Origin of the sequence: Halorientalis pallida (genome assembly GCF_049605515.1) — an archaeon.
In the GTDB taxonomy this organism is placed as follows: Archaea; Halobacteriota; Halobacteria; order Halobacteriales; family Haloarculaceae; genus Halorientalis; species Halorientalis pallida_A.
Genome location: NZ_CP187158.1, coordinates 3,123,890 through 3,179,349, shown reverse-complemented (window position 1 = coordinate 3,179,349; position 55,460 = coordinate 3,123,890). Strand labels below are relative to the sequence as shown.

The 55,460-nt window shown below is 65.7% G+C and carries 54 protein-coding genes and 1 tRNA gene (1 of these 55 cut by a window edge); 24 read left to right on the top strand and 31 right to left on the bottom strand.

Annotated elements, in window-relative coordinates:
* From ACOZ4N_RS18030 to ACOZ4N_RS18020, 3 genes are all read right to left on the bottom strand, one after another.
* A protein-coding gene (locus tag ACOZ4N_RS18030; protein ID WP_424017747.1) for an APC family permease crosses the window boundary here: on the bottom strand, positions 1–1,096 show its 5' portion. It extends 308 nt beyond the left edge of the window; 1,096 of the gene's 1,404 nt are visible here — the first part of the coding sequence; the start codon lies at positions 1,094–1,096; the stop codon falls past the left edge of the window.
* A gap of 173 nt (positions 1,097–1,269) precedes the next feature.
* Positions 1,270–2,181: a D-2-hydroxyacid dehydrogenase gene (locus tag ACOZ4N_RS18025; protein WP_424019970.1), complete on the bottom strand. Its 912-nt coding sequence runs from the start codon at positions 2,179–2,181 to the stop codon at positions 1,270–1,272.
* Positions 2,182–2,242: 61 nt separating this feature from the next.
* Positions 2,243–3,910 carry an aldehyde ferredoxin oxidoreductase family protein gene (locus tag ACOZ4N_RS18020; protein WP_424017746.1) on the bottom strand — a complete coding sequence of 556 codons (1,668 nt, stop codon included), beginning with the start codon at positions 3,908–3,910 and terminating at the stop codon, positions 2,243–2,245.
* A gap of 219 nt (positions 3,911–4,129) precedes the next feature.
* On the opposite strand from ACOZ4N_RS18020, the gene ACOZ4N_RS18015 reads away from it, so the two are divergent.
* Both ACOZ4N_RS18015 and ACOZ4N_RS18010 read left to right on the top strand, forming a co-directional pair.
* On the top strand, positions 4,130–5,497 hold the full coding sequence (locus ACOZ4N_RS18015; protein ID WP_424017745.1) for an aspartate aminotransferase family protein: 1,368 nt from the start codon (positions 4,130–4,132) through the stop codon (positions 5,495–5,497).
* A 115-nt stretch (positions 5,498–5,612) separates the two neighbouring features.
* Positions 5,613–6,098, top strand: coding sequence for an Lrp/AsnC family transcriptional regulator (locus ACOZ4N_RS18010; RefSeq protein WP_424017744.1), 486 nt, complete (start codon positions 5,613–5,615; stop codon positions 6,096–6,098).
* Positions 6,099–6,143: 45 nt separating this feature from the next.
* Here the strand turns inward: ACOZ4N_RS18010 and ACOZ4N_RS18005 are convergent, their stop codons facing one another.
* Positions 6,144–7,364 carry a CaiB/BaiF CoA transferase family protein gene (locus ACOZ4N_RS18005; protein ID WP_424017743.1) on the bottom strand — a complete coding sequence of 407 codons (1,221 nt, stop codon included), beginning with the start codon at positions 7,362–7,364 and terminating at the stop codon, positions 6,144–6,146.
* 3 nt (positions 7,365–7,367) lie between these two features.
* A complete protein-coding gene (locus ACOZ4N_RS18000; RefSeq protein WP_424017742.1) occupies positions 7,368–8,531 on the bottom strand; it encodes an acyl-CoA dehydrogenase family protein in 1,164 nt (387 codons plus the stop codon).
* A 278-nt stretch (positions 8,532–8,809) separates the two neighbouring features.
* Between ACOZ4N_RS18000 and ACOZ4N_RS17995 the strand changes: the two genes are divergently transcribed.
* From ACOZ4N_RS17995 to ACOZ4N_RS17975, 5 genes are read left to right on the top strand one after another with little or no spacing between them, the layout of a single operon-like run.
* On the top strand, positions 8,810–10,087 hold the full coding sequence (locus tag ACOZ4N_RS17995; protein ID WP_424017741.1) for an amino acid ABC transporter substrate-binding protein: 1,278 nt from the start codon (positions 8,810–8,812) through the stop codon (positions 10,085–10,087).
* The gene (locus ACOZ4N_RS17990; RefSeq protein WP_424017740.1) at positions 10,080–10,982 is read left to right on the top strand and encodes a branched-chain amino acid ABC transporter permease; all 903 of its coding nucleotides are present in this window, start codon (positions 10,080–10,082) and stop codon (positions 10,980–10,982) included. Before ACOZ4N_RS17995 ends, ACOZ4N_RS17990 begins: the two co-directional genes overlap by 8 nt.
* A gap of 1 nt (position 10,983) precedes the next feature.
* Positions 10,984–12,036: a branched-chain amino acid ABC transporter permease gene (locus ACOZ4N_RS17985; RefSeq protein ID WP_424017739.1), complete on the top strand. Its 1,053-nt coding sequence runs from the start codon at positions 10,984–10,986 to the stop codon at positions 12,034–12,036.
* Between the two features lie 2 nt (positions 12,037–12,038).
* Positions 12,039–12,770, top strand: coding sequence for an ABC transporter ATP-binding protein (locus ACOZ4N_RS17980; RefSeq protein ID WP_424017737.1), 732 nt, complete (start codon positions 12,039–12,041; stop codon positions 12,768–12,770).
* Positions 12,767–13,519, top strand: coding sequence for an ABC transporter ATP-binding protein (locus ACOZ4N_RS17975; RefSeq protein WP_424017736.1), 753 nt, complete (start codon positions 12,767–12,769; stop codon positions 13,517–13,519). The genes ACOZ4N_RS17980 and ACOZ4N_RS17975 overlap by 4 nt, the downstream gene beginning before the upstream one ends.
* Here the strand turns inward: ACOZ4N_RS17975 and ACOZ4N_RS17970 are convergent.
* Positions 13,516–13,938: a VanZ family protein gene (locus tag ACOZ4N_RS17970; RefSeq protein ID WP_424017735.1), complete on the bottom strand. Its 423-nt coding sequence runs from the start codon at positions 13,936–13,938 to the stop codon at positions 13,516–13,518. The two genes, ACOZ4N_RS17975 and ACOZ4N_RS17970, sit on opposite strands and share 4 nt — an antisense overlap.
* Positions 13,939–13,982: 44 nt before the next feature.
* Positions 13,983–15,104, bottom strand: coding sequence for an endonuclease/exonuclease/phosphatase family protein (locus ACOZ4N_RS17965; protein ID WP_424017734.1), 1,122 nt, complete (start codon positions 15,102–15,104; stop codon positions 13,983–13,985).
* 153 nt (positions 15,105–15,257) lie between these two features.
* On the opposite strand from ACOZ4N_RS17965, the gene ACOZ4N_RS17960 reads away from it, so the two are divergent.
* A complete protein-coding gene (locus tag ACOZ4N_RS17960) occupies positions 15,258–17,204 on the top strand; it encodes an aldehyde ferredoxin oxidoreductase family protein (protein ID WP_424017733.1) in 1,947 nt (648 codons plus the stop codon).
* Between the two features lie 190 nt (positions 17,205–17,394).
* Here the strand turns inward: ACOZ4N_RS17960 and ACOZ4N_RS17955 are convergent, their stop codons facing one another.
* Together ACOZ4N_RS17955 and ACOZ4N_RS17950 are read right to left on the bottom strand one after the other, a co-directional pair.
* Positions 17,395–18,033, bottom strand: a complete 639-nt coding sequence (locus tag ACOZ4N_RS17955; RefSeq protein ID WP_424017732.1) for a hypothetical protein — start codon at positions 18,031–18,033, stop codon at positions 17,395–17,397.
* 71 nt (positions 18,034–18,104) lie between these two features.
* Entirely contained in the window at positions 18,105–18,302 is a 198-nt protein-coding gene (locus ACOZ4N_RS17950) for a hypothetical protein (RefSeq protein ID WP_424017731.1), read from the bottom strand.
* A gap of 129 nt (positions 18,303–18,431) precedes the next feature.
* On the opposite strand from ACOZ4N_RS17950, the gene ACOZ4N_RS17945 reads away from it, so the two are divergent.
* Both ACOZ4N_RS17945 and ACOZ4N_RS17940 read left to right on the top strand, forming a co-directional pair.
* Positions 18,432–19,346, top strand: coding sequence for an alpha/beta fold hydrolase (locus ACOZ4N_RS17945; protein WP_424017730.1), 915 nt, complete (start codon positions 18,432–18,434; stop codon positions 19,344–19,346).
* Positions 19,347–19,382: 36 nt separating this feature from the next.
* Positions 19,383–19,823, top strand: a complete 441-nt coding sequence (locus ACOZ4N_RS17940) for a hypothetical protein (RefSeq protein ID WP_424017729.1) — start codon at positions 19,383–19,385, stop codon at positions 19,821–19,823.
* Positions 19,824–19,868: 45 nt separating this feature from the next.
* Here the strand turns inward: ACOZ4N_RS17940 and ACOZ4N_RS17935 are convergent, their stop codons facing one another.
* From ACOZ4N_RS17935 to arcS, 6 genes are read right to left on the bottom strand one after another with little or no spacing between them, the layout of a single operon-like run.
* Entirely contained in the window at positions 19,869–20,231 is a 363-nt protein-coding gene (locus ACOZ4N_RS17935; protein ID WP_424017728.1) for a hypothetical protein, read from the bottom strand.
* Entirely contained in the window at positions 20,231–20,506 is a 276-nt protein-coding gene (locus tag ACOZ4N_RS17930) for a hypothetical protein (RefSeq protein WP_424017727.1), read from the bottom strand. The genes ACOZ4N_RS17935 and ACOZ4N_RS17930 overlap by 1 nt, the downstream gene beginning before the upstream one ends.
* Positions 20,506–20,802, bottom strand: coding sequence for a ubiquitin-like small modifier protein 1 (locus tag ACOZ4N_RS17925; RefSeq protein WP_424017726.1), 297 nt, complete (start codon positions 20,800–20,802; stop codon positions 20,506–20,508). The genes ACOZ4N_RS17930 and ACOZ4N_RS17925 overlap by 1 nt, the downstream gene beginning before the upstream one ends.
* A 41-nt stretch (positions 20,803–20,843) precedes the next feature.
* Positions 20,844–21,227 (bottom strand): hypothetical protein, encoded by a 384-nt coding sequence (locus tag ACOZ4N_RS17920; RefSeq protein ID WP_424017725.1) that lies wholly within the window; start codon positions 21,225–21,227, stop codon positions 20,844–20,846.
* Positions 21,228–21,272: 45 nt separating this feature from the next.
* On the bottom strand, positions 21,273–22,475 hold the full coding sequence (locus tag ACOZ4N_RS17915; RefSeq protein WP_424017724.1) for a hypothetical protein: 1,203 nt from the start codon (positions 22,473–22,475) through the stop codon (positions 21,273–21,275).
* 56 nt (positions 22,476–22,531) lie between these two features.
* Positions 22,532–24,283 carry an archaeosine synthase subunit alpha gene (gene arcS, locus ACOZ4N_RS17910; protein ID WP_424017723.1) on the bottom strand — a complete coding sequence of 584 codons (1,752 nt, stop codon included), beginning with the start codon at positions 24,281–24,283 and terminating at the stop codon, positions 22,532–22,534.
* A 124-nt stretch (positions 24,284–24,407) separates the two neighbouring features.
* Between arcS and ACOZ4N_RS17905 the strand changes: the two genes are divergently transcribed.
* Positions 24,408–25,115 (top strand): hypothetical protein, encoded by a 708-nt coding sequence (locus ACOZ4N_RS17905; RefSeq protein WP_424017722.1) that lies wholly within the window; start codon positions 24,408–24,410, stop codon positions 25,113–25,115.
* Between the two features lie 23 nt (positions 25,116–25,138).
* On the opposite strand, the gene tgtA is transcribed toward ACOZ4N_RS17905, so the two are convergent.
* The 7 genes from tgtA to ACOZ4N_RS17870 all read right to left on the bottom strand — a co-directional run bounded on the left by tgtA (position 25,139) and on the right by ACOZ4N_RS17870 (position 32,270).
* The gene (tgtA, locus tag ACOZ4N_RS17900; protein WP_424017721.1) at positions 25,139–26,653 is read right to left on the bottom strand and encodes a tRNA guanosine(15) transglycosylase TgtA; all 1,515 of its coding nucleotides are present in this window, start codon (positions 26,651–26,653) and stop codon (positions 25,139–25,141) included.
* 56 nt (positions 26,654–26,709) lie between these two features.
* A complete protein-coding gene (locus ACOZ4N_RS17895; protein WP_424017720.1) occupies positions 26,710–27,270 on the bottom strand; it encodes an NUDIX hydrolase in 561 nt (186 codons plus the stop codon).
* 100 nt (positions 27,271–27,370) lie between these two features.
* Entirely contained in the window at positions 27,371–27,760 is a 390-nt protein-coding gene (locus ACOZ4N_RS17890) for a cupin domain-containing protein (protein ID WP_424017719.1), read from the bottom strand.
* A gap of 40 nt (positions 27,761–27,800) precedes the next feature.
* A complete protein-coding gene (locus ACOZ4N_RS17885; RefSeq protein ID WP_424017718.1) occupies positions 27,801–29,207 on the bottom strand; it encodes a glycosyltransferase in 1,407 nt (468 codons plus the stop codon).
* Between the two features lie 382 nt (positions 29,208–29,589).
* Positions 29,590–29,662, bottom strand: a tRNA-Pro gene (locus ACOZ4N_RS17880).
* Positions 29,663–29,728: 66 nt separating this feature from the next.
* Positions 29,729–31,480: a hypothetical protein gene (locus tag ACOZ4N_RS17875; protein WP_424017717.1), complete on the bottom strand. Its 1,752-nt coding sequence runs from the start codon at positions 31,478–31,480 to the stop codon at positions 29,729–29,731.
* Positions 31,470–32,270 (bottom strand): ABC transporter ATP-binding protein, encoded by an 801-nt coding sequence (locus ACOZ4N_RS17870; RefSeq protein ID WP_424017716.1) that lies wholly within the window; start codon positions 32,268–32,270, stop codon positions 31,470–31,472. The genes ACOZ4N_RS17875 and ACOZ4N_RS17870 overlap by 11 nt, the downstream gene beginning before the upstream one ends.
* Before the next feature lie 102 nt (positions 32,271–32,372).
* Here ACOZ4N_RS17870 and ACOZ4N_RS17865 point away from each other — a divergent pair, with 102 nt between their 5' ends.
* Positions 32,373–32,888, top strand: a complete 516-nt coding sequence (locus ACOZ4N_RS17865) for a metallophosphoesterase (RefSeq protein WP_424017715.1) — start codon at positions 32,373–32,375, stop codon at positions 32,886–32,888.
* A 45-nt stretch (positions 32,889–32,933) separates the two neighbouring features.
* Here the strand turns inward: ACOZ4N_RS17865 and ACOZ4N_RS17860 are convergent, their stop codons facing one another.
* A complete protein-coding gene (locus ACOZ4N_RS17860) occupies positions 32,934–33,089 on the bottom strand; it encodes a hypothetical protein (protein ID WP_170845417.1) in 156 nt (51 codons plus the stop codon).
* A 132-nt stretch (positions 33,090–33,221) separates the two neighbouring features.
* On the opposite strand from ACOZ4N_RS17860, the gene ACOZ4N_RS17855 reads away from it, so the two are divergent.
* Positions 33,222–33,680, top strand: a complete 459-nt coding sequence (locus tag ACOZ4N_RS17855) for a GDP-mannose mannosyl hydrolase (protein ID WP_424017714.1) — start codon at positions 33,222–33,224, stop codon at positions 33,678–33,680.
* 5 nt (positions 33,681–33,685) lie between these two features.
* Here ACOZ4N_RS17855 and ACOZ4N_RS17850 read toward each other — a convergent pair whose 3' ends face one another.
* From ACOZ4N_RS17850 to trmY, 3 genes are all read right to left on the bottom strand, one after another.
* Positions 33,686–34,309 carry a hypothetical protein gene (locus tag ACOZ4N_RS17850; protein ID WP_424017713.1) on the bottom strand — a complete coding sequence of 208 codons (624 nt, stop codon included), beginning with the start codon at positions 34,307–34,309 and terminating at the stop codon, positions 33,686–33,688.
* Positions 34,310–34,656: 347 nt separating this feature from the next.
* Positions 34,657–35,730, bottom strand: coding sequence for a PKD domain-containing protein (locus ACOZ4N_RS17845; RefSeq protein ID WP_424017712.1), 1,074 nt, complete (start codon positions 35,728–35,730; stop codon positions 34,657–34,659).
* Between the two features lie 60 nt (positions 35,731–35,790).
* Positions 35,791–36,387 carry a tRNA (pseudouridine(54)-N(1))-methyltransferase TrmY gene (trmY, locus tag ACOZ4N_RS17840; RefSeq protein ID WP_424017711.1) on the bottom strand — a complete coding sequence of 199 codons (597 nt, stop codon included), beginning with the start codon at positions 36,385–36,387 and terminating at the stop codon, positions 35,791–35,793.
* A 136-nt stretch (positions 36,388–36,523) separates the two neighbouring features.
* Here trmY and ACOZ4N_RS17835 point away from each other — a divergent pair, with 136 nt between their 5' ends.
* The 3 genes from ACOZ4N_RS17835 to ACOZ4N_RS17825 all read left to right on the top strand — a co-directional run bounded on the left by ACOZ4N_RS17835 (position 36,524) and on the right by ACOZ4N_RS17825 (position 41,126).
* On the top strand, positions 36,524–38,044 hold the full coding sequence (locus ACOZ4N_RS17835; protein ID WP_424017710.1) for a phosphoenolpyruvate carboxykinase (ATP): 1,521 nt from the start codon (positions 36,524–36,526) through the stop codon (positions 38,042–38,044).
* 102 nt (positions 38,045–38,146) lie between these two features.
* A complete protein-coding gene (locus ACOZ4N_RS17830) occupies positions 38,147–40,498 on the top strand; it encodes a hypothetical protein (RefSeq protein ID WP_424017709.1) in 2,352 nt (783 codons plus the stop codon).
* Positions 40,499–40,553: 55 nt separating this feature from the next.
* Positions 40,554–41,126, top strand: a complete 573-nt coding sequence (locus ACOZ4N_RS17825; protein ID WP_424017708.1) for a metal-dependent hydrolase — start codon at positions 40,554–40,556, stop codon at positions 41,124–41,126.
* A gap of 18 nt (positions 41,127–41,144) precedes the next feature.
* On the opposite strand, the gene aglM is transcribed toward ACOZ4N_RS17825, so the two are convergent.
* From aglM to ACOZ4N_RS17810, 3 genes are all read right to left on the bottom strand, one after another.
* A complete protein-coding gene (aglM, locus tag ACOZ4N_RS17820; protein ID WP_424017707.1) occupies positions 41,145–42,440 on the bottom strand; it encodes a UDP-glucose 6-dehydrogenase AglM in 1,296 nt (431 codons plus the stop codon).
* An 81-nt stretch (positions 42,441–42,521) separates the two neighbouring features.
* Positions 42,522–43,001, bottom strand: a complete 480-nt coding sequence (locus tag ACOZ4N_RS17815) for a type II toxin-antitoxin system VapC family toxin (protein WP_424017706.1) — start codon at positions 42,999–43,001, stop codon at positions 42,522–42,524.
* Positions 43,002–43,012: 11 nt separating this feature from the next.
* Entirely contained in the window at positions 43,013–43,282 is a 270-nt protein-coding gene (locus ACOZ4N_RS17810; protein ID WP_424017705.1) for an AbrB/MazE/SpoVT family DNA-binding domain-containing protein, read from the bottom strand.
* 250 nt (positions 43,283–43,532) lie between these two features.
* Here ACOZ4N_RS17810 and ACOZ4N_RS17805 point away from each other — a divergent pair, with 250 nt between their 5' ends.
* From ACOZ4N_RS17805 to ACOZ4N_RS17790, 4 genes are all read left to right on the top strand, one after another.
* Positions 43,533–43,946 (top strand): ArsR/SmtB family transcription factor, encoded by a 414-nt coding sequence (locus tag ACOZ4N_RS17805; RefSeq protein WP_424017704.1) that lies wholly within the window; start codon positions 43,533–43,535, stop codon positions 43,944–43,946.
* A gap of 104 nt (positions 43,947–44,050) precedes the next feature.
* The gene (locus ACOZ4N_RS17800) at positions 44,051–44,965 is read left to right on the top strand and encodes an ATP-binding cassette domain-containing protein (protein WP_424017703.1); all 915 of its coding nucleotides are present in this window, start codon (positions 44,051–44,053) and stop codon (positions 44,963–44,965) included.
* Complete coding sequence (locus tag ACOZ4N_RS17795; protein WP_424017702.1) at positions 44,962–45,771, top strand: ABC transporter permease subunit; 810 nt, start codon at positions 44,962–44,964, stop codon at positions 45,769–45,771. Before ACOZ4N_RS17800 ends, ACOZ4N_RS17795 begins: the two co-directional genes overlap by 4 nt.
* On the top strand, positions 45,768–46,586 hold the full coding sequence (locus tag ACOZ4N_RS17790; RefSeq protein WP_424017701.1) for an ABC transporter permease: 819 nt from the start codon (positions 45,768–45,770) through the stop codon (positions 46,584–46,586). Before ACOZ4N_RS17795 ends, ACOZ4N_RS17790 begins: the two co-directional genes overlap by 4 nt.
* 67 nt (positions 46,587–46,653) lie before the next feature.
* Here ACOZ4N_RS17790 and ACOZ4N_RS17785 read toward each other — a convergent pair whose 3' ends face one another.
* The gene (locus ACOZ4N_RS17785) at positions 46,654–48,777 is read right to left on the bottom strand and encodes a hypothetical protein (RefSeq protein ID WP_424017700.1); all 2,124 of its coding nucleotides are present in this window, start codon (positions 48,775–48,777) and stop codon (positions 46,654–46,656) included.
* Between the two features lie 163 nt (positions 48,778–48,940).
* Between ACOZ4N_RS17785 and ACOZ4N_RS17780 the strand changes: the two genes are divergently transcribed.
* From ACOZ4N_RS17780 to ACOZ4N_RS17765, 4 genes are all read left to right on the top strand, one after another.
* Positions 48,941–50,380 carry an exopolysaccharide biosynthesis polyprenyl glycosylphosphotransferase gene (locus ACOZ4N_RS17780; RefSeq protein WP_424017699.1) on the top strand — a complete coding sequence of 480 codons (1,440 nt, stop codon included), beginning with the start codon at positions 48,941–48,943 and terminating at the stop codon, positions 50,378–50,380.
* Between the two features lie 90 nt (positions 50,381–50,470).
* A complete protein-coding gene (locus ACOZ4N_RS17775; RefSeq protein ID WP_424017698.1) occupies positions 50,471–52,021 on the top strand; it encodes an alkaline phosphatase family protein in 1,551 nt (516 codons plus the stop codon).
* The gene (locus tag ACOZ4N_RS17770) at positions 52,018–52,980 is read left to right on the top strand and encodes a DUF2334 domain-containing protein (protein WP_424017697.1); all 963 of its coding nucleotides are present in this window, start codon (positions 52,018–52,020) and stop codon (positions 52,978–52,980) included. The genes ACOZ4N_RS17775 and ACOZ4N_RS17770 overlap by 4 nt, the downstream gene beginning before the upstream one ends.
* Positions 52,977–54,104, top strand: coding sequence for a glycosyltransferase family 4 protein (locus ACOZ4N_RS17765; RefSeq protein WP_424017696.1), 1,128 nt, complete (start codon positions 52,977–52,979; stop codon positions 54,102–54,104). Before ACOZ4N_RS17770 ends, ACOZ4N_RS17765 begins: the two co-directional genes overlap by 4 nt.
* A gap of 157 nt (positions 54,105–54,261) precedes the next feature.
* On the opposite strand, the gene ACOZ4N_RS17760 is transcribed toward ACOZ4N_RS17765, so the two are convergent.
* Positions 54,262–55,446 (bottom strand): glycosyltransferase family 4 protein, encoded by a 1,185-nt coding sequence (locus tag ACOZ4N_RS17760; RefSeq protein WP_424017695.1) that lies wholly within the window; start codon positions 55,444–55,446, stop codon positions 54,262–54,264.
* Positions 55,447–55,460 lie beyond the last annotated feature (14 nt).

The following is a 55,460-nucleotide window of genomic DNA, read 5'->3' as shown; positions in this document are numbered from 1 at the left end:
CGTTGACGATCCAGACGAGCATCTGTTCCCCGAACAGCGGCGCGAACACCGACAGCCCACCGATGAGAGCCAGCGCCCGCGACGGCGTGTCGGTGTCCTCGTCGACCGTGGCCAGCGTCTCGGGCAACATGCCGGACTCGGCCAGCGCGTAGATCGCGCGGCTCCCGCCGAGCAGGAAGGAGTTCCAGCTGGTCAGGATGCCGGCGATACCGGCCAGTGCCATGAGCTTCCCGATCACGGCGCTACTGAACAGCGCCTCCATGGCGGCGGCCGCGGGCAGCGAACTCTCGACGAGGATGGCCCCCGGGAGCGCCCGTCCCGACGCCCAGATGACGAGGATGTAAAACAGCGCGGCGACCGACACGGAGGCCACGATGAGCAGGCCGAGTACCCGTTCGGAGACGTCGGCCTCCCCGGCGGCCTGCGGGATCACGTCGAACCCGACGAACATGAACGGCGTCATGATCGCGACGGTGAGGACGCCGGCCAGCCCGGAGTCGGCGAAGGGCGGCGTCGACGTGGTCTGCCCGTTTGCCACCGCACCGATGGCCAGCGTGATGCCCGCGAGTCCGATGACCAGCGTCAGGATCGTCTGGAACTGCGCCGCCGGCCGGACGCCCTTGTAGTTCAGGTACGTCATGACGATGGCACCGACGCCGCCGACGAGGACCCAGGTCCCGTAGACGGTCTGGCCCGCGATGGACCAGAGCGGAATGGCGTTGAACCCGGGCACCACGTACGCGAGCGCCGAGGGGAACGCGACGACCTCGAAGACGACCACACCCACGTACCCCAGTATCAGCGCCCAGGTGCAGACGAACGAGCCGATCGGTCCCAGCGCACGCATGCTGTAGACGTGTTCACCTCCGACGAACGGCATCGCCGACGCGAGTTCGCCGTAGATGAGCCCCACGACCGCGACCATGAACGCGCCGAGGACGAACGCCACGACCGATCCCGTGACACCGCCCTGATCGATCCAGTAGCCCGACTGGATGATCCATCCCCAGCCGACCATCGCACCGAACGCCAGTACGAATACGTCCCGTTTCGAGAGAACACGAGAAAACTCGTTATCCGTTTGTGCGTCACCCATACCCAGTTGTTTGGAGTTGGGTATATATAATTTTCTGAGTTCGAGTATCCTCATTATTCTCGGATTGAATCCAACACACGCCAGTCTGCAAGAACGAGAGTCGTACGAGGTACAGTTCGGGGGGTGGTCGGACCGCGAGTGTGTCGGTGGCGTGTCGTGGGGACGGGCGACGTTCACCCGCGCTGCACGACGTTTTCCAGGGGCGTCGAGCCCCCCTCGTCGAGCAGTGACCGGACGTTGTCGGCGAGGATCGACGCCAGCCGGGGCCAGTGCTCCGGCGTGTGTCCGGCGGTGTGGGGCGTCACGAGTGCGTTGTCGAGCGTCCAGAGCGGGTGATCGGCCGGGAGCGGTTCGGGATCGGTCACGTCGAGCGCCGCCCCGCGGAGGCCGCTGGTCCGAAGGGCGGCGACCAGCGCGTCGGTGTCGACGACCGGGCCACGGGCGACGTTGACGACGACGCTCGACGGCTCCAGTGTCGCCAGCGCGTCGCCGTCGATCAGGTGCCGCGTCACGTCCGTTAGCGGACACGCGAGTACGAGATAGTCCGTCCGGGCGAGCGCCTCGTGGATCGCGTCGTAGCCGAACACGTGGTCTGTCGGCGCACCTTTCTCCGGGGAGTGCCGGACGCCGATGGTCTCGACTTCGAAGCCGGCGAGGCGGTCGACGACGGCCGTACCGACGGCACCGAGCCCGACGACGGTCACCGTCGACCCCTTCAGTTCCGTCGACTGGACGTGTCGCCAGACACCGCGCCGGTTTCGCTCCCAGCTCACGTGCAACCGGCGGGCGAACGTGAGCAGGGAGCCGAGTACCTGTTCGGCGATGCCCGGGGCGTGGATGCCACTCGCGTTCGTCACCGTCACCCCCCGCTCCGCGAGCGCGTCGAGTGGGAGGTGGTCCGTCCCGGCGAACGTGCAGGCGAACAGCGCCAGCGACTCGGCGCGGTCCAGCAGGTCCCGGTCGATGTCGTTGCCGGTGACGACCGGGGCCGCCCGAACGAGGGCACGCTCCGCGTCGGGCGTCCGGGCGAGCGAGACGGTGTACTCCGGGAGTCGGGCGGCGAGTTCGTCCGCGTAGTCACGCATCGAGAGCCCCTCGGTGCCTTCTCGCAACACGACAACGTCGGGGTCGGTCCGGGACACGGAGCTACTCCCCGGCGACGATGGGTTCGTCGGGGACCGTGCCGTCGGCACGCCAGCCACGGATCTCGTAGTACTCGTCGAGGGCGTCCTCGAATCCGGGCAGGTCGTAGGGCAGACGGTCGTCGGCGCGGTCGACGCCGCGCTGATTGTTGAAGTGCCGTTCGAGGGCGATGACCTCCGCACCGACGGCCAGCAGGGCGGTGATCGGCCGGCCGAACAGTTCCTCGAGTCGGTCGTGGGTCAGGAAGTCACGCGAGAACCGACAGATGATCCCGCAGTCTTCGAGTGCGCGCTGGTTCTCCTGCCGGACGAGCAGTTCGGGTTTCCCGTCGAGCCCCTGGCGGTCGACGGCGGCGTCCTCGTCGACCAGCGGATACTCGTAGGAGTAAAACACCGCGAACATGTGGTCGGCCCCGCGGGTGGCCGTCGCGTACCCGAGCCCCTGGCCGTTGAGGGTGCGGCCGTCGTGGGCGGGGAACTCCATACCCTTGACCGACCAGTTCGCGACGCCGAGTTCGTCGTGGATGCGGTCGATCCCCTCCGCGAGCAGGTCGCCCTCGTCTTCGCGGTGGGCGATCTTCGCCACGAGGTCCTCGATGAGGTCGACGTTGCCGAACTCGTCTTCGGCCGCGAGGTAGGCCGACACCACGTCGCCGGTACTGATCGTGTCGAGGCCGAACCGGTCGCACTGTTCGTTCGAGCGCATCACGTCCACCACGTCGTCGACGCCCGCGTTCGACCCGAACGCCATCACCGTCTCGTACTCCGGCCCCTCGGTCTCGATGCCGGTCTCCTCGTCCCGCGTCGGGAGTTTGCAGGCGAACGCACAGGCCGAGCAGGTCCCCTTCTCGAACTTCTTGGCCTCGACGGCGTCGCCGCCGATGTCCCCCGCCCCCTCGAACGACAGCTCCGAGAAGTACCGGGTCGGGAGCGCCTCGATCTCGTTTGCGTACTCGGTGACGCTGGTCGTCCCCTGTCGTTTCATGATGTGGTCGCTCGTCGCCGCCTCGCGGTGGACCTCCATCTGCATGTCGGGCACGTCGAGATCGGGCGCGGCGTCGCCGTCGAACGTGACGGCCTTGACGTTTTTCGCGCCCAGCACCGCGCCGAGCCCGCCCCGCCCGAACGCGCGCGTCTCCGAAGTCATGATACACGCGAAACGAACCTCGTTCTCGCCGGCCGGCCCGATGACAGCCGTGTTGTCCACGTCCAGGTCCGGCCGCTGGGTGAGGGCAGCGACGGTCTCTGGCACCTCCGCACCGGCCAGTTCCGGGACGGGCTCGAACTCGACGCCATCATCCGAGACGTGGACGGCCACGAGTTCGTCGCTCTCGCCGCGGAACTCGACCGCGCCGTAGCCCGTGGCCGCGAGATTGCGCGAGAGGAATCCACCGGCGTTCGACGAGAGGAGCCCGTCGGTCAGCGGCGAGACGGCGGTACAGTTGGTCCGGCCGGTGAAACTCATATTCGAGGCCTGCATCGGCCCCGTGGTGAAGTACAGGCGGTTCTCCGGACCGAGCGGCTCCGCGTCGAACGGAATCCGGTCGTGTGCCAGTCGCGTCGCCACGCCACGGCCGCCGATGAACGACTCGAGTACGTCGTCGATGGATTCGGTTTCCGTGCGCTGGGCGGTCAGGTCTACCGACAGGAGGTCGCCCACTGTGTGAAGCATCACTCGACGGATACCGACACTCGATATTAAATCCTCGTATTAAGTAACACTCAGTCCAATATTTTCTATATCTGTAGGATAGCATCCAACCAATGGCGCATCCGGAACGGGGCCCCCGACTCACTGGACACCCGTCAGGTTAGCGAACTAAATCCAGTAATACACCATGATCTTGTACTGGATACAAAGATTTAGTATCTAGTAGGATTTTGTTCTACTATGGCTGTAGAACGGGCGTTCGACGACCTTCACTTCGCACAGGAGCCGACGGTCGAGACGGAGATCCCCGGACCGGAGTCGAAGCGACTCATCGAACGACAGCGAGAGATCGACAGTAGCGCCGTCGCGTATCCCAAGGTGGTTCCGATCGCCATCGACGAGGCAAAGGGCGCGACGATTCGTGACGCCGACGGGAACACGTTCCTGGATTTCTTCGCCGGCATCGGCGTGTTGAACGTCGGCCACTCGAACCCGTACGTGATGGAAGCGGTGCAGGAACAGACCGAGAAGGTCGCTCACACCATCGACTTCCCGACGGAGGCACGGCTGGACCTGATCGAAGCGCTGAACGACATCGCGCCGGGCGCGCTTCCCGACAACAACCGCGTCGTCTTCGGTGGCCCGACGGGCAGTGACGCCATCGAGGCGACGATCAAACTGGCCAAGTACAACACCGGCGGCGACGGCCTCATCGCGTTCCGGGGTGCGTACCACGGTGGGAGCGCCGGCGCGCTCAGCCTCACGGCCGGCAAGAAGTACAAGGAAGACTACACGCCGATGCTCCCGAACGTCCACCACGTGCCCTACCCCTACGCACACCAGCAGGGACTGGACCCGGAGGAAGCCGGTGCCCGGGCGCTGGAGAACGTTCGCGAACTCCTCGAAGACCCGTACAGCGGCCTCGCGAACCCGGCGGGGATCTGGGTCGAACCCATTCAGGGCGAGGGCGGGATCGTCACACCGCCGGAGGGATTCCTGCCGGGCCTCAAGGAGATCGCGGACGACAACGGCATCCCGCTCATCGTCGACGAGATCCAGACCGGGTTCGGCCGCACCGGCGAGTGGTTCGCCAGCGACCACTTCGACGTCACGCCCGACGCCATGCCCATGGCCAAGGCCATCGGCGGAATCGGCCTCCCGCTGTCGGGGACGATGTACCACGAGGACCTGGACACCTGGGACGCCGGCGGTCACGTCGGTACCTACCGCGGCAACGCCCCCGCGATGGTCGGTGGCGTCCGCGCCATCGAGTACATCCGGGACAACGACCTGCTCGCCCACGCCCGGGAGGTCGGCAGCTACATCCGCGACCGCCTGCGCGAGTCCGCCGGCGAGAACGAGCGCCTCGTCGACGTTCGCGGTCGGGGCCTGTTCGTCGGTGCGGAGTTCGCCGACGCGGACGAGCAGACCGGCAAGGAACTCGTCGAGGCGATCCAGCAGGACTGCTACGAGCGCGGTGTGCTGGTGTGGTCGGCCGGCCGCCACGGGAACGTGCTCCGACTGATCCCGCCGCTCGTGCTGACACAGGAACAGGCCACCGCAGGGATGAACGTCGTCTGCGACGCCATCGAACGACACGCGCCCTGACCGCCCGCAGGCCAGCACACTGCGGATCGATCACCGCCGAACGGGGCCTCGAACGCCCCGACCAGTATACATTTATATGTTCACCCGATCATTGGACAGTATTCAGAAGTCGCCCATGGATGAGAAGGATATTCAGATTCTGACCGCGATCGCCAGAGAAGGCACAGCCAGTCCGGACGAGATCGAAGACGCGACCGACATCCCGAAATCGACGGTCCACTACCGGCTGAACCAGCTTCGCGAGTCCGGCGTCATCACCAACGACCTCTACGACATCGACCTGAAGAAGGTCGGTCTCTCCATCACGCTCATCTCCGAGGTCTGGGCGGAGTTCGAGGAGGGGTACCACGAGAGCGTCGGCGAAAAGCTCGCCGAGGTCGAAGGAGTCAACCAGGTGTACTTCACGATGGGGGACACCGATTTCGTCGCCATCGCCCACGTCGCCAACCGCCAGATGGTCGAGTCACTCGTCGAGGACTACGAAGCCATCGACGAGATCGAACGGACCTCCTCGAAGTTCGTGATCACGACGGTCAAAGACGAGCAGAACCCGCTCAACGACTTCGAGGTCGAGACGCTGATCGAAGCGCTCGCGGACTGACCCGAACGAGACCACGCCGTTCGGATCGGCTCCCGACGGCGCGGCTCAGATGACGTCCCGCTCGGCGAGGTCGGCGATCGTCGCTTCGTCGTACCCGAACTCGTCGAGGATCGCTTCGGTGTGCTCACCCAGCAGTGGCGGGTGTCGGTCGATCTCGGTCGGCGTCCGCGAGAAGTGCATCGGGCTCCCGGCCATCTCCACGGACCCGATCGTGGGATGGTCGACGGTCCGGTGCATGTCACGGGCCTGTACCTGCGGATGCTCGAACACGTCCTCCATGTCGCGGACGCGACTGACCGGGACGCCGGCTTCCTCCATCCGTGCGACGGCCTCGGCAGTCGAATACTGTTCGAACTCCTCGTCGAGGATTCGGTCGAGGTCCGAGCGGTTCGCGACGCGGTCGGCGTTGACGGCGAAGCGCTCGTCGTCGATCAGGTCCTCCCGGTCGAGCGCCCGGCAGAACTTCGGCCAGAGGTTCTCGGAGGCGGTGGCGACGACGACGTAGCCGTCGCTGGTCTCGAACGCCTGATAGGGCGCGATGGTCGGGTGTTTGCTCCCCATGCGACCCGGCGGGTCGCCGGTCGCGAAGTAGTACGACGCCATATAGCTCATCCAGGCGACCTGACCGTCGAGAAGGCTCACGTCGATCTTCTGGCCGGTCCCGTCGCCAAGTTCCCGGTAGAGCAGCGCCGCGAGGATGGCCTGCGTGGCGTACATCCCGGCCCCGATGTCGGCGATGGCGACGCCGACGCGCACCGGCGGCCCGTCTTCCTCGCCGGTGATGCTCATCAGGCCGCCCTCGGCCTGCATCATGATGTCGTAGGCCGGGCGGTCCTTCTGTGGCCCCCACTCGCCGTAGCCCGAGAGCGAGCAGTAGACCAGTTCCGGGTTGGCCTCGCTGAGCGTCCCGTAGTCCAGTCCCCATTCTTCCATCTTCCCGACCCGGAAGTTCTCGACGAGTACGTCGGCCTCGGCCGCCAGATCGCGGAACACCTCGCGACCCTCCTCGCTGGCGAGGTTCAGCGTCAGCGAGCGCTTGTTGCGATTGATGCTGACGTAGTAGGCGCTCTCCTCGCCGTAAGTCGGCGGGTGCCAGCCGCGGGTCTGGTCGCCGCCGTCCGGCCGTTCGACCTTGATCACCTCCGCACCCAGATCGCCCAGTTGCATCGTACAGAACGGGCCCACGAGGACCCGCGAGGCGTCGAGGACGGTCAGTCCGTCGAGGGGCTGCTCGTCACCGTCGGACGTGCGTGCTTCTCCAGTCATGGCTCACTCGTAGGCTGCGAAGCCGGTCAGATCCTCCCCGAGGATCAGGGTGTGGATGTCGTGGGTGCCCTCGTAGGTGTAGACGGTTTCGAGGTTCGCCATGTGACGCATCGGGGAGTAGTCGGCGGTGATCCCGTTGCCGCCGAGGATTTCGCGGGCGATGCGGGACTGGTTGCGCGCCATGCGGACGTTGTTGCGCTTGGCCATCGAGACGTGCTGGGGGCGCATGTCGCCGCGCTCCTTGAGGTCGGCGAGCCGGTGGGCGAGCAACTGGGCCAGGGTGATCTGGGTAGCCATCTCGGCGAGTTTGTCCTGCTGGAGCTGGAACCGGGCGATCGGCCCGCCGAACTGCTCGCGGTCGGTCGCGTACTGCCGGGCCGTCTCGAAGGCGTCCCGGGCCGCACCGATAGCGCCCCACGCGATCCCGTAGCGAGCCTGCGTGAGACACCCGAGGGGACCGCCCATGCCCTCGACGCCGGGGAGGATGTTCTCCTCGGGGACGTACACGTCGTTGAGGCCGATCTCGCCGGTGATCGAGGCCCGGAGCGAGAGTTTCTCGTCGATCTTGTTCGTGCTGACGCCGTCGCGGTCGGTCTCGACGAGGAAGCCCCGGACGGGCGTGTCGGGGTCGGTCCGGTCCCGCGCCCAGACGATCGCCACGTCGGCGATGGGGGAGTTCGTGATCCAGGTCTTCGAGCCGTTCAGCACGTAGCCCTCGTCGGCTTCCTCGGCGCGGGTCTCCATCGCGGTGGGGTTCGAGCCGTGTTCGGGTTCGGTCAGGCCGAAACAGCCGACGGCTTCGCCCGAACCGAGTTTGGGCAGCCAGTGTTCCTTCTGCTGCTCGCTGCCGTAGGCGTGAATCGGGTACATGACGAGTGCGCCCTGGACGGAGGCCATCGAGCGCAGGCCCGAGTCACACGCCTCCAGTTCCTGCATCAGGATGCCGTAGGCTTTCTCGCTGACGTTGGGCGAGCCGTACCCTTCGAGGTTGGGCGCGTAAAAGCCCATCTCGCCCATCTCCGGGATGAGGTCCTTCGGGAACGTGCCCTCGATCCAGTGTTCGCCGATGTCGGGCCGCACCTTCTCGTCGACGAACTCCCGCGCCGACTCCTGGATCATCCGCTCTTCTTCGGAAAGGTCCGCCTCCACGCCGTAGTAGTCGAGCATGGGACGACCGTCACACGCTGAAACCAATAGCTTTTCGGACTTCATCCGTTTATTGCCTCTAAAATCGTATTCAGTTCGGATTATTCTGTTTTCGCAGGATTGAGTTTTGCTTCTGGTGATCGCGAGAACATCGCGTGGTTGCGCCCGCGGGGCGACACGGTCCCGTTGTCGCGAGAGGACGCAAATTGTTGTTTTCTGTCCCATATTACCATACAATACTGAATAGAGTTCGAAATTGCGAAAGTGATATATACTGTGGTGCAAAATAGAGGGGCAGCATGCGAGATAACATCAAGAATACGGTGAACAGGCGGCAATTCACGAAGGCGGCGGGACTGACGGGAGCACTCGGTGTCGCGAGTGTCGCCGGCTGTATCGGTGGCGGCTCGGACAGAGGCGGAGACAAGTTCAAGTTCGGCGTGGTGACGTCCCTGTCCGGCGACCTCCGGTTCGGTGGCGAGGTCACCCGACGCGGGTACGACCTCTGGAAGAAGACGATCAACGAGAACGGCGGCATCGAGGTCGACGGCAGCAGCTACGAGGTCGAACTCACCTACGCGGACGCCAAATCCGACCCGAGTACGGGTGCGGACGCGGCCTCACAGATGATTACCAGCGAGAAGGTCGACGCGGTTCTGGGGCCGTACTCGAGTAACGTCACGCTGGCCGTGGCTCCCATCATGGAGAAAAACCGGACGCCACACATCTCCGGCAGTGCCGAGTCGCCGCGTATCTGGGAAGAACAGTACAAACACACGTTCGGGACCGTCCCGACGGTGACGCTGATCGCACAGCAGGCGGCCGAGGAGCTCCTCGCGCTGGACCCAAGCGCGGAGTCCGTGTACGTCAGCGGTGTCAACGGACCGTTCTCGAAGGCAACGGCGAGCGCGATGCGTGACGCGGCCGAAAACAAGGGTGTCGAGGTGCTGGCCTACGACCTGAACCCAGCCGACACCGACTGGACGAGCGTCGTCAGTAGCGCGAAAAGCGAGGACCCCGACCTCCACTTCCACGGCGGACACATCGGGAGCCACGTGAGTCTCCTGAAGGCAGCGGACCAGTTGAACTACGATCCGAACGGCTTTTTCTGTCACTACGGCGTGAACACGTCGGACTTCAAAGAGGGGCTCGGCGGGAGCGCCTCGGGAACGTTCGGAGCGACGGTGTGGCTCCCGAGCATCGAGCGTACCGGTGGCAAGCTGTTCGGTTCGGCTGCGGACTACGCCAAGGCCGCCCGGGACGAGTTCGACCAGTCGCCGGACTACACCCAGGCCGCCTCGAGCGCCGCGGGCATCGTCTACCAGCAGGCACTCGAAGAACTGGGCGCAGCCCCGCCGCTGTCGGATTCGGAACAGAGCAAGCTCGTAAGCATTCTCGAGGACATCGAAGTCCAGACGTTCTACGGCGACGTGACCTTCGAGACGGAAGGGCAGTTCTACCACAACAACACGACGACGACTCCGCTTCCCGTCCAGTTGCAGGGTGACGACAACGAGGCCGTTGTCGTCGGCTCGTCCTCGTCCGCGTCCGAGGCCGACTACCCAGTCAGTGAGTGAGACGATGGTCGCTACAGAACTTCTCAGTCAGTCGATCATAAACGGGCTGCTACTTGGGGGCATTTACGTCACCGTCGGCGTGGGCTTCGCGCTCGTGTTCGGTGTCCTGGAGATCATCGATTTCGCCGTCGGTGAGTACGTGATGCTCGGGGCCTTTACCGGGGCCATCGTCGCTCCGGTGGTCGGCGGCGAGGGGCTGTTGGTGGTGCCGCTGGCGTTCGTCGCCTTCTTCCTGGTGGGCGTCGTCATCCAGCCGTTCATCCACCACGTGACGACGGGCGACAGACCGATGCCGTTGCTGATGGGACTCGTGTTCACGTTCGGGCTCGCGACCTTCATGCGCGGGTCGGTCCTGACGATCTTCGGCCCGAACACGCGCAACGTGCCGACCAACGCCCTGAGTGGCGGCATCGAGATCGGCGGGCTCGGGACGTTCCCGGAAGTGCGCGTCGTCACCGCCGTCGTGGGCGTGCTCTCGCTCGTCGCGTTCATGTACTACCTCTACCGGACGACCGGCGGGACGGCCATCCGGGCCATCGCCGAGGACCGCGACATCGCCCGCCTGATGGGCGTCAACATCAACCGCTACCAGTCCATCTCGTACGGGGTCTACGCCGGCCTGACGGCGACGGGTGGCGTGTTCATCGGTCTCATCTACTCGGCCGGTCCCGGGATGGGGCTGCAGTACACCGCGTTCGCGTTCTTCATGATCGTGCTCGCGGGGCTTGGCTACCTGCCCGGCATCATCATCAGCGGGATCGTCCTCGGACTGGCCCAGTCGCTGACGGCGGTCTACCTCGGCGGCGAGCTGGTGTTTTTCGTCCTGTTCGGGATGATCTACGTGCTCCTGTTGGTCCGGCCCGAAGGACTGCTCGGCAAAGGGGAGGTGGCTTGACGTGGGGACTGAGAACGACCTGGCGGTTCGTGACCGCCTCCAGGCGCTGCTCGGGCGGGACGACGCGCACCTCTGGCTGTTCGGTATCGGAGCGGTCGTCCTGGCGGTGTTGCCGTTCGCGCTCAGCACGTTCTGGACGCGCATCGCGCTGGGCGCGCTGATGTGGGTCGGCCTGGCCCAGTCCTGGAACATGATCGGCGGCTACGCCGGGTACCTGGACTTCGGTCACGGTGCGTACTTCGGCGTCGGCGCGTTCGTCACCGGAATCGCCATGGTCGAACTCGAACTGCCGTTCGTCGCCGGCCTCCTGATCGCGGGTGCGTTCTGTGCCGTGCTGGCCTACGTCGTCGGCGTCCCGACGCTCCGACTCTCCGGGGCCTATTTCGCCATCGCGACCTGGGCGTTCGCGGAAGCGATCAAGGAACTCGCGCTCATCCTGGAGATCACCGGCGGCACCTACGGGATGACGTTCCCGACGGGGCCCGGCACGTCCGGCATCCCGCTGGTCGGCTGGCCCGACGAGACGTTCTTCTACTACCTGATGATGGTACTCACGCTGGGGACCATCGCGCTGGCCTACTGGCTGTTCGAGCACAGCGAGTTCGGCTTCCGGGTCAAGGCCATCCGGGATGACGAGGACGCCGCCCAGTCGCTGGGTATCGACGCTACGAAGATCAAACGCCGGGTGTACGTCATCTCGTGCGTCATCGCCGCGCTGTTCGGCGGCGCAAACGCGTACTACATCACGTTCATCCATCCGAGCGACGTACTCGCGCCGATCATCACCGACCAGATGATCATCATGGCGCTATTGGGCGGACTGGGCACCATCGGCGGCCCCATCATCGGCGGCGTGTTGATCTTCCTGCTCAACCGTCTGTCCTCGCTGTTCCTCGGAAACACGACGATCTACCTGCCGCTGATCGGACTGCTCATCATGGCCACCGTCCTGTTCGCGCCCAGCGGCGTCGTCGGCATCCTCCGCGGTGAGGTCGGCCGCGAGGACGTCAAACAGAACCTGCGCGAACTCGCCGAAAAATTCGACATCCTGTAACCATGTCCGAGACACTACTCCAGACCGACGGGCTGACGAAACGGTTCGGCGCACTGACCGCGAACGACGAGATTACCCTCAGCGTCGACCGCGGCGAGATCCGCGGGATCATCGGCCCGAACGGGAGCGGGAAGACCACGTTTTTCAACTCGCTCACCGGCTTCTACACGCCCGACGCAGGCACGGTTACCTTCGAAGGTACCGACATCACCGGCTGGGACTCCCACCGCATCGCCCGCGAGGGGATCGGGCGGACGTTCCAGATCGCCGCGCCGTTCGGCAACATGACCGTCCGGCAGAACATGCTGGCGGTCCAGACGCCGAAATCCGTCGACGAACACGAGCGGGCACAGGAGATCCTCGAGTTCCTCGACATCGACCACATCGCCGACGACGACGCCAGCGGGATGAGCGGCGGCCAGAAGAAACTGCTCGGACTGGGTCGCGTGCTGATGCTCGATCCGGCGTGTATCCTGCTCGACGAACCCACCGCCGGCGTCAACCCCGCGCTGGCCGACCGGATCCTCGATCACCTGCGGGAACTCAACGAGCAAGGGACGACGTTCCTGATCATCGAACACGACATGGACGTCCTCAAACAGATCGTCGACACCGTGTCGGTGCTCGATCAGGGCCAACACATCGTCCAGGGGACCTTCGAGGAGGTCAGCACGGACGAGCGGGTTCGCGAGGCCTATCTCGGCTCGGCCGACGGGGACGAGGTGCCGATATGAGTACCGACACGCCACAGCGGGCGATGCGAGGCGACTCGGACCCGCCGGTTCTCAAGGCGGAAGGCATCGTGACGGGCTACGGTGACCACGAGGTCATCCACGACGTGGACATCCAGTCACACGAGGGGATCACCTGTCTGTTCGGGCCCAACGGCAGCGGGAAATCGACGCTGCTGAAGACGCTCAACGGCAGCGTCCCGATCTGGGACGGGACGATCACCTACGGCGGCGTCGACCTCTCGGACGCCAAGCCGGACGAGATCGTCCGCGAGGGGATCGCGACGGTCCCGCAGGGCGGCGGCGTCTTCGGGACGCTCACCGTCGAGGAGAACCTCCGGGTCGGTGGGTTCACCGTCTCGGATACGGACGCGTATCGGCGGCGTCGAGAAGAAGTCCTCGACGCGTTCCCCGCACTCGAAGACAAACTGGGCGACAGAGCGTCGTCGCTGTCGGGCGGACAGCAGATGATGGTGAGCCTCGGTCGAGCGATGATGACGGGCGCGGACACGTTCCTGCTCGACGAACCGAGCGCGGGTCTCTCGCCCGCGCTCGTCGAGGACGCCTTCGAACTCGTCGAACGACTGGTCGACCGCGGGGCACGTGTCATCCTCATCGAGCAGAACGTGAAGGCCGCGCTCCGCCTGGCCGATCACGTCAACATCCTCGTGGCGGGTGAACTCGCCTTCGACGGGTCGCCCGAGGAACTCGCGGACGAGAACGAACTGATGGAAGTCTACCTCGGCCTCTAGTCTTCCCCCGCGGTTCGTCCCCGGCCCCCGTCAGCGCGACGCGACACCAACGAGAGGGCGATTCCGACCAGAAGCGCGCCGAGCGTATTCGCCAGCACGTCCAGCAGATCGAACGACCGGACCGGCAGGAACGACTGAACGACTTCGATGCCACCGCCGTACGCGACCGCGAGGGCGACGGCCAGTGCGACGCGTCGCCCCGTCGTCGCCCGGAGCGCGTACGCGACCAGCAGCGTCAACGTCGCGTACCCCACAGCGTGTAGCCACTTGTCCACGCCGACGAACCCGAGGGGACCGGTCGGTGCCAGCCCGCCGGCCGGTGGGGCCACGACCGAGGCCACCAGCAGGACCGCGGCGTACGCGACGGCCGGGACGGCGCGACCGGACCCGGGCACACCGATTGCGGACGACCACTGCATACCCACGGCTGGTCGCCCGACGGGCAAGTCTCCTCGGGTCGCGGTCACCGCGGCGCGAGCGTCCAGTCGAGTTCGAGCCCGACGTGGTCGGTCAGGTAGTTCGGCCGTTCCTCGTCGTCGTCGGCGTAGAACTGGCCCGGCGGTGCCAGTTGCCGCCAGAACACCCGCCGCCTGATGTCCGCGACCGACAGCCGACAGTCGTGACTCGGCCGCGTCGGCTCGACGAAGACGTAGTCGATGCGGTCGCCGCCCGCGCCCCCGTCGCAGTAGGAGGGCGGGCTCTCGGCCGACTCGAACGCACAGCCGCCGGTGATGGCGGTGCGGTTCGTCCCGCCCGAACCCTCGGCGTACTGGAGCCAGGCGTCCTCCAGCCCGAGGTCGTCCCGGACCGCAGTGAGGGTGCCGTACTCGCCCCCGCCGGCACCGACGTTGAAATCGCCCGCGACGACGGTCGGGACGCGGTTGTCCGGATCGTACTCGGCTTCGACGGACTGGACGAACGCCCGGAGTTCCTCGAGCTGGTCGGCCCGGTACTCGGCGGGCGTGGGCGGGTCCGAGAACGGGTTCAGGTCGACGTACGGGATGCCACCGCCGGCCAGCAGGTGCGTCGTGAACAGGTCGATCTGCCCGACGCCGAAGTCCAGCCGCGTGTACAGGACGCCCTTCTTCGCCCAGGCGTCGGCGTCGCGGGGCTCGTAGCCGTCCGCGTCGAACTCCATGCGCTCCATCGCGACGATGTCGGGACCGCCGAGCGCGAGCGTGTACAGGCCGCTCGATTTCTCGAATTCGGCCGGCGGCCCGATCTCGTAGTCGACCGCCCGCCCGACTGGCTGACGGATCGTCTCGCGCTGTTCGGAGGAGAACACCTCACAGAGTGCGGCCACGTCGATGTCGCTGCCCGCGAGTCGGTCCCCGAACGCCTCGGCCCGCGCCTGCAACGCCGGTTTGGCGATGTCCGTGTCGTTGCCAATGATCCCGTTGAGCAACCACAGGTTCTGCCACAGGAACCGGTAGGTCTCACCTGCGCCGCCGGTCGATCCGCCGACCGCCTGTCCGATACCCGACGCCCCGACTACGCCGACGCTCCCGGCGACCGTCGCTCCCGTCCGTAACACGTCGCGTCGCTGCATCTGCTCGCTCCCCGGTTGGGTGTTACTGTCTCCCATTTGCTCCCGTGGGCCACCACGAGCGGTCACCACCCAATAATTTCACCGGACATAGACGGCCATTTATCCGATAGTGCGTAACCAGTACCGGTTACTGAGTCCTGAGAACGACTAACAGGCTTCAGCCCTTATGTTATTACGGTACGTTAAATCATGACAGACCTCGGAGGATTCCACGACACCGTCGCCCGCGTCGATCTGAGCGCGGGGGACGTACAGTACGAGGGTATCGACGACGAGGACGCGGAGAAGTACATCGGCGCGCGCGGCCTCGGCGTCAAGTACGTCTTCGATCAGGGACCCGAGGTCGACCCCCTGGGCGAGGACAACCTGCTGGCGTTCATGAACGGGCCGCTCACGGGCACCCAGACCACGATGAGCGGTCGGATCGCCATCTGCACGAAATCGCCGCTGACGGGCACCGTCACCGACTCCCACCACGGCGGCTGGTCGGGCGCACGGCTCAAGTGGGCGGGTTTCGACGGCCTGCTGTTCGAGGGGAAAGCAGACGAGCCGGTCTACGCCGTCGTCGAGGACGGCGAGGTCGAACTCCGTGATGCCTCCCACCTCTGGGGCAAGGGCGTCCACGAGACACGCGACCGGCTGGAGGAGGAAGTCGAGGGGTCCTACGGCAAGAACCTCTCGATGATGGCCATCGGGCAGGCCGGCGAGAACGAGGTCAAGTACGCCTGCATCATCAACGAGGACGACCGCGCCTCGGGCCGTGGCGGCACCGGCTGTGTGATGGGCTCGAAGAACCTGAAAGCCGTCGTCGTCCGATCCTCGACGAAGATGCCCCAGCCCGCGGACCCGGAGACGTTCAAGAAGGGCCACAAGCAGGCCATGCAGGTCATCCAGGAGTCGGACGTGACCGCACCCAACGAGGGCGGTCTCTCGCTGTACGGCACGAACGTCCTGATGAACGTCACCGAGGAGATGGACGGCCTCCCCACGAAGAACGGCCGCTACTCCTCGACGAAGTCGATGTCCGACGCCGAGGGCGACGGCGAGCGCATCATCGACTCCGAGAAGGTAAGCGGCGAGAACGTCCGGGAGAACATCCTCGTCGACGAGCCGACCTGTCACTCCTGCCCGGTCGCCTGCAAGAAGGAAGTCGAAGTCCAGGCGATGCACAAGGGCGAGGAGATGAACGTCCGGATGGAGTCTTACGAGTACGAGTCCGCCTGGGCGCTCGGCCCGAACTCGGGCCACCACGACCGCGACCGCATCGCCGTCATGCTCGACCTGTGTAACGACCTCGGGATGGACACCATCGACACCGGCAACACCATCGCGATGACGATGGAGATGATCGAGGAGGGGAAACTCGACTTCGAGGACTCCATCGACTGGGGCGACGCAGACGAGATGATCGACCTCATCGAGCGGATCGGTCACCGGGAGACCGACCTCGCCGACCACATGGCCGAAGGCCCCGACCACCTGGCCGAGGAGTTCGACGCCCACGAGAACTCCCTGGCCGTCAAGGGCCAGTCGATGGCCGCCTACGACCCCCGCTGTATGAAGGGCATGGCCATCGGCTACGCCACCTCGAACCGCGGCGCGTGCCACCTGCGCGGCTACACGCCCGCCGCCGAGATCCTGGGCGTCCCCCAGAAGGTCGATCCCTACGACCCCGAGGGGAAGGGCGAACTCTGTGCCACCTTCCAGGACATGCACGCCATCTCCGACTCCTTCGACATCTGCAAGTTCAACGCCTTCGCGGAGGGCATCGAGGAGTACGTCCTGCAGTACAGCGGGATGACCGGCCTCGACGTGAGCGAGGAGGACCTGATGACCGCCGGCGAACGCATCTACAACCTGGAACGGTACTACAACAACCTCGCCGGCTTCGACGGCGACGACGACGACCTGCCCGACCGCTTCGTCGAGGGCAACGAGAACGCCATCCCGGCACAGGGAGCCAGCGAGGGCGAACTCGCGGAACTCGACCAGCTCAAAGCCGAGTACTACGAGGTCCGCGACTGGGTCGACGGCGTCGTCCCCGACGAGAAACTCGACGAACTCGACATCGACGTGGGTCCCGGCACCGGCGTCTCCATGGGCGACTCCGGCGCGGCCGCACCCGGCGACGACTAGCCACCTTTTTGGCGAGGGGGTCGCTGGGCGACCCCCTCGACAAAAACGTGGTTCCCGCGAGCGAAGCGAGCGGGTGCTCGGAAGACGAACGGAGTGAGTCTTCCGGTGGCGAAAAAGCCGAACTCGCGGCTCCGCCGCGAGTTCGGGACGACGACCCGGTGGCGACCGCCTCACGCACGCTTTTTTCGACTCACCGCACCAGCAGTGCCGCCAACAGCCCACCCGCCAGCGCCAGACCGCCGAGAAGCCAGCCCTCGACCTGTGTCGCGAACGCCTCCGCTTCGGCCGTGTAGAGAAACTGCTCGGTGACGACCAGCCCGATCAGCCCGGCAGCGGCGGATCGGCCCCCGAACAGTCCGCCACGGTCACGGTCCCGACCGACTGACCGGTACCCCGAGCCACGCGCCACGCCGAGCAGGACCCGGATCGCCAGCCGCCCGGCCCAGGTTCCCGACCGACGTTCGATGATCGCGAGGAGGTGGACCCCGAACCGCGCGGTCGGATGCCGTCCGAGTTCTCGCACGGTCGTCTCGTCGACCGACCGGTCGTCTTCGACAGCCAGGAGCATCCGTTCGAGGGCGAAGGCGGCGACGACCGTGGCCACGGCACCCAGGTGCGTCGCGCCGACGACCCACGACGAGAGCGGGCCACGAACCGGATACGCCCAGCTGGCCGCGAGCACAGCGACGACACCGCCCCGCGAGAGCCAGTACAGCCGCTGGACGAGTTCGTCGTAGGCGTAGCGATTCAAAATATCGGTCAGCCGCGCCGTCGCGTCCGCGACGACGGCGGCCGGCAGTTCTTCGGCCGCCGGGTCGTCACCCCCCATCGGTAGTCGGTCGTGGTTCCCGGCCAGCCATCAAGGTGGCGAGTCGGTTCCGGCCGACACCGCCGGCCCGCTCAGCCCAGGAACACGCGAAGCCACGGGATCGACTGCACGAACGACTGGTCTTCGAGCCACGCGTCGACGCCCGGGATGCGGCCGGCACCGATGGCACCGAGACCGAACAGCAGGATGGCGTAGCCGATCCAGTGGTCCGAGTGCTCGAATCGCGTTTCACGACCGAACAGTTCCGCTTCGAGGGTGCGCGTGGACATGATCTGTGTCGCTCCGAGCGCATATGTATTAACGATTATTATATAAATTGTAGATTATTCTCGGCGAACAGGAACGAGGCCGCCGCCGTGTCGGTGCGGCTTAGTGGCTCGGCCGCGAGCAGACGTGTGATGGACGATCCGCTCGCGAACGTCGATCTCGAACACCACAACGCCGTCGTCGACGACGTGCGCCTCCACTACGTCGCCGCCGGACCCGAAGACGGGGAGGTAGTGGTCCTGGTACACGGCTTCCCGGAGTTCTGGTACTCCTGGCGCTACCAGCTCCCGGCCCTCGCCGAGGCGGGCTACCGCGTCGTCGCCCCAGACCTCCGGGGATACAACCGCTCGGAGAAACCACACGGCATCGACAGCTACGCCATCGAGAATCTGGTCGGAGACGTGGTCGGCCTGATCCGACGCCACGGCGAGACCGCCCACCTCGTCGGCCACGACTGGGGCGGGGCCATCGCCTGGGCCGTCGGCATGCAACGCCCCGACGTTCTGGACAGCCTGACCGTGATGAACGCGCCCCATCCGGCCGCGTTCGCCCGGGAGTTCGACCTCTCGCAGTTGAAACGCTCCTGGTACGTCCTCTTTTTCCAGGTGCCGTGGCTCCCCGAACGTCTGCTCTCGGCGGGCGGAGCCCGCGCCGTCGGCGAGGTGTTCCGCGACCAGCCCGCGAACCCCGACGCCTTCGACGACGAAGACATCCAGCGCTACCGCGAGGCGTTCGCCCGACCCGGTGCCGCCCGCGCCGCCGTCAACTACTACCGGGCCTACGTCGACGGCATCGGCGTCCCGATGGCCAAGGCCACCCTGCCCGGCCTCCGGCGCTTCTTCGATCCGCCGGGCGATACCGAGATCACGGTCCCCACGCTGGTGCTGTGGGGCGAGCAGGACGCCGCGCTCGGCGTCGGCATCTCGGAGGGACTGGACGAGTGGATTCCGGACCTCCGGGTCGAGCGCTTCCCCGAGGCCAGCCACTGGGTGCAGTGTGACGTGCCCGAGGCGGTCACCGAGGAACTGTTGGCCTTTCTGGACTGACAGAAGACACTTACCCGGGGTGGCGGAATCGCGGGTATGTCATCGGTCGAGTCGAGGAGAGAGATGATCGTCTCTCTGGGGGCAGCAGCTACTGTCGGGATAGCCGGGTGTCGCACTACCGAGAACACCACGACCGAATCCGGTTCGGGGAACGAGAGTCAGTACTCCGGCGTATCGAACGAGCGGGCCAAAGAGATCGCACTCGAAGCCGAATTTGGATACGTGGAAGATCAGCTCGCGAACGCAGACTGTCTGGCCGATTGGGGAACCAGCGGTTCGGCAGTGCAAGAGGAAGCAGCAATCGATTATCGGACCAGCGAGGGTGTGTACGTCGACGTAGTAGTAGGATATTGGACTGCTACCCGAAATATGGAAGGTGATTCTGGCTCGGAAGCGCGATATTTTGTCACTCGAGACGAGACCGAGCGAGTCGATGGAACGGACATCTCCCCATGTGCGAACGCGACAGTGCGATAGGGACTGAGACGGACGCGATTCCGTCAACGCCGACGGGAACGAGAACTACGCCCCGGTCCCGAGCACCACACACTCTCTGATCTCCAGGGCCATCTCGAACTCCTCGATCCGGCCCAGTCGCCGACCGTCACGGGTCAGTTGTTCGTGGTGGGCCCGCCGCACGGCGTCGACCTCGCGCTCGCCGAGGTCGAGGCGGTCCCGGATCGCCTGCCAGTGGCCGTCCTCGACGAAGAAGGCCGTGCGGTCGTCGGTCTCGTACGCGCGTTCGTACTCGCGGGCGTACGTCTCGCGCCGGGGGCCCAGGTCCGCGGCCACGCGGTCGACCAGTTCGGGCAGCCGCTGGGGGCCGACGCTCGCTTTCGCCGCCACGAGGACCAGCACTTCCCCCTCGATTGGGTCGCCGGCCATCAGCCACCCGCTCGCATCGCTTTCTGCGTGAACTTCTCGACGAGTTCCTCGACGGTGTCCTCGCCGCCCTCGAAGACGACCGACACCTCCGTCAGCTTCATCGAGCCGGCGACCGAGACCTTTTCGGCCGACAGCGTGGCCGTCCAGTCCTCGCCGGCGACTTCGGCTTCCGCGTCGTCCTCGCGCTCGCCCGCGACGAGTTCGCCGCCGAGGTTCTCGAGGTAGTGGACCGCCAGCCGCTTGGAGATGCCCCGGAACGCCTCCTCGCGGCGCATCAGATCACCTCGCCCGCACCGCCCGCGACCGGCGGGAACACCGACAGGGAGTCGCCGTCTTCGAGTACCGTCGCCCCGCCGTCCATGTGGGTCACGTCCCGGCCGTTCTTGAGGACCGACAGCTGTGGGCGGATGGTCCCGTCCTCGTCGAGCAACTGCGCTTCGAGGTCGGGATACTCCGCCTCCAGCGTCGAGAGGACCTCGGCGACCGTCGCCCCGTCGGGGAACTCCCGGTCGAGGGACTTCTGCCCGACGATGGCCCGGTAGGTGGCGAAGAACCTGCATTCGAGGTGCATACCGCCACGCAGGGGTGCAGACGGCTTAAATCCCCGCCGCCTCAGAGGTCCCGGAGGCGGATGCCGTCCTCGACGACGCGCTGGTTGCGCTCCCGGTCCAGGCGCTCGGCCAGCTCCTCGTGTTCGTACAGCTGACCGATCAGGTCGGCCATCAGGTTGCGCCAGCAGATGGCGTAGATCGGTGACTGGCCCCAGGCCCGAAGTTCGGGCACGAAGGCGTCGTAGGTGTCCATCCGCTCCTCGAAGAGCTCGATGGCGTCGAGGACGTAGCCGGCGGCCTCGTCGTCGTCGCTGTCGGCGATGGCGCGGTTGATCCGTCGTTCCCAGCCCTCGACGGCCCGTTTCATGTCTTTTCGGGCCGCACCGTCGTCGTCGGGAAACGAATCGAGAATAGGTTCCGGAACCGCGAGTGAGATCTCGTCCATACCCCCGCGAGGGGCGGGCCGAACTAAAACGTCCCGGCGGAGTAGTTACGCGCCCGCACCGAAACCGGTACCCGTGCCGCCACCAGCCTCGACTTCGGGGCCGTACTGGAGTTGAACGTCGTCGAGGAACGCCGACACCGACGGAACCCGACGGGAGAACGAGGCCGCGTTCTCGGGCACGTCGGGCTGGCTCCCGACACTCGCGGTGACGTCGTAGTCACCGAACCGACCGGAGGCGACGATGTAGAGCGTCTCACCGGATTCGAGCGACTCGGCGAGCGTCACGTTCCCGTAGGCCGAAAAGCCCGAGCCGACCTGGATCCGCGTGTCGGCCGGAATCGCGTCGCCACCCTCGTGGGTCAGCGCGAGGACCTGTCCCTCGCTGGTCGTCGAGACCGTCGCGTCGGGGTACTCACCCGCCCAGTCGGGCCGGGTGACGCTGGTCGAGCCGACGCCGGAGACGGTCACGGTCATGCTCTCGGTCTGGCTGGTGTTGACGTTCGTCGCTTCCCAGTGCAGTTCGCGGATGACACCCTCGGGCGTGACGAGGGCGTAGCCGCTGGCGTTCTGGAGTCCCGACCTGACGTTCCAGTCCGAGGACGACCGGTTGAAGCCGTTCACTGCGAGGCGAAGGACCTGCTGGCCGTCGACCGTCGTCGTCCCGTCGACCGACAGCGACATCGAGTCGAGCGTGACGAACGGAATCACACGGAAAAGGCCCAGGAACTGATAGCCCGTGTAGAGGTTCGTCTCACCGTGGGAGTAGGTGACCGGTGGCGATTGCGAGGTGTTCCGCCGAACGACCGTCGACCCGGAGCGCCACCAGGTCCCGGACCGACCGGTCGTCGCGTTGACGTACCGGAGCCGTTCCCCGCTGGAGCCGTTCCTGTGGACGAGTCCGAGCGTCCCACCGCTGGACTTGAAGGCCATCCGCGTCTCGGCGTTGGACCCGGCCGCCTCGAAGTGGCTGGTGACCAGCGCCGTCGCGTTGGTGACACCGGAGCTGTCGACCCCCGGCGGGTACATGTCCGACGACACCGTGTCCATGCCACCGCTGCCCGGCCCGGCCGGCGAGATTCCGATGTCCAGCGAGTCCGGCACGTCCGGACTACTCAGTTCGGTCTCGGCCTGTGCGCCGTCCGTCGCAGTTTCGTTGCCGGTCGGGGACGCCGTCCCCTGGCCACCGCCGTTACAGCCCGCCAACACGAGCATCACGGCGACCGTCACAGTCAGCAATATGCGTTTCATCTATCACGTTATCGCAGAGAACCGACGAATAAACTTCCGCTTCGGGGTTGCCGGAATTACCGTTCGTCGACGTGGCGAACCTCGCTGGCGATGCCCCGCGTCGACTCGACCATCTCCGGGCCGCTCATGGCCGCGCGGCCGACGCCGAACGCGGCCGACCCCTCGATCACCACCTCGTCGCCCGGCCGGATCGAGTCGCTGGCGTCGACCACGCCCGGCGCGAGGACGCTCCCGTGGGGCACGAAGTCGTCGATCTCGACCCGTTTGACCGGCACGTCGCTCTCGACCCAGCGCCGGCCACCCGCGAGCGTCAACGAGAGCACGCCGTACTCGGGGACCATCGCGGCCAGTTGCTCGCCGTCGGCGTCGGTCACCCGCAGTTTCGGGTAGCGTGACTCGGTGTGCAGGTCGTCGAACAGGTCGTCGCCGGCCCCGTCCCCGAACTGGTAGTCCGCGATCGCTCGGATCGTGTTGTGTTCGCGCTCGCGTTTGGGGTAGGTCAACTCGCCCTCCAGTTCGGCCGCGAGGTTCGACAGCGACTCGCTGGTCGTCGGATGATCGTCGACGGTGAAGACCGGATCGACGTCGAGGTCGGCGGTGGCGCGCTCGACGATCTCGCGGTAGCCCTCGGGCGGGACGTGGGCGATCACTTCGGGGTAGTCGTTGCGCCGGAGGTACGCTTCCAGCACGTCGCTGACGAACTCGATCTCCGTGGCGGTCCACTCGCCCGTCACGACGGAGTCGTAGTGCTGGGCGGGGTAGGTACATTCCAGTTCCTGGGGGACGACGCCGATGGGCGAGGTCATCGAGGCGACGTGGGCGCGCCACTGGATCACGTCGTGGTACTGGCCGTGGCTCTGTGACTCGCTGTAGGGTTTCTTGGCCGAGCAGGGCACCAGCACGAGGGGACTGGCAAAGCGGTTGCGGTACCGGGTGGTGACGCGTTCGGCGAAGCGCTGGATCTCGACTCGCCTGATGGTGTCGTCGGTCGCGGCCGTGATCTCCTCGCGCCTGACGATTGGCGTCCGCTGTTCGAGGTAGCCGTACTCCTGGTCCAGCCGCCGGAACGTGGCGGTGAGCCACTGGTCGTGGCGGGCCTGCCCCTCGATGTAGTCCCGGAGCGACCCGTCACGAACCCGGCGGCGAACCCGCGCGAGTTCCGCGGCCAGCGCGCGCTGGTTGTGTTCGGCACAGTCCTCGCGGTCGAACTCGTCGCGGGGCTGCTGGCAAGCCGGGCACGCACAGGGGAGTTCGTCCAGGTCTTCGAGGAAGTACTCGCCGTCGGTCGCCTGGTAGAACCCCTGGGTGCCCCGCAGGACAGCGCGATCCGTGTCCACGAGGTCCACGCCGGCGTAGACCAGCGTCGCGACGTTCGCGGGCGTGGCGACGCCCGGGAGGTACAGCGCGGTGTCGGCGGGCGTGGCCTCCCGGGTACTGATGACGGCGTCCACGAACGCGGCCGCGTGGCCGGCGTAGCCGCTCGCGTTCGAGAGGACGTAGGCGTCCGTACCGTGGTCGGTCGCGGTCTCGGGCGAGACGACCGCGGCGCTGGGGTAGTCCACGTCCGGATAGTCGACGGCGAAGGCGGATTCGACTTCCTCGGGCGTGCCGGCGGGCAGGCCCCGGTGGGGGAGGACGGTGAGCGTCGCGTCGTCGCCCTCGGGCACCTCGCGGTCCTCGGGCCAGAGACTGCCCGCGTCGGTGACGACCTCGTCGGCCAGCGCAGGCGTGGTGAGTGGGTCCGCGAGCCGGAGTTCCCCGATGCGGGCGGCCCCGTCCCGCTCGTGGACCTCGAAGTAATCGGTCATGGCACCGTCTCGGGCGAGCGCGGCCGAGTATCTTTCCTTCCGACGCGCCAGCGGCTGCCCCGGTGCCCGCCGTCGCCGAAGCGATTGGAAAATCTATATGTCGACCACACTATCACGACGACGTATGCAGCGACGAGACGTACTGGCGACTGTCGGGGCAGCAGGGCTCACCGCAGGCTGTTTCGGGATTCTGGAATCGAAGTGTGCGCCGGGCGACCGGGAACTGGGGGCGCTCTACGAGAGCGTCCTCGACATGGAGAATCCGGACCAGGTGTCGATCCGCGGGACGGTCACCCGGATGTCGGACTCGGACATGATCGTGGCCGACGGGACCGGCTACGCCGAAGTGAGTACACCGCTCCGGAAGAAGTTCAACACCGACTGGTTCGGGACCGGCGACTGCGTGGAAGTGTCCGCCTCGGTCTCGGCCGAGTACAGTCGCGATATGGGCCACCTCGCGCTCGAGATCGACGAGGGCGAGGACATCGAGTCAACCGGCGAGACGAGCGACCCGCCGTCGGGGCCGCCGAAAGAGCCCGACGCCTTCTTCGAACTCGAGTATCAGGACGGCGGATTCGACGAGCCGACCACCGGCGTGAAGCTCACACACGACGGGTCGGAAGCGGTCCGGGCCGAGAACCTGGAGGTCCGGCTCGACCCCGAATCCGACCTCGAGATCGTTCCCTGGACGGAGTTTGCCGATGCCGACCCCGAGACCGAAGTCGGACCGGGTGATTCGGCCGTCTTCGAGCGCCGGGGCGACGGCCACCTGATCTGGCGGCCCGAGAAACACTGGGGGCGGGCGGTGAGTTCCGGCTGGGAACTGGAATAAGGAGCGGGCGGGAGCGCCGCGGCTCAGGCGCGTTCGTCGTCCGTCCCGCCCTCGTCGTCGCCGAACGCGTCGTCGACGCCGAGTTCGTAGGTGTCCACGGCGTCGGGGACCCGTTCGAGCGCCCGTGGGGGCCAGCCGGTGTGGCCCAGCGTGAAGTCCACGTCGGGATTGGCCGCCGCCAGCCGCGCCACGCCGTCGGCGGCCCGGGCGTAGGCGCGTTCGTCCAGCCGCTCGGGCACCTCGGCGTTGAGCGGGTACACTTCCGAGAGGTCCCGCGGGAACGGGCCGAAGGGCGGGACGACCCGCCAGCTCTCGTCGTAGGCCTCGTTCGTGTCGCCCTCGGTGAGCAGGACCTCGCCGTCGGCGTCCAGCCGTTCGAGTCGCTGGTGGTGGCGCAGGACCTCCGGTCGGGCCGCGCTCTCCCCCGAGAGGTAGAAGAAGGCGTCTTTCGTGGCCGGATCGGTCGCCTCCAGCTGTTCGGCGTGATCACCCAGCGCGCGGTAGCCGTCGAGCATCGTGGGGTGGCCGCGAGCGCGGGCTTCGACGAGTTCCAGCAGGTTCCCCTGCCGGATCGCCTGTTTGATGCGTCGAATCTCCCCGAACGTGACGTGGAGGTTGTGCTCCGCGAGGAGGCGCTCGCGCTCGGCGTCGTCGCAGGTCTCCAGTTCGTCGGGCGTGTGGCTCGCACAGACCGGACACTCACAGGGGAAGTACTCGAGGTCTTCGAGGTGTTCGGTGCCTCGAACCGTGAGGTAGCGGTCGTCGCGGGCGTACAGCGCGTAGGCCGCCGAGTCGAACAGGTCACAGCCCATCGCGACCGCCAGCGCGAACATCATCGGGTGGCCCGCGCCGAACAGGTGGACCGGCGCGTCCGCGCCCAGCCCCCGCTTGGCCGCCGCCACCATGTCCACCACGTCGGCAAAGCGGTAGTTGTTGAGCAGGGGTACCATCGCACCGACCGGGAACACGTCGAGATCCGTCCCGTAGGCCTCGCGTGCCGCCCGCTCCCGGAGTTCCGGGTAGGTCGAGCCCTGCACCGGCGCGTTGACGAGCATGTCGCCGGTCTCGACCTCGGCGGCGAGTTCCAGCCGCTCCTGCGTGGTCGCTTGTTCCTCGGCGGCCTGCTCGCGGCTCACGTCCGGCGGCGTCGGGATGTCGACCGGCGTCCCGATGTCCGACCCAATCGCCTGCTGGAATTCGAGGATTTCGCGGGTGTCCACGTCTATCTCGCCGTACTCGGAGAGCTGGAAGGACCCGGAGTCGGTCATGATCGCGCCGGAGAAGTCGTAGAGATCGTGGAGACCGTCCGCGAGCGCGCTCTCGCGGGCGTCGTCGGAGCCGTAGAGGATGTAGCCGTTCGTGATGAGGATCTCCGCGCCGAACTCCGCTTCCATGCGGGCCGGCTCGACCGTCCTGACGTGGGGGTTGACCACGGGCAGGAGTGCCGGCGTCTCGACGGTCACGTCCGCCCGGGGGACGGTCAGCTCCCCGATCCGACCGGCGGCGTCGTAGTCGCGTACCTCGAACCAGTCGCCCATTGGCGCGGGCTTTCGGGGGCGCGGGCCTAAGGGTTGTGTTCTGGCCGGCCCGCCCCTCACCCGAACAGTTCGTAGTAACAGACACCGAACGCGGTCCGGCCGTCCCGGCAGTCGCCGGCCTCGACCGCGGCGAGCAGGTCGTCGAACTCTGTCGTCTCGACGCCGATCGACTCGTCGTCGTCCAGCGCCTGCTCGCCGGTCGGTTCACACCCCTCGGCGAGATAGTAGTGGAACACGGCGTCGGAGAACCCGTTTGCCGGTTCGACCGTCGTCAGATGCTCGACGGCGTCGGCCTCGTAGCCGGTCTCCTCCTCGAGTTCCCGGTGGGCCGTGGCTTCGAGGTCGGCGTCCTCGCCCTCGACGCCGCCGGCGGGGAGTCCGCGGGTGACCCGCTTGACGGCCTGTCGCCACTCCTCGATGACGACGATCTCGCCGTCGGGCGTGAACGGCAGGACGACGACGCTCTCGCTCTCGGAGAGGTAGTCGAAGTCGGTCTCCGTCCCGTCGGGGAGGCGGACCTGTTCGCGCTGGATGTCGAACCCCGGGCAGATGTAGGCCGTCTCGCCGTACAGCGTCTCCCAGGCCAGCTCCTCGTCGTGGGTGGCGTCGTCGGTCATACCGACCCCAGCGCCTCGGGGTGCAAAAGCGTCAGTAAAACACCGGACAATCGGCGTTCGGTTTGTACACCGGGAAAGTTTCCGACCACCCAGGGACCGCCTACGCGTCGTCACCGTCGGCGTCCGGCTCGTACGGCCGCCCGATGTCGAATTTGGGCGCGCCGACTCCGAGTACCCGGACCGGCCCGTCGGCGTCGGCCGGATTGTACGGCCGGATGGGATGCTCGGGTTCGACGAGGAACGTCTCGTCGGCCTCCACGACGAACGTCTCGTCGGGCGTCTCGACGTGGAGGTCGCCAGCGAGGACGTAGAACAGTTCCTCGCGCTGGTCGTGGTAGTGGTAGGTCGTCGCCAGGTCCTCGCCGGGCGCGAGGTCGTAGACCGCCGCCGCGAGCTGGGCGAGTTCCGCCGCCTCGGCCAGCGACCGGCGGTCACAGGGATGGTCCGGCGACGGCGCTAGCTCGTCGGGGTCGATGTGGTGATAGCCCATGGAACGAGACGACGGCCGGCGAAGTGAAGAATGGGGCGGCTCAGTCGGATTTGGTCTCGGTGCCGCTGGTCTTGCTCGACCCCGACTTGGCCTGGGAGTTGACCCGGGCGGTCGTCACGTAGATGCTCGGCCGCTCGAAGATGACCTCGTCGAGGAACGAGACCACGTAGACCACGCTCTGCAGTGCCAGGTAGACCCACAGCGTGAACGAGGCGAACACTTCCAGGCTGTCGTGACTGAACCCGTCACGGTAGTCCTGGACGAACACCATACACGCCGCGATGGCCGGCGAGACCGCGAGCAACGTCCAGAGGGCGTTCCGGGTGAACTCCGAGAAGAACGTGGCTGTCGGGACGCCGTACTGGAGGGTCGTCTTCAGGCCCATGTCGGCGAGGATGGGCGCGAGGATCGCATTGTGGACCGCGAAGTCCCGAACCATATCGAACAGCAAAATCGGGAACGTGAACGCGACGTAGACCGGCATGAGCGCGTAAGCGAAGGTGAACGCGGCGTCGAACCGCTCGCGCATCGACATGTTCTTGCTGCGCGGGAGTCGGAACAGGTAGCGGAACGCGACCTGCATCCAGCCACGGGCCCAGCGTTTGCGCTGGCTCCACCACGACTGGAGCGTGGCCGGGTTCTCCTCGAAGGTGACGATGGAGGGATCGACACGGAGCTGTTTGCCGAAGTCGTGGATCTTCGAGGACATGTCGATGTCCTCGACGAGGACGCTCTCGTCGAAGTCGCCGAGTTCGTCGAACATCTCGGCGCGGAAGAAAGCCTGTCCGCCACCGAAGATGGTGAATCCGCCGAGGACTTCCCGTGCGAACAGGTCGCCTTTCTCCGCGATGTGGCGCTCGACGGTCGCGTGCAGGGCCAGCAGGGAGTCCCGCGGGTTGTCGCCGTAGCAGCGACCCTTGACACACCAGATGTCCGGGTCGGACTCGAACCACGCCACCGCGCGGCGAATCGCGTCGGACTTGAACCGGTGGTCCGCGTCGATGCTGGCGATGATCTCACCGGTCGCGTACTGGAGCGCGTAGTTCGTCGCCTTCGCCTTCCCGCCGCCGGGTTCGTCCCGCTCGACCGCTACGAACCGCTCGTCGTCGGCGGCCGCCTCCTCACAGATCGCCGCCGTATCGTCGACGGAGTCGCGCTCGTAACAGAGGACGACCTCCAGCTTCTCGGCCGGGTAGTCGAGGTTCCGACACGCCTCGATGGTGTCGGGCAGCACCGCGGCCTCGTTGTACGCCGGGATGACCACGCTGACCTCCGGCAACTCGGCGTCCGACAGCGTCAGCTCGGGCGTCTCCGGTCGCTTGAACGAAAACAGCGCCGACACGAGTGCCCGTCCGGTCAGGCCGAGCAGAGCGACCAGCATGACGGTCGTGAGTGCCCGAAACCACGTATCGGGGAAGATGATCGCCGGGAGGTACAGTGCCCCCATTACGCCAGCGGCGACGGCGATATAGCGGAGAGCTCCCTTGTAGGAGAACGATTGACTCTCCGCAGTCTCTACTTTCATAGAGCCCATTCCGTCGGTCATTAAGAAATAATTGATGATTTGTCTCGGAGAAAGCAGACGAGCGTCAGACACCCCGAATATATCCCAGTAGTGTCCGGCCGGAATCCTCAGCCTGACCGCGACATGCGGTCACATTCTGGCCACGGCCATGCACCGCTCGCCGTCAGGACCCGGTCGAAAAGTGGGCCGGCGCGAGTTCGAATCACGCGAGACCTCCGGTCTCGCTGGCCCTCGTTCGCTCCGCTCACGAGGACGCGGTTACGACCACCCGAAGTTGCGACTCGTCGGATCAAACCGGGAAAAGTGGGCCGGCGCGAATTCGAATCGCGGTTACGGCCACCCGAAGGCCGAAGGATACCAAGCTACCCCACCGGCCCGTGCAGTAGCAATACGGAGATGGCACGCGCCAGTTTTAACGGTTGCGAAAGTCGCCACTGTTCGGCCTAGTCGAGCGTGTGCCGCCGAAACCGCCGTGAGACGGCCCTGAACGACCATATCCCGAGCAGACACAGGGCGGCGAGCGGAAGTATGTAGCCACCCCATCGGACGGTCGACACGGGGATGGTCGCGATCTCGGCCCCGACCCGTCCCAGCCAGGTGGCGACGCCACGAGCGGGGGTGAGACCCTGACTCGCGAGCAGGCCGAAGGGCAGCGACAGGAGTCCACCGACGAGCAGCGACAGGAACCGACGCGTTCCCGTCGGTGCCAGCGTCGCGGCCGCGGCGAGCGTCCCCGGGATACCGAGCGTCAGCGAATACAGGACGACGGCGCTGAGACTCGGCGGGACGATCTCGCGGTCGCTGCCTACCCTGACCGGATCGTACCGGGGGAAAGCCATCCCGAGCGCCGGCGCGATTACGACCGCGGCCAGCGTCAGCACGAGCCCGAGCACCGCGAGCGCCGCGGTTTCGAGCGGGTCGTACGGTCCGGCGAGTCCGGTCGCGACGGTCGCGAGGACGACGACGGGTAGACCAAGCGTTAGCCCGGGCACGGCGAGCCCGACGGCGTAATCCCGGCCCGAGGGAAGCGACGTGAGCGTGGCCGGGAGGGCGGCCCCTTCGTCGCCCAGCGGGTTGAGGCCGAACACGCCCCCGGCGAGCCATGGGAGCGCGACGACCACCAGCGGTGGCAGCAACGCCAGGAGCGACCCCACGCCGGCCTGTGCGACGTTGACCAGGGTGACGCCGAGCAGGACGACCGGAAGCACGAGGAAGGAGAGCCGCTGGGGATTCCGGCGTGCGACGACGACCGACCGCTGGGCGATCCGGCGGGCCTGCTGGCTGATCGTCGGGAGCGGGATGGGGCGGACCGCAGCGGCGAGCGGGTCGTCGGCAGTCCCGGTGTCGACGCGTGCCTGTTCGGCAGCCACCGCGTCCTCGACGGTGTCGCCGAACCACAGCGCCACACCGAGCCGCTCGACGACCAGGACGCCGCCGACGGTCCAGACCAGTCCGCCGACGAGAATCGCGGCCGCCCGTGGGAGCGATCCCGAAAACGGCGAGCCGATCACCGCGAGGTCGACGACCCACGAGAAGGGGAGCCAGCCCAGCAGTGCGGTCACACCCTGCCCGCCGACGTTCTGGAGCCCGACGTACCCGCCGACGAATACGATCACCGCCAGGAAACTGAAGGCGGACTTGTGCTCGGCGACGACGCGGTACCGCGCCACGAGCAGTTTGGCGAGCAATCCCAGCGCGAACCCGAGTACGAGTGCCGTCGTGAAGAACAAGAGGACGGCCAGCACCAGAAACGGTGCCATCAGCGGTGACGCCGTGGCCACGACGAACGCGCCACCCAGCAACAGGACGGGGACGGCGAGGTAGGCGAGCGCCCGGAAACACTCGGCGCTGAGCAGGCCCAGGGCGACGGCCCGGACCGGGACCGTCAGCAACATCAGCGACTCCTGGTCGATGCTGTGGTGGCGCGACCCGGCTCGCTGGGCTGTGATGAACACCGCGAACAGCCACTGGATCGCGACGCTCCCGCGGATCACGTTCGACACGTCGCCCGCCGGAACCTCGTCGCCGAACTGCAGGATGAACCACGTGCCCGCGAGGACCATGAGCCCGAACAGCACGGCGACGACGCCGATCAACGCCAACCGTGCCGAATCCCGGCGGAGCGAGCGGGTCGTTCGTCGAAACTCGGTTCGGCCGATGGAGAGTCCCTGCCGGACCCAGCCGCTACCGGACATCCGTGGCACCCTCCACCGTCGCCTCGTCGGCCGCGGGATCCTCGCTGGTCACTTCGAGGAACACGTCTTCGAGCGTCCGCTCGCCCGCTCCACCGGTGTCGCCCTTCGCACCGGCGTCGGCCTGCCGTTTCAGGTCGCCGGGTGGCCCCTCCGCCACCAGCCGCCCGTCGTAGAGGACGCCCACCGTATCCGCGTGTTCGTCGACCACCGGCAGAATGTGCGTCGAGAGGAAGACGGTCGTCCCCTCGTCGGCGAGGTCGTCGATCATCTCCCGGATCGTCCGCGCGGCCCGCGGGTCCAGCCCGCTGGTCGGTTCGTCCAGAAAGAGCACGTCCGGATCGTGCAACAGCGACTGGACGAACGCCGTCTTCTGGCGCATCCCCTTCGAGTAGGCGTCGATACGCCGGTCGGCGTCGTCGGCCAGATCCAGACGGGCGAGTAGCGTCTCTATGCGCTCGTTCGTCGCGTCTTCCGGGAGGTCGCGCAACCCCGCGACGTAAGTCAACTGCTCGCGGGCGGTGAGTTCGGTGTACAGCGGTGGTTCTTCCGGGAGATAGCCGACTCGCTCGATGAGTCGCTCGCGGTCGTCGACGGGAACGCCGGCGACGCGTGCGCTGCCACTGGAGGGTCGGGTCAGCGACGTGAGCATCCGCATCGTCGTCGTCTTCCCGGCCCCGTTCGGACCGAGAAAGCCGTACACGACACCCTCCGGAACCGAGAGGTCGAGGTCCGCGACGGCCGTCGTCGATCCATACTGTTTCGTGAGGTCGGTCGTCTCGATGGCGATCATGGGGACCAGTCGTCCGATACTCCCAGGGGACGACCCAAGAAGGTAGTGTCGCGTTTTCCGACCCTGAAAACCTTCATTGTCCGGCCGGTCGTGCCCTCGCACATGCAGGTGGGAATCGTCTCCGACACGCACGACAACTACAGTGCCGCCGAGGCAATCGCCACCGCCTTCGACGACCGCGGCATCGACACCCTCGTCCACTGTGGCGACTACATCGCCCCGCCGCTACTCTCGGCCTTCGAGGGCCACGGCTTCGACATCCACGGCGTCCTCGGCAACAACGACGGCGAACGGGAGGGGCTCCAGGCGACCATCGACGGCTTCAGCGACGGGAGCCAGCTCCACGGCCGCGAAGCCGACCTCACCTTCGACGGCACGTCGGTCCACGTCCTCCACGGCGACCAGGGCATCGAGACCGTCAACGAACGCGCCGACTCCGGCGACTACGACTACGTACTCTACGGCCACTTCCACGTCGCCGAGAAACGTACCGAGGGCGACACCACCGTCGTCAACCCCGGCGCACACTTCCCGACCGTACCCGCAGACCACCGGAGCGTGGCTATCCTCGACACTGACGCCGACGCGGTCGAGTTCGTCGGGATCGACGCAGAATAGCGCCGTCGCTACGCGACTGGAGTACTGGAAAAACGACCGTGCCGATCAGGAGAGATCGGGAACGAGCGGCGCGTCGGCCTCGTCTACAAGCTCGTTACCGGACGTTTTCGGTGCCGCGCGACCACCGTCGGTGCGGACGCGGTTCGTGGGCATCTCGGGAACGAGCGGAGCCGTCGTTTCGATCTGAGGCCGTTCGGTCATTTTGTCCTCACCACATCGTGAGAGGGGGACCTACATAACTATAACGGTCTATAATTATCACGGTCGTTCGTGTAGCGGCAAGCGCCGGCGTGGATAGCAACCGAAAAGTCCGGTGAGAACGCCGGCGAGAGTATGAGCGACGGTCCGGTTCCAGCAGGGGAGTGGGAGACGGTGGTTCGGAACGTCCCGTTGGTCTCCGTCGATCTCGTCGTCGAGACCGACGATGGCGTCGTTCTCGGCAAGCGCGAGAACGAACCCGCCAGCGGCGAGTGGTTCGTCCCCGGCGGCCGTGTCCGTAAGCACGAACGATTGCACGACGCCGTCGAACGGGTCGCCGACGCCGAGCTCGGCTGTGGCGTGACAGTCGAGCGCCAGCTCGGCGTCTACGAACACTTCTACGACACCTCCGAGTTCGACGACACCGACGGCAAGCACTACGTTCCGGTCGGCTACCACGTGACCCCCGACGACGGCGTAGCGTTCGAGGCGGACGACCAGCACAGCGACCTGCGGACGTTCCAGCCCCCGTTCGAGTTCGATCTGCACCCCTACGTCGAGGCGTATCTCGAAGACGCCGGGATTCTGGAGTAGGCCGGTTACTCGTCCGGGTCGGGATCGTCACGGAGTCTGTCTTTTTCGAGGAAGCGAGACCTGCGGAGGCGGTAGGCCTCTTCTTGGCTCGACATCTCTCCCTCGATTCGCGACTCCGCCCAGCGGATCTGATAGCGGTACCACTCCAGCGTGTCGTTGCCGTTGCGGACCTCCATGTTGAGGACGCCCGCGTACCAGCCGTCCGTTCGATTAAGCCGGCGTGGGAGTGTTAGATTCTTGTAGACGTCGACCACGTTAGCGACTTCGTCGAAATATTGGCTTGAATTGAGTTCGTGATCGGTTTCGTAGGTGAGGAAGGCTTCTCCACCGTGTTTATCCAGTGATATTAGCTCAATATCAGTCCGGTTTCGGAGTGTTTTGGTTAACTCTCCAATATATTTGGCCCCTTCTGTTGGCGGTTGTTCGGTAGAAAGGTTCCAGAGGTCTCCAGAAGCCACAATAGCATCAAGATAGTTATTAAATTTCCACTTATTGTTTGCATAGTTCATAGCCCACCAGTCTTCAATTCTAGAGTCCCAAATTACAGAACCATTAGCATCTTTTCCAACAATATGCAAGCGTGATATCTCCCAACTTTCGTTTTTATTACTATAACTCATATTCGTCACATCCGCGAATGCTGCCGCGATTAGTGATAGCTCTCGGGTAGACCGAGATGTGTTACTGAAATTCCCAAAATATGATATCTCTAAAGTATGTGAGTTTTTAGTAATTTCATGCGACACTATATTTGTCCTATTAATTTTTGTTCTAAATTTCTGGCTAAAATTAGCTTTTTTCTCAGTTTCATTTATATTTTCGTCACGATCGTTAGGCGGCTCGCCTGAGACGGTATTTGAAATAGACGTTTGTGTATTGTTTGTTCTATTATTAACACTAGTATTTTCGCTCAATATACCGCTACAGCCTGAGTTTATTAATAATAGACATACCAGAGATGCTGTTAGCAACTTTTTTAACATAATATACATATCTCCCCTAATCCGCTATTGTCTGAAGAACTTTGCTCAGAACTACCTCCACTATCAGAGGATGTATTGGGTGGACTCACTCCAGAGAACATATCATTGATTATGTTGTTGATTGTATTGTTGGGATTATCGTTAACAGCGTCTTGGTTCTGGTTACCTCTGTTGCCGCCATCACCATCCTCACTCAAATCAGTCTCAACGTCCTCGTTTGGTTCGGCAGTCGCCGCGTTGGTCAACTCCTGATTGGTCGGGTTCGATTGCCGGACGACCTCACCGGTACTCGTGTCTATAGTCGGCGCTTCGACGATGATGTGGCTATTACCAAACTCGACCTGCATGAGACCGTCGTAACCGTCGTCGCCACCGCCGGAACCGCCGTTTGCGGTTTGGACCTGCGGCGAAACCGTCATCGAGTCGGTCGCTTCGCGACCCGCAGTATCGACGACCCTGACGGTGAGCGTATGAGTCGCGGCCGACGCCATGCTGTGGACGTAGTTGATCGAGTCCACGTTGGAGTCGTTGACCGAACGCTGTACCGTCTGCTCGCCGTCGGCCAGCCACTCGACGTAATCGATCGGATGCCCGCCACGGCTGAAATTCGCGACGTACCTCGCGGTCCCCGAGGGATCACCGTACTGTGACCGCTCGATAGCCGGGTCGGTCGGGCCGGATAGCGTGACCGACGGCCCCGGTGCAGGGTCGACCTCGACGTACAGCGTGTCCGTCCGCGTCGCGCCGTCGTCGTCGGTCACGGTGACGGTCACGTTGTACTGCCCGGGTGTCTCCGGGCGGAATGCGGTCGTCCCGCAGGTCACGCAGTCGGGCGTCGTCGTCCCGCCGCTGGGGGTCTCGATGGACCACTCGTATCCGGAGACGTTGCCATCGGGGTCCCGCGAGCCCGTGGCGTCCAACCGGACGGTCTCACCCGCCGTGACCTGCTGGTCCAGACCGGCCTCGGCCAGCGGTGGCTCGTTGTCCTCGCCGACGGCGACGCCCGATAACGCGAGCAGCGCCACCACGACCAGGAGCGCGACCCCACCTCGAACACCCCGATCCATGTCCCGTGTCCGGGACTTGTCGCGGTCTGGTACTTAAACTTCAGGATGGCGAACAGGTTCTCAGTACCGCTGGAAGCCGCCGGTGTCGAGGTAGTTGTGCGCGACCGTGATGGCGTGGTCGGCGTGGAGGGCCCGCGGCGAGAGGCTGACGCGGTGGTCGGCGTACTCCGCCAGCAGGTCGGCCTCGGCGTCGGTGAAGGACTCGTGATCCGAGAGGACGAACAGCGGGTCCTCGGGCGGCTCGATATCGACGATGGGGTCGCCGTCCTCGTGGAGATGGACGACGGTACTGTCGGTGGCGGCCTCCGAGAGCGTGGTCTCGAAGCCCTTCCGGGAGATCGAGACGCCGGGGGAGCTCTCGGCGGGCACGTGGCCGATGGCGTCCTCGCGGTGTTCGAGCGCGGTGCGGACGAGTGCGGCGGTGCTGCGCTCGTCCGGGTTGAGGTTGCGCAGGTCGGAGCCGTCGAACTGGATCGTGAACTCGTCTTGCAGGACCAGTGACACGCGTACGTCCTCGCGGATGTCGTGGGAGAGGACGAACGCGGCGCTGATCGCGCGACAGAGTATGTCGAGGCGGCCGGCCTCGCTCGGGAGCGCGTCGAGCGAGAAGTCGGGCGTCGTCGGCACGCGGTGGCCCAGCAGGCAAAACTGGCGCATGGGACGGGTGTGGACCCGCGAGGAGAAGAACGTGTCCGTCTCGACGTGTCCGCCGAGAGGTAACGGGACGGTATACCGAACCAAAGCGCGACCGAATGGCCCGACCTTATTACCGAGCCCGTGGTATGCACGCCTGATGTCCGAGTCCGGATTCACGGTGCGAGAGCCCGTCACAGCGTTACCCGACCCGGTCGAGGCCGAACACGTCGTCTACAATCCGTCGCTCGACCAGCTCCGGGAGTTCTCCCGGGATCTGGAGACGACCACGGAGTTCGGCTCGCCCGCCTACGTCAGCGACCAGCAGTCGCGCAACGCAGACAAGACGAGAAACGCGATCGACCACGAGTTCGACGCCGACGACTTCGAACACTTCGAGGACGCCATCGAGTTCGCCGGAGGCAACGAGATGCTCTGTCTCGACCGGCAGGTGGGTCGCCACCCCGACCACGCCTACGTCTGCCGGTACTACGTCCCGAAGGCGTACGGTCGCATCGCGCTCTCGGTGGCGAAGCTGTTCGAACCCGTCGACGATCCGGACGCGGAGCCGGACTTCGTGACCGTGCAGGTGCCCGACTGGGACGAGACCGCCATCCGCATCCTCCCCGAGGAAGGCTTCACGGCCGTTCTGGGGAGCGATTACACCGGTGAGGCCAAGAAGTCGTTCCTGCGTCTGTTCATGCTGCGCGCCAAGGAGGCGGGCGGCCTGGGGCTCCACGCCGGCAGCAAGCGCGTCCGACTCCAGCGCGACGACGGCGACGAGGACGACTTGGAAACGGTCGGCCAGCTGTTCCTCGGTCTCTCGGGGACCGGCAAGTCCACGCTGACAGCACACGGCCTCGATCTGGAGGACCCGGAAGACGCGACGATGCTGCAGGACGACGTGTGCGCGCTCCTGTCGGACGGCTCCGTCGCCGGCAGCGAGGGCCAGGGCCTCTACATCAAGACCATCGGCCTCGAACGCGAGGAACAGCCGGAACTCTACGACGCGGCGACCGACGAGTCCGCCGTGCTGGAGAACGTCGACGTGGCCGAGGACGGCACGGTCGACTTCGACAGCGACCACCACACCACCAACGGCCGCGCCGTGATCCAGCGCTCGGAACTCGACTCCGCGGGCGAGGAGATCGACCTCCCGAATCTGGACCAGATCTTCTTCATCACGCGCAACCCCGTGATGCCGCCGGTCGCCAAGCTCGACCCGGACGAGGCCGCCGCGGCGTTCATGCTCGGCGAGTCCATCCAGACCAGCGCCGGCGACCCGTCCGCGGCCGGCGAGTCGATCCGCGTCGTCGGAACCAATCCCTTCATCATGGGCTCGGAAGGCGAGGAGGGCAACCGGTTCCGCGACCTGATTCAGGATCTGGACGTGGACTGTTTCGTCCTGAACACCGGCTCCGTCGGCGGCCGTGACGTGGGCGTCGACGACACGGTGACCCTGCTCCGTGGCATCTCGCGGGACACCGTCGACTGGCGCGACGACGAGACGACCGGCCTGACCGTCCCGAGCGAGGTGCCCGGAATGGACGTGTCGGACTTCGACGTGGCGGCGAATCTGGACGACGCCGACGACCGAGTCGCGACTCTCCGCGAGGAGCGCCGGGAGTATCTGGCGCAGTTCGCGGACCTCGACGACGAGATCGAATCGGCCGTCTACTGATCGGGAACGCGAACCGGTCGGTTTCTCGCAACCTGTGTACTCCGGACAGCCGGCGACACGCCTGTCGATGGGTTTATTCGCTCGACGGCGGATGGGCGAGATATGGCAGAGGAGCGCGACGCCGCCGAGACGCTCGCCGAGCGGCCCGAGCTGGCGTCCGCACTCGAATCCGTTCGCCCGGTCGACGACGACGCCGAAACCTGGACCTTCGAGGACGTGCCGATCGACTCGGGCACGTTCGGCGAACTCGTGTCTGCGGACCTCGTGGAGAAAGTCGACGGGGAGTACCGGCTCCCCGACGCGACCCGGCGCGCGCTCGACGGCGAGACGGACGACTCGACCGCCGAGCAGGACGGAGCGGGCCTGAACCTGTCACTGCCCGCGTTCGACGTGGACCGGCGGGCGGCGGGCGCCCTCGCCGGCGCGCTCGCGGTGGTCGTACTTTTCCGGACGGTGTTCTCCTACGGAGCGGTGTTCCGTGACGGGGCTGTCGTCCTGTCGGGGAACGATCCCTACGCGTACCGGTACGTGGTCGAGAACCTGCTGGCGGCGGGGAAGGGGGTCGATGCGGCCCTGTTGAACGAGTTGGGAATGGCGAACGGTGAGCCGTTCATGGTCGCGACGCTGTACTGGCTCTCGGACCTGTTCGGCGGGACCGCGTCGGCTGTTGGAACAGTCATGGCCTGGTACCCCGTCGCGTCGGCGCTGCTCACGGGACTCCTGCTGTACGTCATCGCGGTCCGGCTCACCGACGACCGGCGGATCGGCCTGGCCGCCGTCGTGTTCCTGGCGACGACGCCCGCCCACGCGATCCGGACGAGTCTGGGCTTTCCCGACCACCACGCCTTCGACTACCCGTGGCTGGCCCTCACGGCACTCGCGCTGATCGTCCTCGCGACCTGGGACGAGCGGGCGTATCGAGACCCGGGAGCCTGGGTCGCGGGGCTGGGACTCGGCGTCGGTGTCGCCGGGCAGATACTCGCCTGGGAGAACGGGCCGGCGCTCGTGGTTCCGGTCGCGCTCGTGGTGGCGCTGGCGGTCCTGCTCGACGTCGACGCCGACCGCTCACCCCTGCAGTCGAACGCGCCGCTGCTCGGTGGACTCGCGCTGGCCGCGCTGGTCGTCCACTTCGTCCACGGCGAGATGGGCTGGCACACCGACTTCGTGGCCGCGATCCCCCTGTTGCTCGTCGCCGGGACCACGGGCGTGCTGGTGATTGGTGAGGCCGTCCATCGGCTCGACCTCCCGACCCTCGCCATGGCCGGTGCGGAGGTCGTCGGAGCGGTCGCGGCCGTCTTCCTGATCCCGGCGGTGTTCGAGAGCTTCTGGGAGCGAGCGGGCCAGCGAGCGGACCGGTTCTTCGCGACCCGGAACATCGTCGAGACCCAGCCGCTGATCAGCGGCGACTTCACCTGGTTCCTGTTGCTCGGGCTCGTCCTCGTCCTCGCGATCCCGCCGCTGATCTGGGCGAGTCGGCGCGCCACCGATGGGTCGAAGCCCTGGCTCGTCGCGGTCGTCTACACGTGGTACTTCCTCGCACTCGCGGCGGTGCAGGTCCGCTTCGTCGGCGAACTCGCCGCCTTCACCGCCCTCTTTGGCGGGCTGGGCTTCGTCTGGCTGGCTCACTGGGTCGACCTCGCCGCGATTCCGCGGCCGTTCGCCGACGAGCAAGCCACTCCGAACCGGGGACCGGGTGCCGACGATAGCGCCGCCGACGGCGGTACCGCGACGCTTCGGGTCCCGACCACGCGGGAAGCCGGCCTGCTCGTCGCCCTGTTCCTGCTGGTCGGCGGCGTCGGCGTCCTCCAGACGCCGATCAAGACGAGTCAGATCACCATCGAAGACGGCGCGTACCAGTCGGCGGCGGCCGTCGACGACCACGCGACCGCCGCGAACCTGAGCTATCCGGAAAACTACGTCCTCAGCGAGTGGGGCCGCAACCGGATGTACAACTACTTCGTCAACGGGGAATCCCGGTCGTACGGGTACGCACGGGAGCAGTACCGGACGCTGTCCACCTCGGTCGACGAGTCACAGTGGTACCGGAGCCACCGCAATCGGGTGGGCTACGTCGTCACCGAGTCGGTCCGGAACTCGAACGCGAGCGCGCAGTCGCTGTTCACCCGCCTCCACGACGGGTTCGGCTCCCGGCAGTCACCCGTCGACGGACTGGCCCACTTCCGTGCAATCTACGCCGCCGACGACGGCGACTACAAGGCGTTCCGACTCGTTCCCGGCGCGACGATCACCGGCACTGGACCGGCGAACGCGACGGCGACGCTCTCCCAGTCGGTCGACGTGCCGGGCGCCTCGTTCACCTACGAGCGGCAGGTTCGGACGAACGCCGCGGGCGAGTACGCCGTCACCGTCCCGTATCCCGGCGAGTACACCCTCTGGAACGAGACGGTGTCGGTGAGCGAGCGCAACGTCACGGCCGGCCAGCGGGTCGGGTGACCGCCGTCCCGACGACCTGCCGGATCCGAAGCCGGTATCACCCTCGCCACCCTCCATGCCGACGATGTGGCCCTGGGGACACGCCGCCGTCGGCTACCTCCTGTACACCGCCTACCGCCGGTCCCGCTTCGACCTGCGCCCGCACGGCGTCGCCGTCGTCGCGCTCGCGGTCGGCACGCAGTTGCCGGACCTGATCGACAAACCGCTGGCCTGGCAGTTCGCCATCCTGCCGAACGGCCGGTCGTTCGGCCACTCGCTTCTGGTCGCCACGGCGCTCCTGCTCGCGCTGTGGCTCGTCGCACGCCGACTCGACGCCCGCGAGAGCGCGGCCGCGTTCGGGATCGGCTACCTCGGCCACCTGTTCGGCGACGCGCTCTACCCCGCGCTGGCCGGCGAGTTCCACTACGTCGGCTTCCTCGGGTGGCCCCTGATCCCCGCTATCGAGTACGAGCTGGCGACGGGCGGCTTCCTCGATCACCTGTTCGCGCTCGACCTCGGGCCGCTCGCGGTCTTCGAGCTGGGACTCACCGTCGTCGCCGCCGCCCTCTGGTACCGCCACGGACTGCCCGGGCTGGGCGTCCTGCTCCCGGGCGACAGCGAGTCCACACCGGAAGAACGACCGGAGTGACTGCTCGCGAACCGACCGTTACCAGGTCAGTCCCTCGTAGGTAATTCCCTCGCGGCGCTCGATTATCCGACGCCCGTCGACGACCACCGGGTCAGTCATCGCGTCGAACTCCTCGTCCAGGGTCCCGAACTCGTCCCAGTCGGTGACCACGACGGCGCCGCTCGCGCCGTCGAGGGCCGCGGCCGCCGAGTCGGCGTACTCGATCTCCGGGAACCGCTCGGCCATCTCACTCGCCGCGACCGGATCGTAGGCGACGACCTCCGCGCCGCGCTCGCGGAGCCCCTCGATCACCGGGATCGCCCGCGAGTTCCGGATGTCGTCGGTGCCCGGCTTGAACGCGAGTCCGAGCACCGCGATCCGCTTCCCGTCGGCGTCGACGTGCTCGTCCAGCAGATCGAGCAGGCGCTCGGGCTGGCGGTCGTTGACTTCGACCGCCGATTCCAGCATCCGGGGTTCGTAGCCCGCGTCGCGGGCGTGTTGTATGATTGCTGATGTGTCTTTTGGGAAGCATGATCCGCCCCAGCCGACCCCACTCCGGAGGAACTGCTCGCCGATGCGGTCGTCGAGGCCGATGGCCTCGGCGACCTCGTAGGCGTCGATGTCGTACTCCTTGCAGATGTTCCCGATGTCGTTGATGAGGCTGACCTTGGCGGCGAGAAAGCCGTTGTTGGCGTACTTGATCATCTCGGCTTCGCGCGGGCCGGTCTCGAAGACGGGCACGTCCCACTGGAGGACCAGCGGTTCGTACACCTCCGCGAGGCGGTCGAGCGCGCGCCCGTCGCCGTCCGTGCCGACGACGATCTTGTCCGGTTCCATGAAGTCGTCCACTGCAGTCCCCTCCCGGAGGAACTCGGGGTTGACCGCGACGCCGAAGTCCGCGCCGGCGGTCTTGCCCGACGCGTCCTCGATGAGCGGCGTCAGCGTGTCCTCGGTCGTACCGGGGACGACGGTACTCTTGACGACGACGAGGTGGTAGCCGTCCTTGTCGGCGATAGCCTCACCGATCGATTCCGCGCCGGCCTCCATGATCGACGTGTCGATGCTCCCGTCGTCGTTTTTCGGCGTCGGGAGCGCGAGGAAGGTCACGTCCGTCTCACGGATGGCGTCGTAGTCCGTCGTGGCGCGCAACTGGTCACCGCCGTAGACCGAGACGAGCGGGTCGAGCCCGGGTTCGTGGATCGGCGCATCGCCGTCGTTGACGGCCGCGACGATGTCCTCGTCGATGTCGACGCTCGTGACCTCGTGACCGAGGTCGGCGAAACAGGCGGCGATGGTCGTCCCGACGTAGCCGCTGCCGACGACGCTTACGTGCATACTGGATCCGTCCACGTCACCGGCCTTGAGAGTTCGGTTGGCAACCCGGTAGTAGCTCACTGCGGCACCACATTGGCTTGGCTACCCATCGATGAACGCCAATTTCTCGCGTTTTTCGGTCGGGATCGGATTGGTGTAGGTCGTGTCTTCACCGTCACAGAGGTCCTCGAAATCGGCATCGGTCGTGATCAGGTAGTCTGCTTCGTATGCACGTGCCAGCGCGAGGATGAACGAATCGTAGACGTCGTGGTTTTTTTCGGCGCTGATCTCGTAGGCCTCCAGCAGTGTGGTCTCGGTCGCACCGACGATTCGTGCGGGACTGCGCACGAGCGACTGGACCGCATTGCGAGCAGCCGCCGCGTCCACTCCGAAGTTGCTCGTCATGATATACTGCGCTCGGAGCGGGTAATAATCGAAGACGAGCAGGACGTTCGGTCCATCGAGGGCGTTCTCGATCCAAGGATACACGTCATCGTGGGCCGGATGATCTTCGGTCAACCCGATCGCGAGCACGTTCACGTCCGTGAGAGCAGTCACTTCGGTTGGGAGCGACTCAGTCATCTGCTACCGGATCACTGCTCCATCGGTCCGAAGAGCGCTTCTCCCGCATCGGTTGGCGTCGTGTTCTCCCAGTCGTCTCGATCCGCCCTTGCTGTCTTCAGTTTCGTGCTCGGTTTCGGGTTGACCTCGAGGATCGAACCGACGAGGGTCGCGGAGATCTCGTCGTTCGACTCGATGCCCAACTGATCCCGGACCTCCTTCGGTAGGGTTACCCGCCCTCTATCGTCTACTGTGAGCGTCAGTTCCTCGCCTTGATCGCCATCGAGAGACGTCTTTCCCATTTCACACCACCTATTACCCACTATTGTACTGACACACATAACTGTTGTTCTAATCGGAATATCGAGATGTCTCTACCCCTCTTGGATACTCAGTGCCAGTCAGCAGTCGAACCGCATCGTCACCCCACGATAGACCCCGACAATGTTCGTACCAGGTTCGATTTCCCGAGAGAACGGTATAAAAAACGCTGTTTTTTGTGATTACTGGCTCGACAAAGACTAAGCGCGTTTCGTTCGACTTCGAATCGAGATGACGGCGGATCAGAGACGGACAGCAGGAAAGGAAGCGCGGCACGATCCAGAGGATCTGCTGCCAGAGGACAGCGTTCGCAGTCTCGACGAGTATCTGGATATGCACGCGGCCGTCGGGAACCGGACTCGGTACGAAATTCTCTATCGGCTGGTTCACGGCGGTGAGATGAGTCCGACGGAACTCGCAGACGCGATCGATATCGACGACAGTACGCTCCACTATCACCTGAACGAACTCCTCGAGAGCGGGCTCGTCGAAAAGCGTCAGCGTACGGAACGAGGACAGGACGGACTCTACACCTACTATCGTGCGACCGTGTTCGGCGAGGTCACTCTCACCGACGGTGTCGACGAGTTGATCCGCGGCGAACAGGCCTTCGACGAGATGTACGATAATTCGAGCGACGAATAGCTTCGGAGGTCGAACAGTCCGTCGATCACGTCGCCACGAGCCACTGTTTCCGAGTCGGAAAATCAGCGCGCGCTTTTATTTCGGTGCCGGCCGCCGACGGACGTATGGCCGCCATCGAAGCGACGGAGGTATCGAAACGGTACGGGACGGTGGTCGCCCTGGACAGGGTCGACCTCACCGTCGCCGAGGGGGAGATCTTCGGCTTTCTCGGGCCCAACGGTGCGGGCAAGTCCACGTTCATCAACGTCCTGCTCGACTTCGTGTCGCCCAGCGACGGGTCGGTCGAGATCTTCGGCCACGACTGTCACGCGGAGGGCGTCGCGGCCCGCGAGCGCATCGGCGTCCTCCCGGAGGGGTACTCGGTGTTCGAGCGCCGCACCGGTCGCCAGCACATCGAGTACGCCATCCGCTCGAAGGAGGTCGACGACGACCCCGCCGAGATCCTGGATCGGGTCGGACTCGACCCCGCAGACGCCGAACGAGAGGCCAGCGACTACTCGAAGGGGATGGCCCAGCGCCTGGTACTGGGGATGGCGCTGGTCGGCGAACCGGACCTCCTCTTGCTCGACGAGCCCACCACCGGACTGGACCCCAACGGGGCCGCCGAGATGCGGGACATCATCCGCGAGGAGAACGAACGCGGCGCGACGGTCTTCTTTTCCTCGCACATCCTCGAACAGGTCGAGGCGGTCTGTGACCGCGTGGGCATCCTCCAGGACGGCGAACTCGTCGCCGTCGACACCATCGAGGGCCTCCGGGAATCGCTGGGCGGGGGCACCAAACTCGTCATCACGGTCGACAACATGGAGAACGGGACGCTGGACTCGGTCAGGGAGATCCAGGGCGTCGAGACGGCCGTCGAGCGCGAGGAGTCGACGCTGGAGGTGACCTGTACGAACGACGCGAAGATGGACATCCTCGTCGAGTTGCACGACGCGGGCGTCGACGTGGTGAACTTCCGGACCGAGGAAGCCTCGCTGGAAGACATGTTCATCGAGTACACCGGGACGAACCGATGAGCTGGACGGTAATCGCGCGCCAGGACTGGGCGCTGACGGTCGGTGAGCGCTCGACGAAGTACCTGTTGGGCCTGCTCGGGTTCGTGGTCGTCGTCACGGCGTACGTCTACCCACTCGGCGGCCCGGGGCCACACACGACCGGACGGTTCGCCGGGACCGTCCACGGGAGCCTGACGACGCTGGTTCCCATCGTCGGCGTCCTGCTGGGGTACAACGCGGTCGTGAGCGAACGGGAGTCCGGGGCGCTCCGACTCTCGCTGTCCTTGCCCCACAGCCGGGCCGATGTCGTCTTCGGGAAGTTCCTCGGCCGGACCGCTGTGGTCGCGGTCGCCCTGGTCGCCGCCCTCGCCGTTGCCGGCTTCCTCGTGGTCTACCCGTTCGGCGAACTCGAACCCCTCCGGTACCTCGTCTTCGTCGTCTTCACTGTGTGGTTCGCCGGGATCTGGACGGGCATCGGGATCGCGACATCCATCGCCGCGGCCACCAAGCGGCGCGCGCTCGTCATCGCACTGTTCGTCTTCTTCGTGTTCGTGATGCTGTGGGACACCGTCGACAGCGGCGTCACACTGCTGTTGAACTTCCTCGACCTCGTCGACGGCGAATTGCCCGACCCCCTGCAGTTCTACTTCGGCCTCGAACCCGGTCGAGTCTTCGGCCGGCTCACCGACGGCTTCGTCGATCCGAGCGCCACCGTCGAGGGAGCCTGGTACCTGAGCGAGTGGGCCGCGCTGGTCCTGTTCGCGCTGTGGCTCGTGGGGCCGTTGGGACTCGCCTACCGGCGGTTCGCCCGGAGGGATCTGGCATGAGCTGGCGCGTGATCGCCAGCGAAGACGCCCGCAACGCCGCCCGCTCGAAGACGACCTGGCTCGCGGCCGGGCTCACCGTCGTCGCCGTCCTCGGCTACGTCGTCGCCCACGACTACGTCGGCGAGCCGGCCTTCCCGGCGTTCGTCGCGGGACTGGCCGGCGTCGTCGGCGTCCTCCTCCCGGCGGTCGCGATCCTGCTCGGCTACAAGTCCATCGCCGACGACCGCACGAGTGGGCGACTCACTCTCACGCTCTCCCTGCCCCACTCCCGGCGCGATCTGGCAGTCGGAACGTTCGTCAGCCGCGCGGTCGTGGTCCTCATGCCGGCCCTGCTCGCGCTCGTCGTCGCCGGTGTCGTGGGTGCCGTCCGCTTCGGCACCGAAGGCGTGCTGTGGTACCCGTGGTTCCTCTTCGCGACCGTGCTCTTCGGGGCCGCGTTCGTCGGCTTTGCCGTCGGGCTCTCGATGTCGACGACCGCCGACCGCTGGATCACGCTCGGTGGGCTGGGCGGCTACCTGCTCCTGGTCACCTTCTGGGGCGGCCTCCAGTCGGCGGTGCTGGTCGTCCTCCACCGCTTCGACTTCGAGGTCCTGCAGGACATGCCCGACTGGGCGTTGCTCTTCCGGATGATTGAGCCCGGCGAGGCCTACGCCCGGCTCGTCCGCGCCGGGTTCGACGTGGATCTGGCTGGACTGTACGTGGCCGAGGGCGCACCTCCCTACGTGAGCGCGCCGGCGGCACTCGTGCTGTTGGTGGCGTGGGCAGTCGTCCCGCTCGCGGTCGGGTATCGGCGGTTCCGGGCGTTCGATCTCTGAACCGGCCCGAACTCGTCAGCATCGAGTCAGAGATCGTCGCGGCCGAACCGAGCACCCACGTGACGGACTAGATGGCCACCGGGAGCCAGTCGGCGAGCAGTCGGGCGACCGGCAGGGCGTAGTCGGCGTACTGGAAGTAGACGAGCCCAGTGAACAGCAGGAACAGCGTCGTCAGTGCGGCGGGCAGGGCGAGGGCGACAGCCCCGATTCGGCCGTCGAGGTCGACGAGACTCGCGGCGACCGCCCAGCCCGCGAGGAGGGCGGCACTCGCCAGATTGACCAGCGCGTGCAGTTGCATCGCCTCGCCGAGTGCGAGGCCGAGCCAGAGAGTGGCGGCCAGGAAGCCGAGACCACCCACGACGAGGGTGCCAGCGTACGCGCCGGCGATCCAGCGCAGGTCGGTACGGACGACGCTGTGGACGCAGCGCAGTCGAGCGACGCCGTACAACCCGAGCGGAACGATGGGGACGAGATACCGGACGGTGATCTGTGCGTGAGTCGGGAGTCGTGAGATGTTCACGATAGCGAAGACCGTCACGATGGCAATTACCAATAGATCCGTCTGGCGTTCCGGTCGAGCGATTCCGGACCGAATCGCTTCCGGGTCCGGGAGCGCAGCCACTCCACGGGCACCCACCGCAACCGTGCCAGCCAGTCCAGCCAGCAGCGGTGTCGTCTCCAGAACCGTGAGTTCGATTGCCTCCTGTTGGTTCATCCGATAGTCGACATACTCCAACGAGATACGACCGCTACGGAGAAAGGTATGATAGAGTCGGTCAGATTCGGCTGTGAGCATGTTCAACCCTTCCTCGAAGAAGATCCATCCGCGCGCAATCGCCCCTACCACCCCATCGATGGCGGTTGTGAGAAGGCCAACCAGCACCGTTACCAGTGCGACGAGTGGCGCGAGCGGTGACGTCTCGCCGTCTGTCCCACCGGGCGGCGACCGCTCGGCCGTGGCCGGTGTTTCGGTACCATCGGCACTCACGGTCGGTGGCGGCGTCGCTGTTTCCCCATCGGATGTCGGCTCGGATCCCCCGCCACCTGGTGTCGAGCCAGCTGTCCCATCACCGGCCTGTGGCGTCTGTGCCGTGGAGCGGTCACCCGATCCGCCACCGCCGACAGCTGGATCGTCTGCGGTTGGGGGCTCGACCTGTCCGTAGTACGGTTCGAGTGACCGTGGCGGCCCGAAAGGGTCCCCCGAGATGGCGTAGTTCGTCGCGATGAACGGTCCGAGAGCGACGAGGAAGACGACGGCGATGATCGCCAGCGATCGCGGAGTGTTCGAGGGAGCAGTGAGCAGATCCACCGGAACCAGCACGGCGAAGACAGCCAGCGCCTCCAGTGGGTGGACCCAAGCGAGTAACGCGACGCTGATATATGGGACGACGCGAGCAGCCAAAGCCAGTCGCTGCGAGTCGTGTTCGCGGGCGAAATAGAAGCCCGTAACGGCGACGACGACCGCGAGCGTCGAAAGCACGTGTCGCTTCGGGAGTGATGCCCAGAATCCGACAGCCGTGGCGACGACTGCCCCCAAGCCCGCGACTGTCCCGATCCGACGACCATGCATTCGTCCGAGGAGACGATAGAGAGTGACACCGACGAATGCAGTTGCTACCATTGTCGTGAGCTGCAGAGCGACGAAGGGGAGCCAGCGAGTGTCGAGCGGTGTGGCGACGAAGAGCGACGACGCGAACGCCACCAGTCCAACGGCACAGCCGACGAGTGAACAGAGCCTGTGTCGGCCGAGGACTCTGCCAGTCTGATCCGCGAACGCAATTACGAGGAGACTCCACCCTCCGGCGAGAACGAGTCGGAGATCGAAAAGGATACTCGTCGCTTCGAGGACCCACAGGACGGGCAACGAGAGGACGGCGTGGCCGTAGTTACGGCCGTAGATCGTCCCATCGGTGATCCAGAACCCTGGCTGTGATTCGTAGTTCAACGAGTAGACGATTTCCTTGATGACGAGGTTGCCATCTGCGACGTTGACGAGCGTATTCGCGATTGCATAGCTGTCCGTGATGAACACCCCGATCCGCCAGTAGACAGCGACGAACGTCAGTCCAGCCAGGAAGACGACGAACCCGAGTCGGTCGCCAAAGAGCGCGCGACCAGCACGTCGGACCCGCAACCCGACCGCCTCAGTGAGTTGCCGTCGGTCAGTTCCCAGCACCCAAGCGAGCGTCACAACCTCCTCTCGGTCGGCCGAAAGTAAGAGGGTGTTCCCGATTTCAGGAGTCGTCTCCCGACACAGTATGATTATTTCATACCCTTACCGTCAAAAATACCGTCGTACAGGAGTATGACGCTGGTCGCAGAGCTTATATTTGGAGGTCGGTTTATCAGGAGCAATGGCAATGGGCTGGCGGTACCGGGTCGCGAGCGTCGGTGGGACCGCTGGCCTCACCGCATTCGCGGTCTGGTTCGTCAACTACCCACTGATTCAGCGAGCATTCGCGACGATTCCATACTTCGGGCGGCCGGCACCGGCGGTGCTCACGAACGGCGACCTGATATTCGCCGTTTCGACGACGTTGCTCGTGACGCTCGCCGCAATGTGGCCGCTGTTTAAACCCCGACCGCGCCGGGTTCTCGATACGGTGCTGATCACCCAGAAGCGCGTCGTCCTCGCGATGGTCGGGCTGGCGGCGCTGGGCTATTTCAACTACGACTACCGACTCCCCCGGTCGACGCTCATGCTGGCGACGGGGTTTCTACTCGTCTGGTTGCCGGCCTGGACCGTGGCGATTCGGCGACGCCCCACCGAACAGTCGCGGGCGATAATCGTCGGCGACGACCCCGTCGCCATGGAGGCACTGCTGGAGGCGACCGACCTGCCCATTCTGGGGTACGTCTCGCCGCCATCGTCGTACGAGGCCACGGACGAAGCGGTCACCAGGTCACCCGAACTCTCCGACGGTGGCGCGGTCACCGCACGCTTGGACGAGCTCACGAACCTCGGTGGCCTCTCGCGTCTCGACGAAGTCCTCGTGCGACACGAGATCGACACTGCGCTGCTGGCCTTCACCGACGCCGACCGTGCGGAGTTTTTCGGGACGCTGGACACCTGTTACGAACACGGTGTGACGGCGATGGTCCACCGGGACCACGCCGACGACGTACTGACGGCGAGTCTGTCGGGGAGAGACCTCGTCGAGGTCGACCTCGATCCGTGGGACTGGCAAGACTACGTGGTCAAGCGACTGTTCGACATCTGCTTTGCGGCCACCGGCCTGTTGCTCCTCTCGCCGGTTATCGTCGCCATCGCAGTGGCGATCAAACTCGACAGTCCCGGCCCGGTGCTGTACAACCAGCGACGCACCGCCGAATTCGGCGACACGTTCACCGTCTACAAGTTCCGGAGCATGATCCCCGAAGCCGAGGCCGAAACCGGCGCGAAACTCTCCGAAGAGGACAGAGGTGACCGGGACCCGCGCGTGACCAGCGTCGGTCGGTTCCTTCGGCAAACCCACCTCGATGAAATCCCACAGCTGTGGTCGATCCTGGTCGGCCACATGAGCGTCGTCGGGCCCCGCCCCGAGCGACCGGAACTCGACACCGATATGGAGTCGGGGGCCGAGGACTGGCGGAGCCGCTGGTTCGTCAAACCGGGTCTCACCGGCCTGGCACAGATCAACAACGCGACCGGTCACGACCCGCGCGAGAAACTGCGATACGACATCCGATACATCCGAAACCAGTCGTTCTGGCTAGATCTGAAAATCGTCGTTCGACAGCTCTGGACCGTGGGTACCGACGCGCTTTCCGCGTACCGTGACGCCGACGAATAGCGGCGACCTGGTACCGCCACCGGCGGCGTGTTCGGGACGGCCGTCCGGTGGGACGCAAACCCTAATGTCGTCGGCGCGAAACCCGGGGCTGTGACGACGGTTACGCTCGGACTGGACGGCGGAAGCTTCGAACTCATCGAGCCCTGGTTGCGGGAGGGCGACCTCCCGAACGTCGAGCGTATCCGCAGTGAAGGGACTGGCGGCGACATGCGGAGCTGTCTCCCGCCCGTGACCTGCCCCAATTGGCAGTGTTACGCGACCGGACGCAACCCGGGAAAACTGGGCGTGTTCTGGTGGGAAGCGGTCGACCGGACGCGACAGGAGATCCGGAACACGAGTGCTATCGACAACTTCGACGGCCAGCCGTTCTGGAATCGCCTCGACGGTGATGTCGCGGTTCTCAACCTCCCGACGAGCTACCCACCGCCGGCAATCGACGGCATCCACGTCGCCGGTGGGCCGGGGGCCGAACAGACCGGGTTCACGACCCCCGAGTCCCTGGAAGCGACGCTGAAAGCGGAGTACGACTACCAGGTCCACCCGGAACAGATCTCGCTACTCTCGAAAGACGATCCCGACAGCCCCTGTGTGGACGAGATCTACGAGTTGATAGACCAGCGGTTCGACGTCCTCCTCGCGGAACTCGCGTCCGGCGACTACGAGTACGTCCACCTCACCGTGTTCTACCTGAACATGCTCCAGCACTTCTACTGGGACGACGAGGTGGTCAAAGACGCCTGGCGACGGATCGACGCCCGCATCGGTGACCTGCTGGCCGCCGACGAACTCGACCGGCTCCTGATAATGTCCGACCACGGATCCAACGAGATCCGGACGGAGTTTCACATCAACACGTGGCTCGAACGAGAGGGGTACCTCGTCACCACGGACAGCACGACGGACTGGCTGTCGCGGCTGGGCGTCACACGCGAACGCGTTCGGCCCCTGCTCGGCAAACTGGGCATCGAGTGGTGGTTGCGGCGATTCGTTCCGGACCGCGTGCAAGACATGCTCCCCGCAGCGGACGGACGAATCAAAAAGAGTGGCAAGGAGTCGGTCGTCGACTGGGACCGGTCGACGGCCGTCGCCAGTGGGCAGGGACCGCTGTACGTCCTCGCCAAGGATCCGAGCGAGCGTGAACGGATCCGCGAGGAACTCGTCGAAGCCCTCGGCGGGCTGACCGACGACTCCGGGAACCCAGTGATCCGCGAAGCGCTCCCGGCATCGGCGGTCTACGACGGCCCACACGTCGCCGACGGTCCCGACGTGGTTCTCAGACAGGCACCGAACGTCCACGTCGACGGCAGTATCGGGGCCGACGACGTGTTCGGCGAACCGGAGACGTGGCGCGGGGAGAACAAGGAGACGGGGCTGTTCATGGCGTACGGCGACGAGTTCGTCACCGACATGTTCCCCGACGACATGCACATTCTGGACATCGCCCCTACAGTGTTGCACCTGCACGGCGAGGCCGTCCCGAGCGCACTCGACGGCACCGTCCGGACCGAGCTGTTCGCACCCGACTCCGAGCCCGCGAACCGCGATCCCACGCGGGTCTCCATCCGCGAGCAGTCGGATCGGACGACCCCGGCGGACGCGGGCGGCGTCAGCGACCGGCTCGAAGATCTCGGGTACCTATGAGCAGGCCGGGCGTCTTCGTCGTCTCGCTGGATACCGAACTCGGCTGGGGACAGTTCGACACCACCGACATCGAGGCCGAGCGCGCCACCTTCGAGGAGACACCAGCAGTCGTCGACGACCTCCTCAGGCTGTTCGACCGTCACGAGATTCCCGTGACCTGGGCGCTGGTGGCTCACCTGCTCACCGAGTGTGGTGGCGTCCACGACGAACCGGCGCCCGATTTCGAGTGGGCCGACTGGATGGCCGAGTTGCCCTGCCGGACCGGCGTCGACTCGGATCTGTGGTACGCCCCCGAGATCCTGGACGCGATCCGGGCGGCGACGGTCGACCACGACATCGGACTGCACGGATACACACACATGATCCTCGGGGCGGACGATTGCTCGAAACCAGCCGCCGAGGCGGAGGTCGACAGAGCACTCGACATACTACAGACCGCTGGCGTCGATCCGGACAGTTTCGTCTACCCGCGCAACGCGGTGGGCCACCGGGACGTACTCGCCGCCCGCGGGATCGACACGTACCGTGGCGTCGACGACCGCTGGTTCGAGCGCGACATCGTGCCCGAACTGGCAAAACCAGGACTCCGGTACCTCGACGAGGCGGCGCGGATCACACCCCCGACGGTCACGCCGTCCCGACGACAGGGACTCGTCGAGATCCCGGGCTCACAGGTGTTCCGCCCGTATCACGGTGGCTGGCAGTACACGCCGCGTCACTCCCAGCGAGACCGGGCGAAGAAGGGGCTCCAGCGAGCGGCCGAGACGGGAGAGATCTTTCACCTGTGGTTCCACCCGTGTAATCTGGCCGGCGATCCCGACGCGCTCCTCTCGGAACTCGATGCCGTACTCGCCACTGCGGCCACCCTCCGCGACGCGGGCGAGCTCGACGTGCTGTCGATGGCAGAGGTCGCGACTGCCTTCCGAGACGGTCGCTGGCAGGAGCGTGACGACCCATGAGCGACGCGACTGTCATGCATCTCATTACCCGGTATCTCGACGGCGGTGCCGAGACCACGACGGACAACGCACTCGACACGCTCCGCGATGCCGACGCGGACTACGAGATCCACCTCGGCACCGGGGCAACGCACGATCCCGACCGCCTCGCCGACGCCCGCGCCAACGGGATCGAGACCGTCGTCTTCCACGCACTGCGCCACTACAATCCGCTCGGAGCGTTGCTCTCCGTGTTCACTATCGCGTGGTACCTCCGTCGCCACGACGTCGACATCCTCCATACCCACAGCACGGAAGCTGGAATCGCCGGCCGCTGGGCGGGTGTTCTCGCACGGACACCAGTGGTCGTCCACGAGATCCACGGCGACCCGATCGCGGACGACCATCACCCGCTGTTGAACGCGTTCGTGCTGGCCGCCGAACGGATCAGCGCCCGGGTCACCGACCGCCTGATCGTCAAGTCCGAACGGATCCGTGAGACGTTTCTGGATCGAGGCATCGGCCGCCCCGAGCAGTACGAGTTGATCTATCACGGCGTCGATGTCGAACGGTTCCAGTCACAGGGCGACAGCGTGCCTGCCGAGGCCACTGCCGACGACACGCTCCAGTTACTGTTCGTGGGTCGGTTGGCGACGGGGAAGGGACTCGACGACCTGTTGGACGCCGTCGAGCGGCTGGATGGGGTCGAATTGCGGATCGCGGGCGACGGACCGCTGTCGGAGCGACTGGCGGCGGAGATCGAGCGCCGGGACCTCCCCGCCGAGTTGCTCGGGTACCGCGACGACATCCCCGAACTGCTGGCCGCCGCCGACGTACTCGTGCTGCCGTCATACCGCGAGGGGACGCCCCGCGTCGTCACGGAGGCCCTCGCCGCCGGGACACCGGTCGTCGCGACGAACATCGCCGGCATCCCCGAACAGGTCGCCGACGGTGAGACCGGCTATCTGATAGAACCGGGTGACATCGACGCGCTCGTCGCGCGACTGGAATCCCTCGGCGACCCCGAACGACGGCGGCAGTTCGGAGCGCGTGCCGGCGAGCGGGTCGCACAGTTCTCGGTCGAGACAGCGAGTCAGCGCTACCGGGAACTGTACCGCGAGTTGCTACGAGAGATAGAGAGATAAAAACACCTCTCCGGGCATCTCCACAACCTTGTTTAGAGAACCACCTGACAGTCTGGGATATGTTTATCGAAGTGAATAATTACGCAGAACGTCTGTCAGAGCGGCGGCTTTACCCGAGGCGGCAAACAGCAATCCCGACAGGATGTTACGCTCGTAGTCACTCGGTTCCGTGGTGAGATTCTCGGCGGGCGACTGCCTCGTCGTCTATCGCGTCGACGATGGTCCGAAACCGAGTCTCCCAACTGTGGTCCAGCGCGTGCTGCCGGGCCGCGGTGGCGAGGCGCTCCCGGAACGCGTCGTCGGTGGCGAGGCGTTCGATGGCGTCGGCCATCGCCGTCGGGTCTTCGGGGTCAACCAGCAGCGCGTCGTCACCGTCGGCGAGGATGTTCCGGTGAGCCGTGATATCCGTGGCGACGACCGGCAGGCCGAGTGCGAGGTACTCGTAGATTTTCGCGGGTGAACTCACCTCGAACCCGTCGAGCGGCGGCAGCGGTGAGACCGCACAGTCACACCGTCCGACCGCCGCGGGTACCTCCTCGTGTGGAACGTACCCCTGCCACACCAGTTCGTACGACCCGTCGGCTCTGGCTTCCAATTCGGCCCGATACGCGTCGTCGATGGAGCCGTACAACTCGAAGACGAGCTGCTCCTGTACCGCCTCGGGAAGCGCGTTCAGCGCATCGACGACTGTCTCCAGTCCCCGGTGTTCGCGCATCGACCCGAGGTAGCAGAGGTGGAACCGCTCACTCTGTGTATCGACGGGTGCGAACGCCGTCGTGTCGACGCCCAGCGGGACGAGCCGAATCTTCTCCTCGGGGAGGTCAAAATTCGCCACGAGATTCCGTTTCAGTGGCTCACTGAGCGCGAACACGACATCGGCCCGATGGAGAGCAATCGTGTGGGCTTCGCGAGCCAGCACAGCGAACACGTCGTAAAACAGCGTATCCGGATTGAACTCCTTGGGCTGTTCGTACGGGTCCACGCGGAGGTCATAGAGGACCGTCGCGTCGGTCAATACCCCGAGAAGCAGCGGTGGGACGATTACGTTCCGGTAGGCGTAGACGACCGTCGGGCGGTGTTTGCGAGCGAGGACGAGTATCCACGGCACCAGAAACACGTTCATCAACAGGAGCGTCCAGAACCCACCGGACCCGACGCGATGTGTCTCGGCGTCGCCGACACCCGAGGAGAGCGGGGCGAAGAGGTGTGTCGGCCCGCGGTCGGCAAAGAACTTCGCGACGTAGTGGGCTTCGGTCGTGCCCTGCACCGTCGAGAGATCGTGGGTAGAAAAGAGGAACACGGTCGGATCGGTGTCGTCTTGCTGTGAGAGCGCGCGAGTCATGATAATCCGACGAT

Excerpts from the sequence above, each read along its gene's own strand:
- ACOZ4N_RS18025 (WP_424019970.1), bottom strand. The coding sequence starts at position 2,181 with ATGCGTGACTACGCGGACGAACTCGCCGCCCGACTCCCGGAGTACACC.
- ACOZ4N_RS18020 (WP_424017746.1), bottom strand. The coding sequence starts at position 3,910 with ATGCTTCACACAGTGGGCGACCTCCTGTCGGTAGACCTGACCGCCCAG.
- ACOZ4N_RS18015 (WP_424017745.1), top strand. The coding sequence starts at position 4,130 with ATGGCTGTAGAACGGGCGTTCGACGACCTTCACTTCGCACAGGAGCCG.
- ACOZ4N_RS18010 (WP_424017744.1), top strand. The coding sequence starts at position 5,613 with ATGGATGAGAAGGATATTCAGATTCTGACCGCGATCGCCAGAGAAGGC.
- ACOZ4N_RS18005 (WP_424017743.1), bottom strand. The coding sequence starts at position 7,364 with ATGACTGGAGAAGCACGCACGTCCGACGGTGACGAGCAGCCCCTCGAC.
- ACOZ4N_RS18000 (WP_424017742.1), bottom strand. The coding sequence starts at position 8,531 with ATGCTCGACTACTACGGCGTGGAGGCGGACCTTTCCGAAGAAGAGCGG.
- ACOZ4N_RS17995 (WP_424017741.1), top strand. The coding sequence starts at position 8,810 with ATGCGAGATAACATCAAGAATACGGTGAACAGGCGGCAATTCACGAAG.
- ACOZ4N_RS17980 (WP_424017737.1), top strand. The coding sequence starts at position 12,039 with ATGTCCGAGACACTACTCCAGACCGACGGGCTGACGAAACGGTTCGGC.
- ACOZ4N_RS17975 (WP_424017736.1), top strand. The coding sequence starts at position 12,767 with ATGAGTACCGACACGCCACAGCGGGCGATGCGAGGCGACTCGGACCCG.
- ACOZ4N_RS17970 (WP_424017735.1), bottom strand. The coding sequence starts at position 13,938 with ATGCAGTGGTCGTCCGCAATCGGTGTGCCCGGGTCCGGTCGCGCCGTC.
- ACOZ4N_RS17965 (WP_424017734.1), bottom strand. The coding sequence starts at position 15,104 with ATGGGAGACAGTAACACCCAACCGGGGAGCGAGCAGATGCAGCGACGC.
- ACOZ4N_RS17960 (WP_424017733.1), top strand. The coding sequence starts at position 15,258 with ATGACAGACCTCGGAGGATTCCACGACACCGTCGCCCGCGTCGATCTG.
- ACOZ4N_RS17955 (WP_424017732.1), bottom strand. The coding sequence starts at position 18,033 with ATGGGGGGTGACGACCCGGCGGCCGAAGAACTGCCGGCCGCCGTCGTC.
- ACOZ4N_RS17950 (WP_424017731.1), bottom strand. The coding sequence starts at position 18,302 with ATGTCCACGCGCACCCTCGAAGCGGAACTGTTCGGTCGTGAAACGCGA.
- ACOZ4N_RS17945 (WP_424017730.1), top strand. The coding sequence starts at position 18,432 with ATGGACGATCCGCTCGCGAACGTCGATCTCGAACACCACAACGCCGTC.
- ACOZ4N_RS17940 (WP_424017729.1), top strand. The coding sequence starts at position 19,383 with ATGTCATCGGTCGAGTCGAGGAGAGAGATGATCGTCTCTCTGGGGGCA.
- ACOZ4N_RS17935 (WP_424017728.1), bottom strand. The coding sequence starts at position 20,231 with ATGGCCGGCGACCCAATCGAGGGGGAAGTGCTGGTCCTCGTGGCGGCG.
- ACOZ4N_RS17930 (WP_424017727.1), bottom strand. The coding sequence starts at position 20,506 with ATGCGCCGCGAGGAGGCGTTCCGGGGCATCTCCAAGCGGCTGGCGGTC.
- ACOZ4N_RS17925 (WP_424017726.1), bottom strand. The coding sequence starts at position 20,802 with ATGCACCTCGAATGCAGGTTCTTCGCCACCTACCGGGCCATCGTCGGG.
- ACOZ4N_RS17920 (WP_424017725.1), bottom strand. The coding sequence starts at position 21,227 with ATGGACGAGATCTCACTCGCGGTTCCGGAACCTATTCTCGATTCGTTT.
- ACOZ4N_RS17915 (WP_424017724.1), bottom strand. The coding sequence starts at position 22,475 with ATGAAACGCATATTGCTGACTGTGACGGTCGCCGTGATGCTCGTGTTG.
- arcS (WP_424017723.1), bottom strand. The coding sequence starts at position 24,283 with ATGACCGATTACTTCGAGGTCCACGAGCGGGACGGGGCCGCCCGCATC.
- ACOZ4N_RS17905 (WP_424017722.1), top strand. The coding sequence starts at position 24,408 with ATGCAGCGACGAGACGTACTGGCGACTGTCGGGGCAGCAGGGCTCACC.
- tgtA (WP_424017721.1), bottom strand. The coding sequence starts at position 26,653 with ATGGGCGACTGGTTCGAGGTACGCGACTACGACGCCGCCGGTCGGATC.
- ACOZ4N_RS17895 (WP_424017720.1), bottom strand. The coding sequence starts at position 27,270 with ATGACCGACGACGCCACCCACGACGAGGAGCTGGCCTGGGAGACGCTG.
- ACOZ4N_RS17890 (WP_424017719.1), bottom strand. The coding sequence starts at position 27,760 with ATGGGCTATCACCACATCGACCCCGACGAGCTAGCGCCGTCGCCGGAC.
- ACOZ4N_RS17885 (WP_424017718.1), bottom strand. The coding sequence starts at position 29,207 with ATGGGGGCACTGTACCTCCCGGCGATCATCTTCCCCGATACGTGGTTT.
- ACOZ4N_RS17875 (WP_424017717.1), bottom strand. The coding sequence starts at position 31,480 with ATGTCCGGTAGCGGCTGGGTCCGGCAGGGACTCTCCATCGGCCGAACC.
- ACOZ4N_RS17870 (WP_424017716.1), bottom strand. The coding sequence starts at position 32,270 with ATGATCGCCATCGAGACGACCGACCTCACGAAACAGTATGGATCGACG.
- ACOZ4N_RS17865 (WP_424017715.1), top strand. The coding sequence starts at position 32,373 with ATGCAGGTGGGAATCGTCTCCGACACGCACGACAACTACAGTGCCGCC.
- ACOZ4N_RS17860 (WP_170845417.1), bottom strand. The coding sequence starts at position 33,089 with ATGACCGAACGGCCTCAGATCGAAACGACGGCTCCGCTCGTTCCCGAG.
- ACOZ4N_RS17855 (WP_424017714.1), top strand. The coding sequence starts at position 33,222 with ATGAGCGACGGTCCGGTTCCAGCAGGGGAGTGGGAGACGGTGGTTCGG.
- ACOZ4N_RS17845 (WP_424017712.1), bottom strand. The coding sequence starts at position 35,730 with ATGGATCGGGGTGTTCGAGGTGGGGTCGCGCTCCTGGTCGTGGTGGCG.
- trmY (WP_424017711.1), bottom strand. The coding sequence starts at position 36,387 with ATGCGCCAGTTTTGCCTGCTGGGCCACCGCGTGCCGACGACGCCCGAC.
- ACOZ4N_RS17835 (WP_424017710.1), top strand. The coding sequence starts at position 36,524 with ATGTCCGAGTCCGGATTCACGGTGCGAGAGCCCGTCACAGCGTTACCC.
- ACOZ4N_RS17830 (WP_424017709.1), top strand. The coding sequence starts at position 38,147 with ATGGCAGAGGAGCGCGACGCCGCCGAGACGCTCGCCGAGCGGCCCGAG.
- ACOZ4N_RS17825 (WP_424017708.1), top strand. The coding sequence starts at position 40,554 with ATGCCGACGATGTGGCCCTGGGGACACGCCGCCGTCGGCTACCTCCTG.
- aglM (WP_424017707.1), bottom strand. The coding sequence starts at position 42,440 with ATGCACGTAAGCGTCGTCGGCAGCGGCTACGTCGGGACGACCATCGCC.
- ACOZ4N_RS17815 (WP_424017706.1), bottom strand. The coding sequence starts at position 43,001 with ATGACTGAGTCGCTCCCAACCGAAGTGACTGCTCTCACGGACGTGAAC.
- ACOZ4N_RS17810 (WP_424017705.1), bottom strand. The coding sequence starts at position 43,282 with ATGGGAAAGACGTCTCTCGATGGCGATCAAGGCGAGGAACTGACGCTC.
- ACOZ4N_RS17805 (WP_424017704.1), top strand. The coding sequence starts at position 43,533 with ATGACGGCGGATCAGAGACGGACAGCAGGAAAGGAAGCGCGGCACGAT.
- ACOZ4N_RS17800 (WP_424017703.1), top strand. The coding sequence starts at position 44,051 with ATGGCCGCCATCGAAGCGACGGAGGTATCGAAACGGTACGGGACGGTG.
- ACOZ4N_RS17795 (WP_424017702.1), top strand. The coding sequence starts at position 44,962 with ATGAGCTGGACGGTAATCGCGCGCCAGGACTGGGCGCTGACGGTCGGT.
- ACOZ4N_RS17790 (WP_424017701.1), top strand. The coding sequence starts at position 45,768 with ATGAGCTGGCGCGTGATCGCCAGCGAAGACGCCCGCAACGCCGCCCGC.
- ACOZ4N_RS17780 (WP_424017699.1), top strand. The coding sequence starts at position 48,941 with ATGGCAATGGGCTGGCGGTACCGGGTCGCGAGCGTCGGTGGGACCGCT.
- ACOZ4N_RS17770 (WP_424017697.1), top strand. The coding sequence starts at position 52,018 with ATGAGCAGGCCGGGCGTCTTCGTCGTCTCGCTGGATACCGAACTCGGC.
- ACOZ4N_RS17765 (WP_424017696.1), top strand. The coding sequence starts at position 52,977 with ATGAGCGACGCGACTGTCATGCATCTCATTACCCGGTATCTCGACGGC.
- ACOZ4N_RS17760 (WP_424017695.1), bottom strand. The coding sequence starts at position 55,446 with ATGACTCGCGCGCTCTCACAGCAAGACGACACCGATCCGACCGTGTTC.